We start from the raw sequence: 56690 nt of genomic DNA on the forward strand, positions 1-56690 counted from the left end.
ACCTCGCGCGAGGTTGCTGGGCCGCCGTCAGGTAGTAAGAAGGGTCAGGGTTGGGCTGGCGCCTCGGGTTCGGACATCTCGGCGTCGGCCTCGGGGTCGTCGAAGCTGCGCACCGAACGCTTGAAGCCGCGGGTGAGAACGGCCAGATAGACAATGCCGATCGCCAGCCACACGAGCCCGCCGATGAGTGCGGTCCCGTGCAGGCTCGCCCACAGGATTCCTGTGAGGATCGCACCGATCCCCGGCATGACGATGAAGCTGAACGCCGACTTGAAGTCCTTGACCTGCCTGGTCCGGAACGCATAGTGAGCGATGACCGTGAGGTTGACGAATGTGAAGGCGATGAGCGCACCGAAGTTGATGAGCGCGGAGATGAGCTCGAGGCTGAACGACATCGCCAGCAGGCACACCGCACCCACGAGCACGATGTTGAACACCGGGGTGTGCGTCTTCGGGTTGATGTATCCGAAAGCCGTGCGCGGCAGCACGCCGTTGCGGCCCATGACGAGCATCATTCGTGACACCGACGCGTGCGAGGCCAGCCCCGAGGCGACGGTCGCAGCGAATGCCGCGGCGACGAAGAAGAGTTGGAACAGGTGGCCGCCGGTGATCATGCCGATCTCCGGCAGCGGATCGTCGACGATGGTGAACTGCGAATTGTCGGGGAAGAGCAGCTGTGCGAAGTAGCCGGCGACGAGGAAGATGAGGCCGCCCGCGAGAACGGTGAGCATGATCGCCTTCGGCATGAGGCTGACGTGCTTGGCTTCGTTCGTGTACATCGTCACAGCGTCGAAGCCGATGAACGAGAAGCACACGACGGTCGCACCGGTGAGGACCGCGCCGAGGTGGACGCCCTCATGGATGAAGGGCTCCGGACTGAACACGACTCCGGCCCCTTCGCCCGCGTTGAGCTGCATGACGGCGAGCACGCAGAAGGCGGCGACGAGGACGACGGCGAAGACGAGGAGGATGCCGTTGATGTTCGCGGTGCCCCGCATCGAGGACAGCACGATGCCGGTCATGACGATGGTATAGACGACGACCCACACCCAGGCCGGCGCATCGGGCACCATCGATTCCATATAGAGCCGGATGATGAGGCAGTTGACCATCGGCAGCAGCAGATAGTCCAGCAGCGAGGTCCACCCGACGAGGAAGCCGAGCCCCGGTGACATCGTCTCCCGCGTATAGGTGTAGGCCGACCCCGCGGTGGGGAAGACCCTGACCATCTTGCCGTAGCTGAACGCCGTGAAGATCATGACGATGAGGGCAACGAGGTACGCCGCCGGAACTGCTCCGTTCGTCTGCTCCGAGACGATTCCGAAGGTGTCGAAGACGACCGTCGGCGTCATGTAGCCGAGCCCGAGTCCGACGATGGACCACAGCCCGAGGTTGCGCTTCAGTGAGCCTGAGGCAGCCATATCAATCCTCCCCAATGAGATTTGCCGCCCGCCGGGCCGTCGATGTCGCCATCGATGACGTGCCCGGAAGTGATGTGCGTCATGATCTTAACGGCCAAAGCACTGAAAGCGAAACCCTCACCGAGGAATGGACCGAGTATCAGTGCCAAAATGCAATTTTTCCGATGAAAAACGTCAAATCAACGACGATATCGGTAGTCCCGACAGAAACCGGCATGTCCGGTGATCGAACGAACTGTCAGTGCCGACGCGAAACAGAGTAGATTGCAGTCAACGGACAATGTGGCCCCACGAGAGGTGTGAGAGAAGTATGGCGATCGAAACACTCAGTCCCCAGCAGTCGGCGGCGTGGAAGGACCGCGTCCTGCCTCCTGTCGAACAGGTCGCCGAGGGAGTCTGGGCCCTGCCGGTCCCGATCCCGAACAACCCACTCGTCTACACCTACTGCTACGCCATCGCCGACGGTTCCGGCGTCGTCCTCATCGACCCGGGCTGGGACGGCAAGGATCAGTACCTGGCGCTCACCTCGGCGCTGGCCGACCTCGGCTTCGCCGTCGCCGATATCCACGGCATCGCAATCACCCACTATCACCGCGACCACATCGGGCTCGTGCCCGCACTGCTCGCGAAGAACCCCGACGCCTGGGTCGCCATGCACGGCGAGGACCTGCGCGCGATCAAACGCTTCTACACCAACACCGTCGACCTCGGCACCGGCATCGACCCCAACCTCAACATCGCCCGCGCCTACGGAGTCCCCGAGAACCGGTGGGCCGAAGTCGAAAGCCTGCAGGTCGGATCGAGCAAGGGCGGAAGCAAGAGCGACTCGATGAGCCTGTACAGACAGGCCATGAGTCGACTGCCGGAGAACATCCACGTCCTCGACGACGGCGCCGAACTCCCTCTCGACGAGGGCCGAGTGACAGCTATGTGGACGCCCGGACACACCTACGGACACTCGGCGTTCGTCCGCGACGAGGACGAACTGTTCTTCTCCGGCGACCACGTGCTGCCGACGATCACCCCGAACATCGGCCTCGATTCCGGAGCGATCACGCACAGCCTCGGCGACTATCTCCGGTCTCTGGAGAAGATCGGCGGGCTCGCCGAGGACGTGGCGGTGCTGCCCGCGCACGGCTTCCGCTTCACCGGACTCCACGACCGCAAGGTCGAACTCGTCGAGCACCACCACGAACGACTCGGTGAGATCCGCGCCCGCATGGAGGCCACCGACGACCACAGCGTCTACTCGATCGCGGCTGGCCTGCACTGGTCACGCGGCTTCGAGAGCCTGCACAACTTCAACCTCTTCGCCGCCCTTGCCGAAACCGCCGCGCACATGCACTATCTCGGTATCGACATCGGCGTCGGCTCTCTCGTCGGCAAGGACTGAGCCGGGCCCGGCCAAAGGAAGCTGAACCGCGCCCGGCCGGAAGAAGAGAGACAGCAAGGAGGAACCAGCATGAGCACCGAATTCGTTCCCGCCGCCGAGGTGCGGCCCGTGACCTTCGCCGTCCATGCGAACGACCACATCGAACGTGGCCACCGCCGAGGTGATGAGCTGCGCACAGGTATCGCCTCCACTGTGAACGCGTATCGGCGCTACTTCTCGCATCTGTCCATCACCGAGGCGGCCGTGCACTCGGCCGCCACGTCGAGTTGGCGGCGGTTGCAGGAATGGTGGCCGACCGGCGCAGAGGAGGTCGAAGCCGTGGCCGCCGGAGCGGGCATCGACGTCACGGAGCTCATGGAGATCGTCGCCCGGACCGAGATCATGACCCAGGCACCGGCCGCGCCGACCGAATGCTCGACCGTGAGCCACACCAGCCCGGGCGCCTCCGTGGCCGCGCAGAACTGGGATTGGGCGGCGGACTTCTCCACTCTGTGGCACTTCAATGATGTCGGTGCCGTGCCCGGGCAGCACCGGCATGTGGGCATCGCCGAGTTCGGAATGCTCGGCAAGATCGGTCTCAACGAGGCCGGTGTCGGCGTCCTGCTCAACATCCTCAAGCACACCGGCGACGCGGCCGGGGGAGTGCCCATCCACATGATCCTCGCCCGTGTCCTGGCCGAAGCGGGCACCCTCGCCGAGGCGCTCGAGATCATCGACTCCGCCTCGACGTCATCATCGTCGATCATCACGGTCATCACCGCCGAGGCGGCCGTCCAGGTCGAGATCGCCGGTGCACTCAAGCGCGAGCGACGGGCGCGGGCGAGCAGTGGGGCCGACGGAGAGACGGGGGAGTCCGGGTTCCTCCTCCACACGAACCATTTCCTGCACCCGGATCTGCTCGACGGGGCGCTCGAGCTGCGTCCCGACTCGACCTCGCAGGAACGGTACCGTCACCTCGCCGAGGCGGTCGTGCGCTTCGAAGCCGAACGTGCGCTGGCGCGTGGCGGCAGGGCCGTCACGGTCGGAGATCTCACGAAGCTGCTGACGACGGGACCGGGAGACGCGCCTGTGTGCTGCACTCCGGCACCCGGTGCCACCTACGGGAATCGTTCGGCCACACTCGTGAGCGTGCGCATCGATCCCGCTCGCAAGCAGATCGACCTCGCACCCGGGTCACCGGCCGACGGTCTGCACGGAAACCGCCGCTTCCAACTCTGAACCGGCGGCGGCCGCTCAGGTCTCGTCTGCTCTGTCCGTCGCGCTGGCGGAATCATCGGAACTCTCGTCCGCCTCGGCGGCTTCCTGCTCGCGCATCTCGATGACCGCGTCGAGGGCCGACGCGATCGCATCGTCGTCCTCCAGTGCGGCCTGGATGAGCCGCCACGGCACGAGATCGAGGTTCTGGTCGCCGATGACGAAGCGGATGAACGGCTGCTTGCTGCGCGGATCATCGGCTTCGAGCCCGGCACCGTAGCGCCACTGACCGAAGGCGATGCGGCGCACCGTCTCACCGATGAAGCGCATGGCGCCGGCGGTGAAGGGGGTCTCGTCCTCGGCGATCATGTCATCGGGGCCGTCGTAGCGGACCGCGACCTGCTTGCCCAGACGGGCGAGGCTCTCCCGGTCGAAACCCCACGAACTCGGGTCGGCCTGCTCCTGAGTCCAGGCCGCGATGCCCGGTTCGACGGTGCCGATGAAGCGGGTGAGGAATTCGACCTCCTCCTCGCTCGAATTCTCGGCGTTGAGCACGCCGAGCGAGAGCCCCGTGCACTTGCGGCGCGGTTGGCCGTCCCCGCCCAGGAGCTCCCTGGCCTTGTCGAGCACTGCGGTGAAGACTTCGGCGCTGCGCTGATCGACGGCGGCCAGCACGATTCCCACCAGCGGGATCGGCTCACCGGCGGCCGGGCCGTCGGCATTGTCGGGGCGGATGAATGGCATCCCGTTGCCTGTCGACTCGTCGTGGTCCCAGACGCCGCCGATCGCACGCAGATAGGTTTCGCCGAGGTAGCGGATGAGTCCTTCGAAGAAGCGGCGGTTCTCCGGCTTGAGGATCTCTTCGGTGTTCGGGAACTTCGAGAGCACGAAGAGTTCGAGCATCGGCAGTGATTTCGGTCCGAAGTCCTTCGGGAACTTCACGGTCTCCCCGTCCTCCTTCTCGAAGGTTTCGGGGAGGTCGGCGAGGACGAACGCGCCGAGGCGGACGTCCATGTTGTTGATGAAAGCAGAGAATTCGCGCTGGAGTTCGTTCACGGGCACCACCTTAGTGCCTCGAGCCGGTTCGTCGAGTGCGTTCAGCTCTCGTCGTCGGGGCAGAAGTCGATGAGATGCATGAGGACCTCGACGATGAGGCTCGGATCGATGTCGACGTGCTCGTCCATCTTCTTCCCGGCCGCCGCAGTCAGGGCGATCCGGTTGAACACGGAGATCATGACCGTGAGGAAGTCGCCGATCGGCTGCTTCGTCGTGGCGCCGGCGACGTCGAGGGCCGTGGTCACGAGTGCGGCCAGCCGGTCGAGCTGAGTGGCGTTGAGTTCGACATAGCGGGCGTGGAGATGTGGAACCCGCAGGCAGTAGAGCTCGATCTCCTGTTCCGTGATCGTCTCGGCCACGGTCTGTTTCTTCTCATTGAAGACATCGTCGATGAACTGCGTCATCAGCGCTTTGATCTCCGGTGTCTCGGCAGTGGCTATGAGCTGCTCGGACCACCGCTGGATCGTGGCGTCGAGGCGATCGAGGTTCTCCGAGATGCGCATCTCGATGATCGCGAGCACCAGATCGTCACGGCTGGAGAAGTTCGAATAGAACGCCCCGCGGGTCAGGCCTCCAGCCTCGCAGATCTCCTCGATCGAGGCGCCGTCGATGCCGCGGACGGCGAAGACCGAGGTGCCGGCCTGAACGAGGGTGGATCGGGTCTGGCGTCTGCGTGGGCTGAGTTCGTCTGTGTTCATCGTCATTTCGTTGCGGTGGGGTCGGCGATGGCCAAGGTGGTGCAGTCGTCTGCGCCGGCATCGGAGCCGACTGTGACGGCGGGGCGGAGAGCGAGGCGCCTGAGCATCTCATGGGAATCCTCGCTCAACCTGGGATCCATTTGCATGGAGGGTGGGTGTTGCACAACAATACAATACTGTATCCAATACACTTTTGTATCGAGGTTTTCGTGTCAACTTTCCTCTACGCCCTGGGCCGTCGTGCGTATCGGACCCCGTGGCGATTCATCGCCGCGTGGCTTCTGATCTTCGTACTCATCGGTGCCGGAGTCGCAGCCTTCTCCAAGGACTTCGACAACGACTTCACGCTCCCGGGCTCGGAGGCGCAGACCGCTCTCGACTCGATGAAGTCGACGTTCCCCGAAGCCGCCGGTGTCTCCGCCTCGGTGATCGTCGTCGCCGATGACGGCGATTCGGTCGAGGACGAGAAGTACAAGGACGCGATCGAAGACGAGATCGATCGCATCGAGGACCTCCCTCACGTCGACACGGTGACCTCTCCATACTCCGACCTCGTCGAGGGCGCCATCAGCAAGGACGAGACGGCGGCCATGATCTCCGTCCAGTACGACGGGACTCAGCAGGACGTCGGCGAGGACGCCGGCGACAACCTCATCGACGCCCTCGACCCGCTGCGTGACGCCCTCCCCGGAGCCCAGGTCGAAGGCGGCGGTGAGCTCTTCCAGATCACCGGTGTCGAGATCTCCTGGGTCGAAGGCATCGGCGTCGTCATCGCCTTCATCGTCCTCCTGCTCACCCTCGGTTCCTTCCGCGCCGCGGGGATGCCGCTGATCACCGCGCTCATCGGCGTCGGCATCTCCGTGCTCCTCATCGTCGGGGCCACCGCGTTCGCGACGATCAACTCCTCATCGATCATGCTCGCGCTCATGCTCGGTCTGGCTGTGGGCATCGACTATGCCCTCTTCATCGTCTCCCGGGCCCGCGACCTCCTCGCCGAAGGCCACGACCCCGTCGAGGCGGCCGGACGCGCCGTCGCGACGGCCGGGTCCGCCGTCGTCTTCGCGGGCATGACCGTGATGATCGCACTCCTCGGCCTGTCCCTGGCTGGCATCCCCTTCCTCACGATCATGGGCATCGGCGCCTCCGGCTCCGTCGCCGTGGCCGTGATGATCTCCCTGACGATGGTTCCCGCCCTGTTGGGACTCGTGAAGTCCAAGATCACCCCGAAGCCGACGAAGCGCTACCGGAAGGCCTACGCCGCGGCCGCTCGGCGGGCGACGACGGGCACGACCACCTCGGCGAAGGGATCACCGTCCGGCACCGAGGTGGGCGACGGTTCCACGGGAACCCCCGCCGAGGCGGCCGACCCCGCAGTGCGGGAGAGGATCGCCGACGAGGCTCGCGCCGAGGGCGGCGACCCGTACCCGCCGACGATCATGAACAAGTTCTTCGCCGGATGGCTCAAGGTCGTCACGAAGATCCCGCTGCTGACGATCGTCGTCATCGTCGGCGGGCTCGCGCTCTTCGCGATCCCCGCCACTCAGCTCCAGTTGTCCCTGCCCACCGCGGGCGACCAGGAGCAGGGAACCCCGGCGCGGGCGACCTACGACCTCATCGATGAGCACTTCGGGCCCGGCTACAACGGACCCCTGGTCATGACCAGCCAGATCGTGACCAGCGATGATCCGCTTGCAGACGTCGAGGAGATCGAGAAGCGCATCGAGAAGGTCGACGGCGTCGAGCAGGTCATCATGGCCACCCCGAACCGGGACGCGACCGTCGGGCTCTTCCAGATCATTCCGACCACCGCCTCCGACGATCCGGCGACCCTCGACACGGTCGATCGGCTGCGGGACCTCAGCTCGGAGATCGAGGACGACTTCGACTTCGACACCGCCGTCACCGGTGCCACCGCGATCCAGATCGACGTCTCCGACCAGCTCGGCAAGGCTCTCGTGCCGTTCGGCATCTTCGTCGTCGGCCTGTCCATCATCCTCCTCATGATGGTCTTCCGCTCCGTCGCAGTGCCGATCAAGGCCACCGGCGGGTTCCTCCTGTCCGTCTTCGCCTCCTTCGGCACGGTCGTCCTCGTCTTCCACGACGGACTCTTCGCCGCACCCTTGGGCATCGACTCGACCGGGCCGGTGATCAGCTTCCTGCCGATCATCGTCATGGGCATCCTCTTCGGCCTCGCGATGGACTACGAGGTGTTCCTCGTCTCCGGCATGCGGGAGGCCTACGTCCACGGCTCCTCGGCCAAGGACGCGATCAGAGCCGGGTTCGCGTCGTCGGCCCGAGTTGTCTCGGCCGCGGCGATCATCATGTTCTCCGTCTTCGCGGCCTTCGTGCCCGCCGGCGAACCGATCATCAAATCGATCGCGCTGGCCCTGGCGTCGGGCATCTTCGTCGACGCCTTCCTCGTGCGCATGTCGCTGGTGCCCGCGATCATGCAGCTGCTCGGCGACAAGGCCTGGTGGCTGCCGAAGTGGCTCGATCGGATCCTGCCGCGCCTCGACGTCGAAGGTGAGGGCCTCGCCCACGAGGTGGCTCTGCGCGACTGGCCGGAACCGAACTCGGACTACCGGGTCTACGGACGCGGAATCGGTGTGTACTCCGGTGACCGCGGCTTCGCCCGCGTCGACATCTCCCTGTTGCCCGGCCAGATCCTCGTCGCCAGCGGCGCCGCCCGCCGGGCTCTCCTGCTGGCCGTGTCCGGTCGCGTCGGACTCACGGCCGGTGAGATGAAGATCGGTCAGAACGTTCTGCCCGAACACGCCGGGCGGGTCCGCCGCCAGGTTCCCTTCCTCGACCTCAGCCGGGGTGAAGCCGACCGGACGATCAGTCCGCGCGATATCTCTCGGATGGCCGCCTCGGCGCCGGATCTGCTCGTCATCGACGGTGCGGAGAAGCTCGCGGACGGAGCACGGGACTCGGCCGGACCGGCACGAGACCTGCGCGACCTGCTGCCGCAGCTGGTCGCCGACGGCACCACCGTCATCCTCGGCCTGCCCGACGCGGACGTGACCGGGATCTTCAGTCCCGAAACGAACTACCTCCACCTCGACCTCGACGAGGCTCGTCCCGATGAGCGAGGCGGAACCGACAGCGAATCCGACGGCGACCACACCCACGCCGTCGACAGCACCAACATGGAAGGTGTGCAGTCGTGAGACTCGAACGTGCGAACTCGAAGAAGCCGGTGAACTGGCTCTCCCTCCTCGGCCTGGTCCTCATCCCCATCATCGTGGCGGCCGGATTCATCCTCGCCACGTGGAAGAGCGGCGATCGTCTCGAGACCATCGAAGCCGCCATCGTCAACAACGACGACGGGGCGAAGGTCGACGGCAAGACCGTGCCGATCGGCCGGCAGCTGACCAGCGGCCTGGTGGGTGAGGACGAGAACAACATCCACTGGGTCATCACCGACGAAGAGGATGCGCAGAACGGGCTGTCCGACGGCACCTACGCCGCGAAGCTGACAATCCCCGAAGGCTTCTCCCGCGCTGTGACCTCGGTCGATGATGCGAAGTCGGCGACTCAGACGCAGCTCGACGTCGACGTGTCCGGGACCGCTCCCGCGCTGGACACGCAGATCTCCCGATCGGTCGCCGAGGTGGCGCGGACGACGTTCAACACGCAGATGACCGAGAACTATCTCGACAACATCTACCTCGGCTTCAACAAGATGGGCGAGCAGATGAAGGACCTCGGTGACGCCGCCGGGGAACTCGACAAGGGCGCCGAAGGGCTCAAGGAAGGCACCGGGCAGTCCGCCGAAGGTGCCGGCGAGCTGTCTGAGGGCATGCAGCAGCTCAGTGACAACGGCGGGGAGCTCAAGTCCGGAGCCACGGAGCTGTCGAAGGGTGCCGGCGACCTGTCCAAGGGCGCCTCCGAGATGTCCGGGGGCCTGAACGAGCTCGACAAGAAGACCTCGAAGCTGCCCGAGAGCACACAGAAGCTGGCCGACGGCTCCGGTGAGCTCTCCGACGGCGTCGACGAGTACACGAAGTCCATCGACGAGATCATCAAGGGCTTCGCCGGATCCGGTGACTCGGGTGAGGGCGGCCTCGGTGACATCACGAAGGGCGGCAAGGAGCTCGAAAAGGGTGCCGAGGGTGTGTCGAAGGGAGCCTCCGGCCTCTCCGACGGACTGCACCAGTACCGTGACGGGCTGAAAGACGGTGCCGACAAAGCCGATCAGCTGGCCGGGACTAAGCCGGACCTCGATGGGCTCGTGGCCGCCGGCATCATGACCGAAGACGAGGCCGACCAGGCACGGGCTCAGATGTGCCCGACCGGCACTCCCGACCAGGTCTGCCAGGGCATCGAACAGGCCTATGCGCAGGGGCTGCTGAACGGCACCTCGGGTGGGCTGAACAAGGCCGTCGACGGGCTCGAACAGGAGCAGAACGGATCGTCCCTCCTCGGCGGATCCGATGAACTCGCCAAGGGCGCATCGGAACTCTCCGACGGGGTCACCAAGTTCGTCAAGGGACTCGAGGATGGCCTCGGCGACCTGACGAAGGGTATGGAGGACATCTCGAAGAACGCTCCGAAGCTGCTCGAGGCCTCGAAGGGGCTGCGCGACGGTGCCGCCGGGGTCGCCGACGGCAACCAGCAGCTCGCCGACGGAATGCCGGCCCTGTCCAAGGGCATCGGCAAGGTCGCCGACGGTTCCTCGGAGCTTTCCGACGGTGCCGGTCAGCTCAGCGATGGGCTGAGCGAATACAGCACCGGCATCGGCAAATACACCGACGGCGTCTCCGAAGCCGCGACCGGCACCTCAGAGCTGGCCGCCGGCCTCGACGAACTCGATGAGGGCACGGGCAAGTACGCGAAGGGCGTGAGCAAGTTCGCCGACGGCGTCAAGGACGGTGCCGACGAAGTGCCGTCCTACACGGCACCGGAACGTGACCGCTTGGCCAAGGTCGCCTCGGCGAATATCGAATCCCCCGACACGGACAGTGTGACGAATGTGCTGGCGGGATCGACGATCGCCCTGCTCATCATGCTCGCCCTGTGGATCGGCGGATTGGTCACCTACACGGTGCTCAAACCGATCCCGGCGTGGGCGCTGCTGTCAACGAAGTCTTCGCTGGCCGTGTGGGCGCGCGGACTGCTGCCCGGCCTCGTCGTCGGCGTGCTGCAGGCGCTCGTGCTCTCGATCCTCGCGGTCACCGTGATGGACATCGACGCGATCCAGGGCTTCGACATCGCGGTGCTCACGTTCGTCACAGCGATCGTGTTCATGATCTTGAACTTCGCGCTCGTGGCGTGGTTCGGGGGAGTGGGCCGGTTCCTGTCGGTCATCGCCGTGGTTCTGGCCGTGGCCGGGCGGACGATCGGGGCGGTGCCGCAGTTCTTCGACTTCGTGGCGCCGATCCTCCCGCTGACTCCGTCGATGAACGGCTTCGCTGCGATCGCCGCGGGCACCAGCGGGCAGGCTGCCGCGTACGGCGGACTGCTGGCCTGGACGGTCATCGGCATCGTGATGTCGCTGCTGGCCATCGTCCGGGCGCGGACCACGAAGCCCGAAGCCGCCCTCGAAATGGCGTAGCCGCGCTTCGTGGCCGCGGCGCCACGTGTCCGGCCCGGCGCCACGCACCACGGCGCCTCTGCGAATAGCCCAGTCTGAGTTGAATAGCCCTGTTTCAAACATGGGCTATTCAACTCAGACTGGGCTGTTCGCGTTCGGTGGTCGGTGTCTGGAGCGCGGCGAAGACGTGCCGGGCTTCAGAGGAGGTCGAGGATCGCCTCGGCGGCGGCGTGCGAGTCGTTGAGCGTGGCCGCGTTCGTGCCCGGGTTCGCTGCGATCGCCAGCCCCCACTGCTTCGACGACAGCTGGATCGACAGCGCGAACCGGCGCGGATGGACGTTGCCCTCGACATCGATCGTGCGATAGGGCCGAGGAGTGAGGGCGAGCCCGTTGAGGAACTTCTCCCGACCGTCGTCCAAGGTCAGGCGGGCCGGGGTGAGCTGGCCGCGCTCAAGCATTCCGTACAGCAGGACATCGGCGGCACGCGAGACGGAGTTCGTCGGTGAGGCGGCATCGATGACGACGCTGCCCGTGATCGCTCCGGCGGCCTGCGCCGAGGTGACCGTGAAGATCTCCGGCCGCGGTCGCTGCGCCTCAGCTGGGGACCCGAGCGCATCCCGGTTCTCTTCGATGCGCATATCGGGGCCGATGAAGGACACGATTCCCGCCTCGGCGAGGGCGATGAGCTCGGCGATCCGCTGCGGGGGAGGACCATCGCAGATGCCGGAGACGAAGCCCTCGAACCAGCCGAGGATCTCCATGTCGATGCTCACACGGTCGATGTGACCGGCGACGATGAGGTCCTTGAGCAGCAGGCGGGACTGCCACAGCACGGTGAACAGTGCCTTCTCCGGGCTGCCGGTGGGACCGGCCAGGGAGCTGCGTAGGTCGGTGCGCAGGAAGTCGAGCATCCACTCGTGCAGGGACCCGGGCTCACCGGGTTCACGGCTGGTGAAGAGCTCTCCTTCGAGCGGGTTGAGCAGGGTGTGCAGGGACATGCGGTCGGCGGGATCGGGCACGAGCGCCTCTTCGATCTCCGACCAGGCGAAGGCCTCGCGGGTGACGCGGCCCTGGCGGGAGGCCTCCTCGGTGCTCGCGGCGCCGGCTGATCGTGAAACGCTGCTCGTGCTCGCGGCGCCGGCTGTCCCTGTCGCGCCGGCTCCGTCCCCGGCACGAGCGGTCGCGCCGGCTCCGTCCCTGGCACGAGCGGTCGCGGCGGCCCCAGCCTCGGAGGCGCCGGCATCGCCCGCCTGCTGCGGATGGGTCTCCCGCCAGGTGCGGCGGGTCAGGTGGCGCGAGACCGCCTCGCCGATGGCCTCGCGCAGCTGGCCGGGATCATCGGTGAACGCTTCGGGACGGACCTGGGAGAGCGTGTGATAGTACGCCAGGCGCAGGTCGGCGAGGATAAGCGGCCACAGCTGATCATTGAACCGGGCGCCGGCCTTGCGCTCCCCGTCGAGGTCCTCGAGGCCGGCCAGCAGTGCGATGTTGTCCTTCGTGAAGTACCGCAGCGGCCAATCCCGCCGAGGATGTTCGCGACAGATCGGTTTGCTGCGATACGGGATTCCGCGTCGTGATCCCAGCGCCAGGCGCGGTTCGTCGCCGCTGGGCACATAGCGCAGCCGACCGCCGGATTCGGGTTCGAACCGGCCTCCGCGCTCATGAGTGAACAGGGTCTGCAGGTCGAAGTAGTTGAGCCCCATGCCGCGGACGATGACCCGCTCACCGGGGGCCACCTCGGTGACGGGGGTTTCCGCGGGCAGGCCCTGCGGCAGGTAGAGCCCGCCGCCCATCTCGGCGAACGCGGCGAGCCGGGCGCGCTCCTCCGGCTGGGCACTGGGGATGTGACCGACGGCGAGCACGACGGCGCTGGCGACGATCGTCGTGCCGTTCTGGCAGCGCACGAGCTGCTCGGGGACGGTGGCCCGTGACCCCTGCGAAGCCGGGTCGGGGAGATCCATGGTGGGCAGGTCGATGACGGATTCGGCCTTCGTCGGGTGCTCGACGATCTCGACGAAGGCCGGTGCGCTCGCGCGGATGCGCTTATACGCATCGCGGAGGTAGCGGCCGTAGAGGTTGCGGCTGGGGAAGGTCGAGTGCAGCGGTTCGGTGCCGCCGTTGTCCAGGTACCACTCGGCCATGGACGGCCCGGCCGGTGCGTCGTCCGGGCCGACGAAGCTGCAACTGGAGTCGGGGAAGACGGTCTGCTCGGCGATGGTGGTATTCATCAGCAGAGACTCGGGCTGGTCGGTGCGCCACACGATTCCCGCTCCGGGCGGATAAGGGTCGATGAGGTGGATGCTCAGCGCGGTCTCAGTGGTGCCGGCGAAGCGCTTCGCCGCCAGCGCCACGAGCCTTTCGAGCACGGTGAGTCCGCGCGGTCCGACACCGATGATCGCGACCGCGGGCGCCTGTGTCTGCTTTGGCTCGCTCACCCCTGCTCGCCGACTCCGGCGGTTTCGCCGGTGTTTCCCGGGTAGCCGGGGAAGTCGTCACCGGGCTTGTAGCCCTTCGGGTAGCACTTGCCTTCGGCGTTGGGCTCACCCGGCGTCGTCGTTTCGGTGGCGTCCGCCTCGGCGCCGGCCTCATCCGTGGATCCATCCGCGGAATCGGCCGGTTCCTCGGTGGCGGTGTCTTCCGAACCGTTCTCGGTCGAGTCCGCACTGTCTCCCGACTCCTGGGACGTGCTGCCGTCGTTCGTCGGCTGCGGGGTCTCCTCGCCGTCGGATGCACCCTTGACCTCGCCGAGGATCCACTTGTGGAGGACGTCGAAGTCGGGGTTGTAGGTGGGGGTGACGTCGTTGTTGATCTGCACCGAGGTGACATCGCCCTTCTGCATCATGAGGGCGAGTTCGATGAAGGCAGGAATCTCGTTCTGCGGGATCGACGTGGCGATGTTCCGCGTCGCCGAGTTCGCGAGCTTCGGATAGGCCGCGGCGATCTCCTGCGGGTCGACCTGCTCGAGCGTGGTCTTGAGCATCCGCTGCTGACGGCACATGCGGTCGTAGTTGTCGCTGCCTTCGCGGGAGCGGACGTACCAGAGCGCGTCCTTGCCCTTGAGCGTCTGCGGGCCCGGATCGACCCACCCGTAGACCTCGTTCTTCACCCCGGACAGTGACTTTCCGCCGCCCATCGGAATGGGACGTTCGACGTCGATCTGCACTCCGCCGATGGCGTCGACGACGTCTTCGAATCCGGCCATGTCGACCGATGCCCAATAGTCGAGGTTGAGGCCCAAGGAGCCTTCGACGGCCTGCATCGTCGTCCACATGCCCGGTTCGAGCCCGTGCGCATTGCCGATCTGGTCGGGATTCTGCTCACCCCACTGCCACACGGCGTTGATGAGGTCCTCGGACGAGTCGCCGGAGGGTCGGAATCCATCCGGCCAGGCCTTTTCGAGTTCGCTGCCTTCGGGGAAGATCGGGAACGCGAGATTGCGGGGCACGGAGATGAGCGCGGCATTGCCGGTCTTCGTGTCGATGGAGGCCACGAGCATCGTATCGGGACGTGTGCCCTCGCGGTCCTCGCCGTTGTCACGGCCCATGAGGAAGACGTTGATGTAGGGCTTGTCCGCCCAGAGGTCTTCGGCGCTGTGGGCCTTACCAGTGCTGTCGCCGAAGAGGCTGGCCACCGTGTCGGACTGGACGCGGGCGAAGACGGAGCCGACGCCCAGCGGGATGCCGATGATGAGCGCCAGGGAGACGACGAGGACGCCGGCCAGCTTGTTCTGCCAGGGCCGGTATCGGTGTCCGCGGCGCAGCCCGAGGTGGGACACGACCATCACGAGGATCCAGATCACGGCCACGAGCACTGCGGCGATGGCGAGGAAGTTCAGCAGCGAGGGGCTGGCGATGATCGTGGCGATCGCGCGGACGGGGCCCTTGACCAGCAGGTAGACCAGCCCGACGAGCAGAGTGAGGACGAAGAGTCCGAACACGATGAGTCCCGCGGGCCGGAAGCGGGTGCGCAGCAGTCCGACTCCGGGCAGGAGGGTGCTCAGCGACGTCCAGCCGACGAGGCTGGGAAACGTCTCGCCGAGGCGGGAGGAATGGCGGCGGACCCGTCCCGGTCCGTGGCCGGTCGGTTTCTCGTCGTGGGATTCGGCTGCGTGTCGTTCACGGGCATCGCGGCGCGTCGTCGGAGCGGAGTCAGTGTCGTTGTCCGTGTGGTCGGATTCCCGGGGATCCCCTGCCGAGGCGCCCGATTCGTCCTGTGCGAATGTGCGTGGGGCATCGTGGACCGAACCATGCGGTGAGCCGGTGGTCGGATCGTCCTGGGTGTTCGAGCTTGCTGCTGCGGCCACCCCGGCCGCTGACGCTCCGCTGGCAGCGGCCGCGCGCAGCATGCGGGCTTCGCGTCGCGTACGCGGAGCGACCGGACGTGGCGGCGGGGCATGCGGTGACCGGGACGAGGCACCCTGACCGCGAGCGCTGTCGCCGAGCCGATTGTCGGCCGGATCGCCGGATGAGCGGGAGCCTGAGCGGAACGAATAGTCGGATCGCGGATCGGTCGACCTATCGGAGGTCTGGTCCGCGGGCTGAGGCTGCGACGGCCGAGAATTCTGCTGCGGCGAATTCGACTGCGGCGTCGAGTCATTGTCACTGGCGGCGGTGTCGCCGCGGAACCTGGGGCGAGAGGAGGCGCGGAGCCGACGACCTGTTGTCTGGGAATCGGGGTCGTTCCCCTGCGGTCCGCGCTTGTCAGGGGGAAACTCCGGCAAGTTGTATACTCCTCAAAAACTGTCTTCTCGTGCAGTACGGCCCGCTCGCCGTTCTCGTTTCCGGCGCAGGGCACACCGCGGCCATCGGTATTCCGACCGGTGTCGCTGCGAGGATCCGAGACCAGACCGCAAAGCACATCACGCCGATTTTACGCCTGGACATTGATGAATGCTGGAATTCCGGTGTGGGGGAGCGGTGCAGAGGGGGCGTTCGGCCCGGATTCGTGCCCGTCACGGCTGGACACGACTATGACGAAGCCCACTCTCGGAAGCCGCGCTTTGCCCTGGATGGCTCCTTTCCCTTAGGCTGTATCCCGTAGTGCTGGAGGGTCTGTCGCCGGGCATTTCGCCGGAGCGGATCGCCGCATTGCAGATGGAGTCGTGGCTGAGCGGCCGAAAGCGTCACCCTGCTAAGGTGAAGTCCTCCAATAGGGGGACCGTGGGTTCAAATCCCACCGGCTCCGCAGAACGGGTAGCCCCCGCGTACCGCTAGAACAAGCGGAACGCGGGGGTTTTCTCATTCCCGGGTTGTGCCCGTTGGGCACATTTTGGGCACAATCTACTTCAACGCGGACAAGCGTGCCGCCTCCATGGCATCGGCCACGAGGTCGAGATCCGAGTCGAACAGATCGCTGTACACGTCCAGCGTCATCGCCGCCGACTTGTGCCCGAGCATCCGCTGCACCGCCTTCACGTGTGCCCCGGACTGCACAGCCAAAGACGCCGCCGTGTGTCGCAGATCGTGCGGAGTCACCTCGGGGATGCCGGCCTCGAGCACGGCGGTTCGCCACCATGAGCGTTTCGACGTAGACGCACGCGGCGACCGACGATAGTTGCCCTTGGCATCCGGGAACGCGATGCCGGGCCACTTGATCTTCTTCAGCGATGCGGCGAGGAACTTCGGCAGCGGCACAGTCCGCAGCTCGTGCGTCTTCGGTGTCCCCAACACGACGCGAGACCCCACCTGCACGGCGTTGCGATTCACCGAGATCCGCCGTCCCACCGGATCGATGTCGGGACCGTGCAGGCCGGCGAGCTCACCCCACCGCAGACCGGTGTAGGCGAGGACGTTCACGATCACACCCAGATCACCCGCGGCGGCCGCGAACGCCGCCACCTGCTCGTGAGACAGGTACAGGCGAGGCTTCGCGTCCTTCCGCGGCAGAGCCACCTTCCCGACATTGTTCGCCACGATCAGCCGCTTCGCCACAGCATCATCGAGGATCCCGTTGAGGATCGTCACGCACCGAGAAGCCACCGACCGCGACCGACCCATGCCCGACACCCAGTCCTCGACATCGACACGGTTCACATCCGCGATCGCAGTCTGACCCCACCGAGGCTCCACGTGCGTCCACCACGTCGACCGCATCGTGTAGTCGTACGACTCCTTCCAGTCCGACTGCCGTCGAATCCACGCGAGACCCAGATCCCCGACCTTCGCCCGGCCCAAAGCCTCGGGAATGAACGTGCCCTGCAGCTTCGACACCTCAACAGTCGACGCGAAGTCGCCGGCTTCACGTTTCGTCGTGAACCCGCGCTTCTTCGTCTGCTTCCCGTCCGGCTTCCGATACCGCACCATGTACCGACGACCACCAGATGTCTCATACGCAATTACCTGCGCCATGGCTAGTCCTTCCAAGCACCACGAGGTGCAATCAGTCGGCGCCGCGCTCCCGGGCGCTCGCCTTGAGTTGTTCTGCTGTGTGTTGTTCGTCGGGGGAGAGGTTGTCGAGCCGGTCGTGGAGGACTGCTGGAGTCACCCATAGGCTCTCGGCCCACTCCTCGATGCTCAGTGCGGCTTTCCATGCCCGAAACAGGAGCCGGGCGGGGATCAGTCGCTCTGCGGTGATCTGTCGCACCTGCGCCTCGATTCGGGCGTCCTGCTTGCAGGTGTGCCCGAGTTCGATGTGGATGAGTTCGTGTTGCAGTGCGCAGCGTCGTTCGACTTGAAGGAGGTTTTTGACCATCCAGATGATGTTCCGGCCGTCAGTGGCCGCATGCTTCGTCCCGGGGAGGTTCGGCCGCCAGCACACGACCACATCATCGAGCTGGCTGAGCGTCCTCCACGGATGGGGGAAGGTACTCATGCATTCGAATGTAGTTCGATTGTGTCCGAACGTCGAATTGTGTTAATTGGTCTCGCCGTCGAATAGGAGCGAGTCTCGAAGCAGAGTCAGCTCGGCCGGATGATCAATAACTAGATGGCCGGCGACACGACGCACAGTACCTTGCGTCCGCACTGTCTCACGTTCCTTGAACCACTCATGGACATCGGCAAGTTGTTCGTCACCGACGCGGATTTGTAGTTCAACTTGTCGGCCGTTCCGATTGGTCTCGATTGTGACATAGCCGTGTGTGACGATTTCCTCGTCTCGAAGCTGCACTATAGGCCCGGTGAACGTTTCAATCTTAGGCGTTGCCTGGGGTTTGAACCTGCGGGCCGACTCGCTCAGTAGCTGTCCAGCATCTGAGGGGATCGAGATGTTGGAGGCTATGTTCCCTGACAGATCGGCGAGCAGTTCTGACCATCGGAATTTTGCTTCGAACGTCTGCACTCGAGGCTTTGATATGACTTCGGAAAGTGTATTCAGCAACTCCCTGCTGACTCCTGCGTACACTAAATCGTTCACCTGAGACGCAGTAGGTACTGATGCCCTTTCGATTATCGAATTTGATACCGCGGACAAAGATTCCGCCATTGTCCGAGTAGCTCGACGTTCATCGGATTCGTGGCCTAGTTTGGCTTCCTCGAATACCGGGGATTCTTGCTTAAGTTCGACGTTTGAATCGTTTACCTCACTGCGTTCAACAATCGGGACCATGAGCGGAACTATGTATGAGCCTTCGCGAGTCTGACCGAACCGGGCGCGTTCAAGTACGCGGTCACCTGTGGTAGAAAATCCGCCTCCAATGGCGACTTTAGGGATTCGAGACGTTGTTGCGCTCACGCGAAGGACTTGCCGGGCGGTTTTGAATAGGTTGAACCCAGCTTCGACTGGGACGGAGTGCTCCCATTCTGGGCCATCGACGCGAAACTCAGTGACATCAAAACGAAGAGTCTCGATTCTTCGCATCAAGTCAGCGTTCGAAATCACATGGGCGCGAGCCACTCGCTCGATGACTGATTCCCACTCGCGATCGCGGGGCTCGAGCTCAAACGGTATTCCCACTTTGGAGCTCTTGTCGGGGCTGGTCCACATTTCCCCAACCGGACCGCGCCCGGTCAGCGACCATAGGGACTTCTTGAGCACTGCGATAAGTTCGGCGCGGGTGACGGTGTTTGTGTCAGTCATGGCGTCATCCCTTCGAACAAATCGTTGAGCTTTGAGTTCCACTCACGCAAGGTATCGGGAGTGAAGCGGTTGGTTTTCGGCAAGTCTATCGACGTGCACTGACCTGGGAGTAGCTGGTCGATGCGAGTCCAATAGGCAGCTGTACGGTGATTTGTGAGATCGGCAGAGTCGTAGTCGATCCACAATTTTGGATCAGTTGGTACTGATACGGCCACGAGATAAGCCGGGAGCGGATTCTTGGACCATTTCCGAACCCAATCATCTTTGACAGGAAGGTTCAGGTACGAACCTCCGCCTGAGAAGGTCTTGGACGTGCACTTGACCTGGACTCGGACATCATTGATTTCGAAGTTGATAGACAGATCGATAGCGTTGAAGTCTTCGTCGGGGCTATTCTCCATCATGCCAACACCGAAGTGAGCGCAAACATCGCGAACGTAGGCGACCCCATAACGCCCTTTTCGCGCGGTTAGGTCGCGAGCGGTATGGCCTGAATCCCAGCCGTCAATCAGGGGGCTCATTCCTTATCGCTCTCGTCGGGCTCGTAGGCCGCTTTGCTGTCGATCTCATCGTCGGTGGCCGCATCACCGCGGCGCTGCAGCTCTTCGAGTTCGGCTAACCTCTCGGCGGATAGCTGCCGACGCTCACCGAGGTGCCGGATGTTGTCCCCGGCGCCGTCGTTGATGGATTCGTGGTCGAGGTCTCCGCGGGCTCGGCCTCCGAACGCACCGAGCCCGTCGTCTGCTCCTGTGACCGGCGTCCCGCCGGCGTCTGTATGTGGGGTGGCTTTTTCATCGCCATCACCTGCTTCCTTCATCGCTGTGATCGCGGCAAGAAGAATGCGTTTGTCCCTGGCGGAGATCTCCACGTCGTTCTCGATCGCCTCGGCGGCCCCGGTGGTGTTGCGTTCGGGGTACTCGAGGTTCGTTGATCGGATCGCTGCTTCGACGACGACTCGCTCTGGAACCTGGATGAGGATCGCGAGGTTCTTGAGCGCTGCCGTGCTGATCTGTAGAGGGGCCCTCATCTTCAAATTGCCGATATTTGATTTCGTGAGGCCTTTGAGCCCATGCTTCTGCGCGCGCTCACCGAGCTGGTTCAGCGACCATCCGTGTTCGCGTTGCGCTGCGTCGATGACGCGGCCAAGCGGGGTTAGTTCAGTACTCACGGATCACATCTTTCTCGGGGCTACGAGAGGCGGCAACTCGCGCGGTCACCGCTTGGACAATCTCAGTGGACACTAGAAAGTCTAGATGTTGCGAGGACACGATGGGCGACAGCGCGCGGATGCTGGGAAATTGAGGGTTGCGCAGTGGACACCAGTGTGAATAGAATAGGCAGAAATACTGGACACTCAGACAGAAGGAATGTACTGTTATGGCTACAGCAACGATCTACCAACTAGGAGGGATCTGGATGGAGCTTCGAGACCGCAAGAAGCTGGCTCGACTCATGATCGTCCAGGGTGTATCCCAGCGTGAGCTCGCGAGGGCTGCGGGATGGAAGTCTCACAGCTATGTGGCGCGGCTCATTAAGGGTGAGGCGAAGACGCTCGAAACGACGCCGGCGCTGCGGATAGCTCACTTTCTGCAGGTCGGGGTCGAGGATCTTTTTTTGACCAAAGTGGACAATGTAACTGCACAATCGGACAGGGAAAGTGTCAGGCGTGGGAAGAAGGCGGTCGCGTGATGATTGACTATGCAGCGCTCGCGGAGAACCGCAGCGACACGTACCGAGACTTCGCCGTCCTGCACGACCTCGACTCAAAGATGATCAACCGTCAGGCCGAACGCGACAAGGGCCGCGACCCGTACCCGTTCGAAGTCTCCGGCGACGCGCTCGCCCGCTACAAGGCGAGCCACTGATGACCGATACGACCGTGATGAAGCGCGTCCTCAAACCCGCCGAGGCCGCCGAGTACATAGGAGTGCCGCCCAACACCCTCGCGTCGTGGCGATACCTTGACCGCGGCGACGGGGGAGGGCGCTCGCCGAAGTGGATCAAGTCGCGTAACGGTGCAGCACAGAAGTGCATTGGGTACCGGCTCGAAGCTCTCGATGCGTGGCTCGAAGAGAGCGAGTCAGCATGACCAGCCACACCGCTACCGACCAGGACAGGAAGTGTTCAACGATGACCACGCCCGCATCCCACCCCACCCCGATCAACGTCCGCCGGCAGGCAACGATCACCGACGCGGTCGGTGTAGCCGAACGACTTGCCACTGTCCTCCGCCAGTACCGGGGTGCCCAGAAGAACGGGTTCCCCATGTCTCGCCTCGCCGAGATCGAAGCGGTGCTCGAGCAGACCACGAACGCCGTCTTCGAAATGACTGGCGTCGAGCGTTCTGCACTGCTCAAGTCCGGTGCCGCCGCCGAAGAGGAAGTCCGCCTCCGCGTAGCCGCCGCATGGCCAGTGCCCCGCACCAGGAGCGAGCCGACTCTGCCGGCCTCCGCAGTGCTGCACTCCATCTCAGGCGAGGACTGCGACTGATGCCCCGCGCAGAGTTCCCCACCGAGCAGGAGCAGTCGCGCCTCGACGCACTGTTCAACATGAAGCTCGCCACGAAGCACCGCGTCGAAGCGCTCGCCGCCGAGGTCATGGCCGCCCCGGTCTCCTACGACATGGACGTCGAGAACATCGACTCCGTCGCCGACACGCTGCTGAACATCTACGACGAGGCAGACGCGAACATCGCGGCCCTCCGTCTCATCACTGAGGACGAGGTCGTGTCGAAGATCCGGCAGAAGCCGACCCCATGATCCGGGTGGGTCCCGGTGGAGGGGGAAGCCCCGGGGCCTGCTCGCAGCCATTGCAAATGAAGAAGCCCCCAGCAGTGGAGTGCTGAGGGCCAGAGACACCAGGAAGGTGATCAACCAATGTCTACGAACATCGTATCAATCCCGTTCCACGAAACACAGATCATCGCGATCGAAGAAGACGGAACTCAGTGGGTCAGTGTCCGCCACGTGTGCGAGTCCATCGGCATCGCCTTCTCGAAACAGCTGCAGAAGCTCAAGACGAAGTCCTGGGCGGTCGTGTCCCTCAAGGACACAACTGGCCGCGACGGTAAGACCTACGAGATCACCATGGTCGACCGCAAGACCTTCACCATGTGGCTCGCCACCATCGAAACCTCCCGAGTCAAAGACGACCGCGCTCGCCGCATGATCGAGCAGTTCCAGAACGAAGCCGCCGACGCCCTGGACGCCTACTTCAACGACGGCGGTGCGGTGAATCCCCGCATCAACGTCGAGCAGGCGCAGCACCTCGGCGGAATGGCACTGGCTCAGGCGCAGCTGAACCTCATCCAGCAGGCCACGTCCATCGCTCAGCTCGATCCGGTGTACGTGACGACGATGACGACGCTCGCCTTGGAGAAGGGCCTGAACAATCGCCCCGACATTCCCGTCGAGCATCGGCCCCTCTACACAGAGGACTATCTCCGAGACCAGGGAGTCTCAGGCAAGGCACTTAAGTCGATGCGCTCCACGTTCGGACGTGCCGTGAGTGCCGAGTACGAACGCCGGTACGGGGTGAAGCCGATGAAAGCGTTCGGCGAGGTCGGGCACCGTGCCCGCCAGATCAACTCCTACACCGAGCAGGACCGCGGGCTGTTCGACGACGTCTTCAACGCGAAGTTCGCAGAGCAGGGAGTCCTGGTATGAGCGCCGAGACCACGGTGCGCCGGTTCCCACGTGAGGTGTACTTCCTCCGCCGGCTGCTCACCATCTACTTGCCGATGATCGTGATCGGCATGGCCGGCTACTTCTACTCCTACACGCTCACCCTCACCGCGAACGGACTCTCCGCCCTCACCATGCTGTGGGTCATCGGCTGGATCGGCATCGCCGCCAAGGACGGGAGCCGGTCATGAGATACCAGGTGAAGATCCGTCAGGAGCAGCCGCAGTGGACGCGCGCACCGCATTCGCGTCGGTTCTGGGAACTGTACGTCGTGAACCGCCACTCGAAGGTGTACGAGTACTACGCCTCGGTGTGGTCGTTCGAGGACGCGATCGAATTGTCGTCTCGCGTGTGGATGCGGTCGAACCATGTCAGCCCGCTCGAGTTCCAGGAGGCGCCGTGCTGAACCATGCGTGCATCTGTATCAAGCCGGGCATCGTCGGCCGTCACGACGGGCACTGCTGCCTCTCCGGTGACATTCCCCGCGCGGCCGGCTACCCGCCGGCCCCGGCGTGCCATGCCGACGAGTGGCGTGCCGAGTACGGCGCGAACCATCCGCCCCAGCAACCCGAATTATTCGAGCAGGTTGGGCCATGACGGTCATGGAGCAGCTGGATCTGTTCGACTTCATCGAGGGCGAGACTCGCGGAACTGACAAGCAGGAGCAGTTGCGGTTCGCCACCGTGCTCACGTGCATACGTGACGCGATGCCGGGAGCGATGGAATTCTTCATCGACCTCACGGCCAAGCCGGACAAGGCGTGGCACGGGTCGGGTGAGTGGTCGTATTGGTGGACGGCGGCGAAGATCGTCGCCTACACACGGAGCCCCCGCGGTGAAGAGCAGTCGATTACGTGGGACGAGTTTGCAGAGCTCGTGTCCGACCACCCTGGTCGGCAGTCGATCCTCGATTGGGATCAGTCGCTCGAGCATCCGAAGTGGAAGCAGCTCTACCGGCCGCACGAGCTTTGGCCGCTCGGAGGTGAATGGCACCCGTCCTATATCGAGGGTGACCACGCTGAGGACGGGTGGGATGAACGCCTAGAAGCGTGGCAGACGTTGCAGTCGATCCTCACTGATGCGATCAACACGGCCGCACCCGGTGCGGCTAGCTTCAAGCTCCCGAAGCAGGAATGGCAACGGCCGCGCGGGTCGTGCCGGTTCTGCAGGGAAGAAGTCAGCGTCGGCTCATACGCGGAGGGACTCAACCACAATCCGATGGGCAACATGTGCGGCCGTCAACAGCTGATCCGCAATCACGCCCTACACGCGTACCAGCGGCTCAAGGAAGCCAGACAAGACCCGGACACCAAGGCGGAGACAATCTTACTCCTCGAGGGCCGATACGAACACGACGCTGCCAGGGCCATGGAGGCGTGGCACGGCGACGGATGGAAGACAACGTCATGACGATCCCGAAAGTCGAATCGACCCGAGACAAATGGGGCCACTGCCACAACTGCGGCATCACCCTCATCTCGTGCAAGGGCCTCACTCGAGACTGCGGCCGAGACTGCTGCGACGACTGCGACCACACCCCAAAGGAGGCCACCGATGCCACTGCTTAAGAACTGCTCCCACAAGTACTGCGACCACCCCGTGTTCCCCTGCCAGTCCTGCAACACCACACCACTGGCGTGCACGGCAGGGCAGAAGAACGGCCGCGGCTGGTGCTGCGAGAACTGCAGGCACACGCGCAAGAAGGAGACCTCAGCATGAACGCGAAACACGACGCTGACGACCACCTCGCCGTCGTCAAGAACTTCATGGACGGCAAGCAGACCCGAGAGACCCGCCGCATCACCCGCGACCTGTCCGCACGCATCAACCCCATCCAACTCACTACGGCGCTCGCCGCAGTCCTCCCACACGTCGCGAAGGACGATGCCTCCGACAATCACCTTGTCGGTCTCGTCTTCACCTACGACAACGTGCTCCTCCTCGCCTCATCCGGTCGCACCTCGATCGTGGCGAAGACCTCCGCCCGGGACGGGGCGCGAGTCACCGGGGATGTGGTCGCGGACTCGATCATCCTCACCCCGGTCATGGCGAAGCAGCTGATGGGGTTCGCCGGTCTCACCCCGAAGGAAGCGTGGGACCCCGAAGTGGAGCTCACGGTCACGGGTACCGGCCCGGACAAGATCCGCATCCGCGCCACCGACCGCACCGGACTATTCGAGGGCAAGTCCCTCACTCTGCCTGTGCAGGAGCCGACTCAGAATCTCGCGCGCACTGCGAAGATCCTCGAGTCCATGGCCGCTCAAACCTCGCGCGCCACCCGCACCTACGCGGCCCCGGCGGAGTGCTTGGAACTGTTCGTCACCTCGGCGAAGAAATGGGGCACCGACTTCGAAGTCGACTCCATCACCGACAGCCTCTGGCGCGTCACCGCTGACGGCCTGTTCTACGGCCTCATCGCCTCACCCACCGTCATCGACAGCAACGAGCAGGCAGCGCTTGCTGATGACCGGCAGAAGGTCCGGTCCCGGTGGTTTGCCGATCTGACTGGTGTCGGCCAGGAGCTCGTGAAGGGATTCCAGTGATGCTCAACTTCATCGAGAGGCTCCTCGTTCTTCCCGCCCACATTTGGGTGTGGGTCATCACTCACAACATCATTCCCGCTTCGGTGTGGGACCGGCTCATGGTTTGGAGGACCCGCAAATGAGTCTCAGCCTCGCAATCTCACTACTCACTGTCCTCGTCTCGGCTACCGCTGTGGTTATGGCGTTGCGGTTCCGCCGCGTGTACCGGCGGCGGGTGTTTGAGCTCGAGAAGGAACTGGCCGCCCGACGCCTGGCCGAGGAGTTGCGGCGTGCGTTCGTGGCCCGTCTCGCAGCACAGGCCGGTGCTGATCTTGTCGAACCGATCCGGGTGGAGGACATCAAGTACGGCGACAAGGTGTGCTGGCACCCGCACGACATGTCTGACCACAAGCATTACGTCGCCGGTTACGACGGCGACCCCGGCCCCTCCTCTGACGGTGTGCACGCCCGCCCGATCGTTCCGAAAGGACTCTGATCATGGCCGGTTACAAGTATCGGGCGACTGACGCGAAGATTCGTGCGGCGGAGGAACTGATGCGTTCACGTGGCATCACCGATGTCCAGGCGGACGCGACGAAGCCAACACCAGTGCTCGCCGCTCCGGCCCCGGAGGCGAAGAACGGTGACGTGTTCGAGGTCGTGAAGGAGACTCCGCGCCCGGTCCGTATGCCGCGCCGTGCCGGCACGGTCAGGGTGGCTGCCGCCAGTGCGGTGAAAGTGCTCGAGGAGTCCCCGGGTGAGTGGTTCCGTGTCGCGAAGCGTGGCACGAAGTCGAAGGCGTATTCGTACACGGCGACTCTCCGCCAGGTCACTGACAAGCCGGTGCAGACTCGCATCGTCGATGAGGATGACGCGTTCATCGTCTACGCCCGCATCAAGGCGAAGGAGGCAAAGAAGTGAGGACGTACAAGGTCACCACCCTGGCCGGTCAGGTGCTCACCATCAAGGCCACCGGAATCACGTTCGCACCTGGCCACGTCGCGTTCTCAGCCGACGAAACCCTGGTACGTGCACTCAGCAACCAGACCGTGGTGGAGATCCGAGAAGCCGACCGAATCGAGGAGGAAGCATGAGTGACGACACAGAGGTCTTCTGCAACAACTGCTTCGCAGGCATGGAATCAGACGAGCACCACGAGAAGTGCGTCCGACCGAGAGAAGAACTGCGGACCAGGATCGCCGACGCGATCAGCGAGGCCGACAACGAGTTCCCCATCCTCGGTGACGACTACGGTGCCGCGCCGAATCTGACTGCTATCGCCGACGCAGTCATCGATGCTCTCGGGCTGATCATGGAGAGCAGCATGTTCGGCGGTCGCCGAGACGAAGGGGCGCCGTATGCGGCGGCTCGCGTCGTCGGGAAGTGGGCGAAGCAATGAACTGGGATGAGAAAGCCGAAGACTACGCCGGAGCACACCACACGTACGAGCACCGCACCCCCGAAGATAACCGGCTCATCGAGAAGGGAATCGTGAACGGAGCACGCTGGCAGCGCGACGAACTCCGCACCGACGAAGCAATCGAGCGGGTGGCGAAAGCCGAGTTCAACCGAGAGCAAGCCGACTACGAGTACTTCGACCGCGAGGACTGGGAAGACCAGCACCCGTCGAACCAGGACGTATTCCGATCCCGCGCCCGTACCGCGATCACCGCACTACTCGAGGAGGAAGACGATGAGTGACAACCTCTGCACCCCGGGAATGTTTCAGCCGCCACGACCAGAGCCGATCGTCCCGTCAGGGCCGAGATACGAGTTCACCGGGACCGTGCGCCGACGCAACACATACGGCGACGAATACATCAACTCGATTCCAGCATCAGTCTTCGCCGCGACCATTGACGAGGCCACGGACAAGCTACGTGACGCATTCGGGGCGAAGTACGACGACTTCCGGAACTTCTGGTCGCACAGTGTGCTCATCGAATCCGTCAAGGAGGTCCGATGACCACGCTCAGCCCAGACTGCCGAGACGGCAACTGCCACAAGTGCGACGGCCAAGCCTGGGACGATACCACCGACGCGCTCGCCTCATGTGGCTGCACTTGCCACCTCGAACCCACCCACTGATCAACACCACCACAGGAGACAACCCGGATGCCTTGGCTCAGGACTGGCGACACCGCCGCTAACCACCCCGTCGTCCTCAGCGTCCTCGAAGACAAGAGGGTCGACGACCGGCTGGTCAATGAGGCATTCGGGTTCGTCCTCCGCTGCGCCTTGCAGTCCACCGCCCATCTCACCGACTACGTCATCAGCCACGGCACCGCCGTGCAGATGGCAGGCCATTCCCGGGCCGCTGAGCTGATCAGTGTCGCTATTGCCGCCGGCTACCTCACCGAGGTGGCTGACGGGGAAGGCCGACGCGCCTACAAGCTCATCGAGGACGACACCTTCATCCACATGCGAACGAGAGAGGAGATCGAATGGGAACGCCAACGCAAGCTCGACAACTCGAACCCTGCACTCACGATCCCCGTGCGCCTCCGCGACGGTGACGCGTGCCGCTACTGCGGCCTCGTCGTCAACTTCCAAGGCGACCGGCGCGGCCAGAAGGCAGGAACGTACGACCATCTGGACAGGCAGGTGCAGTCACCAAAAGACATGGTGGTCGCCTGCGGCAGATGCAACGCGGCCCTGCTCGATACGCCGCGGGCTCATCGTGAGAAGCAGATGATGCCCCCGCCGAAGAAGCCCTACTTCAAACCGAAGACGTTGGAGTGGTTGCGCACCCACGAGTACGTGATCACCCATAACATCGTCCTCCCCGACACTGCCGAAGCCGACGTGAGAGCCGGGCGTGTACCGCCCGGCCGTGACGCCGGCACCGCAGCACAGAGGACACCTGAGAACCCTGCATCCCGGTCCGAGGGACAGCCCGCCACCCAGGCGGAGCGTGACCCCGCGGGAGACGTTCACCGGCCCGAGGGACCGCACGGCAACCCGTCGTGTGATGACCCCGCGGTGAACACAGTCTGGTCCGAGGGACTATCCGCCACCCAGGCGGAGTCAGACCCCGCAGACACCGGCTCTGGACCGAAGGGACCGCCCGACACCAACCAGTCGGAGTGTGACCCCGCAGAGCCACCAAGCAGGTTCCAGCAGGTTCCAGCAGGTCGTGTGCATCCAGGATCTGGATATGCCGGGTCGGGTCGGGACGGTAAGGGTTCGGCACGTGACGGTACGGGCAGGGCTGGGTCTGGACGGTCGGCGCCACCTGTCGCCCTTGTGAACTCTCCTGCTCAGAAGAAGCGGAAGAGGAGGAAGCGGTGAAGGTACAGGATTACCGGGCTCTCCAAGCTAAGGCCATGTCGGAGACCCAGCTGCAGGATCAGATCATCGAGCTATCGAAGCAGATGGGTTGGCTCAGCTATCACACTTTCGACTCGCGTCGATCGACACCGGGGTTCCCGGATCTGGTGTTGGTGCACCCGAAGCAGCGTCGTGTGATCTGGCGTGAGTTGAAGTCGGAGACGGGCACGACATCGGCCGAGCAGAAGGTGTGGATCTCCACCCTGTTGCTGGTCGGTGAGGACGTGGATGTGTGGCGGCCCCGCGATTGGGTGAGTGGTCGTATCGAGAAAGAACTGAGAGGACGTTGACGATGTGGGATGCCCGTGATGTTCGGTCGGCATCATTGCCTGAGCTGGTGCGCATGTGTGCTCCGATCGTGCAGCAGTTGGAGGTGACGAAGCTGAGGCAGGACGCCACCACTCCGCAGGGTGAGCGCCGGTCGTCGGATGCTGTGCCGATGGTGTTCCGCATCGGTGCCGCCGAGGTGGCTGATCGGATCACCGAGGTGCTCAGGTCGATGCTCGCTGCTTGGGTGTCAGAGCAGGAGCGGCCAGTGCATCGGATGCTGTCGGTGCCGCAGTTGGTGGCCAGCCTGGATCCGTTGCGTGACTGGGTGGTCAAGCATGCGCAGGCTGAGGAGTGGCATGACCGTCTGCTCGAGCAGTGCCTCAAGGCGTTGGAGCAGATCGACATTCCACCTGAACGTGTGTTCGCTGGCGTGTGTCCGACAGGTGGTTGCGGTGTGGAGCTGTGGCCCATCATCGGGGAGGACGTGACGGTGTGCCCGAGGTGCCAGGCCCAGGTGGATGTGCGGGCCCGGAGGCGTGAGGGGCTCCGGCGTATCGAGGCATTCGAGGCACCACTGTCTCGTGTGGTCGACACACTGCGTGCGGCTGGTGAGCAGATCACCTATGAGCAGGCACGGAAGTGGACGAGTCGCCGTGATGGTCATGATCGTGTGATGCTCAACGCTGTTGGTCACGATCAACGAGGCACGAAGCTGTATCGCCTCGGTGATGTTCGTGCTGTGCTGACTAGAACGACACGCCGCAAGGCGAGATCCTTGCGGGCATAGACTTTCAGACATCTGTCCCATACAATTCTCGTAGAGTCACCAGAGGTGGCGATGAAGGTCTGACACGGTTCTCCGGTCAGGCCTTCTGTCATGTTCGGAGGCAGTCAGTGAAGAAGGTGTGCAACGGCAACGGCTGCCCGAACCTCGTCGACAAAGGCGTGAGGCTCTGCGCTGACTGTGCCCGTGACGCCGAGAGGCTGCGTGGATCGCCCACTGCTCGAGGCTATGGCCGCAAGCACCGCCGCACCTTCCGCGAGGCAGTGCTCGCACGTGATCCGATCTGCATCCTGTGTCATCGTCGACCATCCACCGAGGCCGATCACTATCCTCGCTCACGTCGTGAGCTCGAGGACGCAGGACTGAACCCGAACGACCCGAGCTTCGGGCGGGGCCTGTGCAAACCGTGCCACTCGGCGGAGACAGCAGCCCACCAGCCCGGAGGATTCCGGCAACCCTACTAGGCAAGTCGTCCTGTCGGTATAGACCCCGGGGGATGACCCCCTCGGCCCGGAAATACAGAGACCGCCGGGGAGGGTTAAAAAACGAAAATCGGGTTCAAAAAATCCCGAAACCCCAGGTCAGAACGGGTCTTTTCATGTCGCACAGCGGGGCGCAATGCCTCGCTTTGATGGTGCCGCAAGGGTGCCGGAAGTGAGGTTCAGACCATGACATCAGGAGGTGCACGCGCACGTAGCGGACCGCCGGCCGACTTGAATTCGTACCGTCAGCGTCGGAACGAGGACGGATGGGTCAAGCTGCCCGAGCGTGTCGACCGCCGGCGGACTCCGAACTGGCCGCTCAAGCCTGGTCTCACTGATCGTGAGCGGGAGCTGTGGCGGCAGTTCTGGAAGATGGGTCAGTCCATCGTCTGGGAGTCCCAGCACCAGCAGGTGACGCTCGCGATCTACGTGCGTCTGCTCGTGTCGATCGAGACGGAGAACTTCGACGTTCCGGCTTCGCGGCTCACGCAGATGCGCATCATGGCCGAAGACCTCGGCGTGAACCTCTCCGGCATGGCCCGTCACAAGTGGCGCTACGCCTCCACGGAAGAGCTGCAGAAGAAGTCCGAGGAGTCGGCGCCGGCCGCCGAGGCGAAGCCGCGCAAGTCGACCGCTCAGCAGATCGCGGATCTCTTCCCGTCTGCGGGTGACGACGGTGCAGGCTGATCGGAAGGTCCCGCGCCCGAACTACTCGATCCCTCACCCCATCAAGACGATGGGGTACTTCCTTGCGGACTGGCTCGCGAATCACGCCGTGGTCCCGGACGGGGACATGTCCGGTGAGATGTTCGAGCCGACGATCGATCACAAGATCTTCCTCGCCAACCACTACATCGTCCGCCCGGACGCGCAGCGCGGTGAGCGCGCCTCAGCGTTCCACTACCAGCGTTCAGCCTGGGTGGCGGCGCAGAAGGTTGGAAAATCGCCTGGAATCGCCGGGCACGCGCTGATCGAGTTCGTGGGTCCGTCTCAGTTCGACGGGTTCGCTACCGGCGGTGAGACGTACCGGTGCGCCGAGCACGGCTGTCCTTGCGGGTGGGAATACGACTTCATGCCTGGTGAGCCGATGGGTCGACCCCGCGCCACTCCGCGCATCCAGCTCGCCGCCGTCGTCGAAGATCAGGTGGAAAACACATGGGGCGCCCTCGTCCCGATGATCGACTTCGGGCCTCTGGCCAACATCATCCCGAAGACCGGCGAGGAGTTCATCCGCCACCCGAACGGCAACCGCGACTCAAAAATCGAGATCGTCACCTCGAAGGCTGATTCGAAGCTCGGCGCACGCATTTCCGCTGCGTTCCCTGATGAGACGGGCCTGTACACGGACTCGAACAAGATGCGGAAGTTCAACCGCACCCTGATCCGTGGCCTCGGAGGCATGGGCGGCCGCATGGTCGAGTCCTCTAACCCACCGGACCCGGCAGAGTCGTCCTGGCTGCAGAAGGACACCATGGAGTCAGGCCTCGACGACGTCTACGTCCACCACTTCCCACCACCGAAGCACCTCGACTTCGAGAAACCGGATGAGCGGATGCAGATCTTCCGCTACAACTACCAGTTCTCCCCCTGGGTAGATCTTCGCAGCATTGAGCGAACCGCGAAGGACCTCATGCGCGAGCACCCCGCCGAGGCGGAACGCTTCTACGGCAACCGCATCGTCGCAGGCTCCGCCCACTGGATCAAACAGACCGTCTGGGACCTCCGCGCAGCCGAACCGCGAGTTCAGGTGAAGCCGCGCACGAAGATCTGCCTCGGGTTCGACGGTTCGGAGACGAACGACTGGACCGGTTTCCGCGCCGAGACACTCGACTTCCACCAGTTCACGCCGAGGTATCACAACGGCACCCGCGCCACGATCTGGGATCCGCGAAAGTGGGACGGACGCATTCCTCGCCTCGAGGTCGATGCGGCGCTCGCCGACATCCTCTCCGAGTACGAAGTCGTCCGCGCCTACTTCGACCCCTTCGGTTACCGCACGGAGCTCGCGGAGTGGTCGGCGAAGTACGGCGACGTGATCGTCGAGTTCGCCACCAACCGCCTCGGCCAGATGTTCGAGGCGCTCGAAGCGTTCAAAATGACCGTCGTCGACCCCGAGTCCGAGTTCTCCCACGACGGGGACGAGACAGTGTCCGTCCACATCCGCAACGCAGTCGAATCCGCTGTCGGTGGCCACGGGAAGTACTACATCAAGAAGGCGTCCGAGGATCAGAAGATCGACCTCACCATGTCCTCAGTACTCGCCCATCAGGCGACTCTCGACGCGGTGAAATCGGGAGCGAAGAACACGAAGAAGTCCACGATCTACACCGGCACATCGACGAAATGGAGGTGACATGCCCACACTGAGCGTCGAGCAGGCCGAGCAGATGACAGACCGTCTCTCCCAGGACCTGCAGTACCGCCGCGGCGACATCACGAAGCGCATGAACTACCTCACCGGCGAGACCGGCCGTCTCCGTTTCGCCTCGGACAAGTTCAAGGAGAGCTTCCAGAAACGCTACGCCGGGTTCACCGACAACTGGTGCGCCCCCGTTGTCGAGGCCGTCGGTGAACGCATGGTCTACCTTGGCCTACGTCCCGCCGGGAAGCTCGGCGCCGACACGGAGCTCGCGCGCGCCTGGGAAGCCACCGGAGCCGACGCCGGCATCCAGGAGGCGCTCGCCGTCCGCTCCGCGGCTGCGCGTGCGTTCGCGCTGGTCGCGCCCACGAAGCGTGCGGATCGGCCCAGGATCACGTTCGAACACCCCGAGCTCACCATCGTTGACGAGGACCCGGCCACGGGTGAACGGCGCGCGGCGCTGATCATGTGGGCTGATGATTCGTGGGAGTACGCGACCTTGTACACCGCTGACCAGGTGTGGAAGTTCCAGCGGAAGACCTCGGAGGACCGCGAGATGCGGCAGGGTCGGCCTGTCGACACTGGGCGCGGGTGGGAGCCTCGCCACTTCAACACTGACGATACGTGGCCGGCACGGAATCCGCTCGGCCAGGTGCCGATCGTGGAGATGAAGAACCGGTCGTTCCTCCGCCCTGACCAGCCGATTTCAGAGATCTCGGGTGTCATGGCCATGCAGGACGCGATCAACCTCACCTGGGCGTACCTGCTCAACGCTCTCGACATGGTTTCTCTGCCTCAGCGGATCATCACCGGAGCAGATATACCGACGGTGCCGATCCTCGGCAACGACGGCCAGGACACCGGAATGACTCGCCCCCTCGATCTCGACTCCCTCACCGGGGAGAAGATCCTGTGGATCGATAGCGATGAAGCGGAGCCGCACGAGTGGTCGGCCGCACAGATCGCCCCGTTCCTCGAGGTCACCCAGCAGGCCGTCGAGCACATCGCCGCTCAGACCCGCACCCCGCCACACTACCTGTCCGGGAAGATGGTCAACACCGCCGCCGAGGCGCTGACGATCTCTGAGGCCGGTCTCGTCTCCCGCGCCCGTCAGTCGATCCTCTTCGTCAACCAAGACGTGCGCACCATCAACTACCTCACCGCGCTGGCGATGGGCCGTTCGGAGAAGGAAGCCGACCAGATCGGGGCCGGCACCCCGATGTGGGCCGACCCGCAGTACCGGTCGGATGCGCAGCGTGCTGATGCTCTGCTCAAGAAGAAGCAGCTCGGCTACCCCATGAAGTACCTGCTCGAGCAGGACGGTCTACCTCCGCACGAGATTGACCGGGTCATGAAGATGATCAAGGAAGAGCAGGAACAGGACCCGCTCGGCGTCATCCAGCGCATGACCACCACCGGACAGTCTGAGCAGCCCCAGGACGTCGACGAGCAACTATGAGCACCGCCGACGTCGTCCGTGCAGCGTCTCGCCACAAACAGGCCACAGCTGAGCTGACGAACGCCGCGTTCATCCGGGCCGCAGGGGCGTGGAAGAAGGTCAACCCCGGTTCCATCGTCTCCTCCTGGCAAATCCTGTCCACCTCGGTCATTGCCGCACTGATGGTCGCCCAGTCCCGCTCCGTCGACTCAGCAGACACCACCCTCGACCTCGCGTTCAACGAACAGAACATCGACCCCATCGACGCACGCATTCGCAAGGAAGCGATCGTCGGCACCATGCCCGCAACCGGCGCAACTCTCGATGCGGCGCTCGCCGGTGTCGCCTACCACGCGCTCGACCACATCGGGCGAGGGTATTCGACGAACGAGGCCATGCAGACCGGGATGGTGGAGTTGTCAAAGCTCGTCCAGTACGGAATCGCTGACGCCGGCCGTGCCTCGTCACAGATTCGTATCGGATCTGCCCGGCAGAAGGTCGGGTACGTGCGTATGGCGTCGGCCGGGTGCTGCGCACGGTGTTCGGTGCTCGCAGGCCAGTACTACGCGTGGAACACCGGGTTCCTCCGCCACCCGCACTGCCGGTGCGTCCACATCCCAGCCCGGGAGTCCATGGCCGACACCTTCGCCACGGACCCGTACGAAGCATTCGACGCACTGTCCGCTGCGGAGCAGGATCGCATCTACACGAAAGCCGGCGCCGAGGCGATCCGCAACGGCGCCGACATGAACCAAGTCATCAACTCCCGCCGCGGCATGACCACCTCAGGCAGGTTCACCAGTGAAGGTGTCACGAAACGCGGATACTTCCGCATCTCGTCTGATGCCGGCCGAGCCGGAAAACGCCGCCTATCCGTCGACGAGATCCTCCGCCGCTCCGGCCAGGACAAGACACGGTTCGTCAGCCTGCTCACCGAGTACGGCTACTTCGTCTGACCCCACAGATTTCCCCACCTCCACGGCAAGCGTGGAGGTCCCCACCATGCGCAAAGCAGGAGGAGAACACAATGGCCACCCTCAAACCCAACGAGGAACCGCAGCTCAAGCCGAACGACGACGATGAGCACGAAGACCAGCCGAACGACAATCAGGATCCTGACCCGAGCGGCGACCAGATCAGTGACGACGAAGACGATTCGGACGACGAAGCCGGCGCCGACGACCTCGGCGACAAGGGCAAGCAGGCCCTCGACCGGATGAAGACTGCCCGCAATGACGCGAAGAAGCTCGCGAAGGAACGCGAAGCCGAGATCGCTGAACTCAAACGACAGCTCGCCGCGAAGGACAAGACGCCCGAGGAGAACGAGCTCGAGGCCGCACGCGCAGAAGCCCGCGCCGAGGCGATCACCGCCGCCAACGCCCGCGTCATCCGCTCCGAGGTGAAATCCGCAGCGGCAGGGAAGCTCCGCAACCCCGCCCTCGCGATCAAACTCCTCGACCTCACAGACTTCGATGTCGACGAAAACGGGGACGTCGACACCGATCAGATCCAGGAAGCCATCACTGACCTCCTGGAAGAGAACCCCGAACTCGCCGCGCAAGGCGGCAACGCCAGTTTCGACTCCGGGCGTGGCAAACAGCCACGGAAGAAGAAGCTGACCAAACAAGACCTCGCTGGCATGTCTCCGAAGGAGATCGCCAAGGCCTACGACGAAGGCCGGGTCGAAGCCTGACCGCCCAACCGGGGCAGTCATAACCAGAAGGGAAGATCGCCATGGCGATTACCAATTTCATCCCGGAGATCTGGTCATCCAAGATGCTCGTCGAGTTCCAGAACACCGCCGTGTGGGCTGGACTCACTAACCGCGAGTACGAGGGCGATCTCCGTTCCGGGAACACGCTGCACATCACCAGCCCCGTCCCGATCACCATCAAGGACTACAAGGCCGCCGGCCGCACCACCACCGCCGACGACATCGACGACACCGGGCTCGACATCCTCGTCGACCAGGAGAAGAGCTTCGACTTCTACGTCGACGACATCGACCGCGCCCAGGCCGCCGGCAACCTCAACGAGTACACCAAGTCGGCCTCCGACGGACTCGTCCAGGACGCCGACAAGTTCCTCGCCGCGCTCGCCGTCACCAACGGCACCGCAGTCACACCCGGTGCCGAGGCCGCCGACGCCAAGACCGCGTGGAACGTTCTGCGCGACCTCGTCAAGGCACTCAACAAGGCGGCCGTGCCCAAGGAGAACCGTGTGTTCGTCGCGAACGCCGAGTTCGAGGCGCTCCTCTTCGAGCACGACTCGAAGATGACCAACTCCGACCAGTCGGGATCGACCGACGGGCTGCGCAACGCATCCCTCGGCAAGCTCCTCCGACTCGACGGATACGGGTCGGAGAACCTGCCCCAGACCGACGTCCCGCAGGTCGTGGCCATGCACCGCTCGGCGCTCGCCTACGTCTCGCAGATCCAGAAGACCGAGGCGATGCGTGCGGAGAACAAGTTCGCTGACCGTCTGCGTGGCCTCCACGTGTACGGCGGCAAGGTTGTTCGTCCGAAGGCGATCGCTGTCTACACCGGTGCCGATGCCGGCGGCGGGGCGTGATCTCGGATGACGCTTGTGAAGGGGCCCAACGGTCTCATCGTCGACGTGGCCCCGTCGGTCGCCTCCGGGCTGATCGGCGGCGGCCACGTCGTAGCGGTGGAAGATTCTGACGCTGACGCGCAGGACTATTCCACCGACGGCGAAGAGACCGCCGCTGACCAGGAAGAACAGACAGAGCAGCAGGTGGAAGATTCTGACGAAGAATCACCGGAGACTTCCACCGAAGCCCAGACCAAACCCGGCGGAAACGCCTCCAAGCAAGTTTGGTACGACTACGCACTCGCTCAGGGGTTCGCCGAGGAACAGCTCGACGGACTCAAGCAGAACGAGATCCGCGCACTGTTCGACGAATGAGGAGGTGACTGACGATGCTGATCACACCAGACGCGCTCGCCCTCTACGGGGAGACGTTCGAAGAGTCCGAGACCGCAACGGTCAATGAGCTCATCGCGTCGGCATCGTCGGCTATCACCTCGGCGGCCGGCACAGGCATCCTCGCTGACACATCGACGGTCGAGGTGCTCGGGCTCAATGAGCGGCTGCTCAATCTGCCCGGCACCCCGGTCCGTCGTATTGACGAGATCCTGGCCGACGGTGACCTCGTCGACCCGCGTTCATACCGGGTCACGGCGAACGGCGCGTACCGGGCGCAAGGCTGGGCGTGCGGCCGTAACCTGCCGACCCTGACGATCACCTACTTCCACGGATACGACGAGATCCCGCGGGACATTCAGACACTCTGCGTGTCCATGGTCATCGCCGGTCTCATTGCCTCCCGTGAGGGCGGCTGGGATCTGCAGAACGGGCGCATATCCTCCATCGGTGTCGACGACTACCGGGAGGCCTACGCCACCTCCGGGGAGGGCATCGAGCAGGTCACTCCGATGGATCTGCCTGAACGCACCCGCAGGGCACTGCGGAAGCGTTTCGGCGGTGCCGTGGCCGTGGTGAACTCGCTGTGAGCGCCCGGGCCCGCGCCGCCACTCTGCGTGGCCGTCGCCGCGCCGAGGCTCTGATGCAAGATCAGTGCCTCATCCGCCGAGTCACCGGCGAGACCACCGACCGGGAGACCGGGAAGGTCGTGCCGGTCTACTCCGACGTGTACACCGGCAAGTGCAAGCTGCAGTCCTACGAGGGCTACGAGCAGTCGAGGACTGCGGCCGAGGCCACGGTGACCGTGCAGCGCATGTCCGTGCACCTGCCTGTGGGTGCGTACCGCATCAACGTCGGCGACATCGTCGAGATCACCGCATCCCGCATGGACCCGATGCTCACGGGCCGGAAGTTCCGCATCACCCAGGAAGCCCCGTTCAAGACGTTCGCCACCGCCTACCGCGTGTTCGTCGACTACATCGCGGACTGAGGAGGACCACATGCCACTGGACACCTCAGAGACTCAGAAGCTCGTCGATGCTCTCGACCAGTTCGACTCCGATGTTCGCTCAAAAGCCGAAGCCGTGCTGGTCAAAGGTGCCGTGCAGATCAAGAAGAACCTGCAGGAAGACGCTCGAGGTTCGAAGTACTTCAAGCAGTTCGCGAAGAAGATCAGCTACGAAACCACGAAGCGGAAGAACACCACCGAGGTGGAGATCGGCCCCGAGAACGACAAACCGACCGGGAAGAATCCCGGCGGCGGGCCCGGCGCTGCTATCGCCTACTTCGGTGGCGCGAACGGTGGCGGCGGAACTCTCGACTTCGACGAACCCGTCGAGCGGGAGTTCGACACCATCGACGACTTCCTTGGCAAGCTCGGTGATGCCCTGTGAGCATCCTCGCCCTCACCGACGCGATCGAAGAAGTGTTCCCGAACGGAACCCTGTTCGAAGCGGTCAAACCCAACGAGAAGGGCCAGTACGTCGAGGACGCGTTCCCCTGGGTCGTCGCACGCATCCACATCCCGAACACCCTATCCCGCTCCATGGCCGGCACCAGGCACGCGCAACGCGTACGCATCACCGTCACCATCGCCGGACTCACCTTCACCTCGGTCAGAGTCAAGGCCGACAAACTCGACCCCATCGTCGAGGGCGCCCGCCCTGCAGCTGAGGGATGGTCCCTGTCCCCGATCCGCAGGCTCAACACTCGCGACATCGTCGAGGACGACTCGATCACGCTCACCTCGGCGAACCGTCACCCGGTCTACACCGTCATCGAGTGGGAACTCACGGCCGCCAGGGCCTGATCCCGACCACACCCACAAGGCCTCACCGATCGGTGGGGCCTTTCGCATACCCGGAGGCGCTCATGCCCTATTTCGTCCGCGTCAAGGACAAGTCGACGAAGCACCAGTTCGACGTGCCCGAGACCGACCCCCGGATCGGGAAGACCTTCACCTTGGTCAACTCCGACCGTTACCCGCGCTCTCGCAATCCGCGACCGCCGAAACATCACGTCCCCAACGTCCCTGCCCGACTGGCTGCCCCGGTCGAGCAGGGTTCGTCCGATGACAGCCAGAAGTCGGACGTTCCGGCTGCGGCATCCGCCGACGCCACCGAAACACCTGAGTCGAAGCCGGCTCGGGCCAACTCAAGAAAGTGAGGCCATGTCATGGCTGAAATTCCATCGACGCCGGCGGACGGCAACTTCAAGGTCGTCTGGGTTCCTGCGATCGCCGATACCGCGAATCCCACCGTCACCGAAGTCACTGCAGAGGGTGCTCTCGACATCAGCTGCTATCTGACCGGTGACGGGTGGAACCCGACGAAGGAGCAGGCAACGATCCCGGATCCGCGCCTGTGCTCCCGCCAGGAGTTCGGACGCCCGGGCCGAAAGACTCCGGGCCTGTCGATCACCGTCATCGACAACACCAACTCCGACAACGCGGCGGACTCCAACGAGGCCGTCGAGACGATCGTCGAAGGCGCCCAGGGCTACTTCGTCGAGCGCATCGGCGTCGCCTACGAGGACGACTTCGCCACTGACCAGAAGGTCAGCATCTACCCGGCCACGGCCGGTGAGAAGCAGGTTCTCGCGCCGGAGGCGAACTCCGTCACTCGCGCGACGATCCCGCAGTTCATCTTCGCCGAGGTGAAGACGGACGTGGCGCTCGCCGCCGGGGCCTGACCCTCCCCAACTCCTGGCCGTGCGTGGCTTTTCTCCTGTCCACGCACGGCCAGGGCACCACCATCCACACCACACAGGAGAGAACAGGAGAAGCACCATGTCGAAGCTCGGCACAACCCGCCCCACCACCGTCGTCAACGTCGTCACGAACCTCGATCTGCTCGCCGAACACGAAGCTGCCACTCAGGAGCTCGAGCGACTCAACCGCGTCCAGTCTGCCTCTGACCGTCTGAACTCCGCGTACTCGAAGGAGATCCGCGAGCAGGCGGAGAAGATCCAGGCGATCGAGTCGCAGATGGACGAGTCCACAGTCTGTGTGAAGCTCAAGGCGCTCAAACGTGCGAAGTACGCCGAGGTGGTCGCGAACCATCCTCCGCGTGAGGACAACGACGTCGACACCGCGTTCGGCGTCAACACCGATACGTTCGGTGACGAACTCATTCCACTGTCGATCGTTGACGCCTGGAACAAGGCCACTGGCGAGAAGGTCGACTTCACCGGCGATGACTGGGCCGAAGAGGCCGACGAATTCACTGATGCCCAGTTCAACGAGTTCGCGATGGCGGCCCTCAACATCAACCGGGGTGCGACAGCGATCCCTTTTTCGTCGATCGCCTCCGCCGTGATCCGGAACTAAGACGCGAAGCCGAGGCGGCTGAACGCCTCGGCATCAGCGTCAAACGCTTCAACGGCTGGGAGCCGACCGTCACCTACGTCTATGACGAGGATGGTCGGCTCCTCTCGTCCCAGGCCGAACCCGAGTGGGACGAGACACAGCGGAACTGGATGCTCTCGCTCGCCGAGTATCGGGCGGGTCTCTGCCCGATTTGCGGGTACCCGAAGGACGTCTGCCAGGCGATCGAGAACGTCGGACGCTTCGATGTGCCCCCACCGGCCAGATGCCATGCAACGACCGCGTTGCGGCAGTTCCAGAAGGACCGCGAGTACGACGTTCCCGACGCGCTCGTGTGGTCCGCGCAGCTCAAACCCCCAACCGCGACTAACTGAGGAGGTGACCCTTGGCTGATCGTTCTGCAGCGTGGAAGCTCTCGCTCGACTCCACTGGTGTCGTCACTGGCACCCGTGTGGCGAAGAGCGCTCTGCGTGACCTCAACGCCAACGGCATTTCGCCTGCGCGTGCGCAGCTGTCCGCGTTGGAGAAGTCAGCCAGGGAGCACCCCCAGGCGTGGGACGCGGCCGGTAAGGCCGCTCTCGGGTTCGGAACGGCAACCGCAGCAGGATTCGGCCTGGCCACCAGGGCGGCGATGTCGTGGCAGTCCGATTGGACTGGTGTCACGAAGACCGTCGACGGGTCCGCGAAGCAGCTCGGCAACCTCGAATCGGGTCTGCGCCGGCTCGCGTCGAAGGAGCTGCCGGCCACCCACACGGAGATCGCCGCCGTCGCCGAGGCCGCCGGCCAGTTGGGCATCAAGACCGGCAACGTCCTGATGTTCACCAAGTCCATGATCAACATGGGAGAGGCGACGAACCTCTCCGCCGATGAGGCAGCGACGTCGCTGGCACGGTTCTCGAACATCATGGGCACGAGCCAGAACGATGCTGGCCGCCTCGGCGCCGCAGTCGTCGGTCTCGGCAACAACTTCGCCACCACTGAACGCGAAATCGTGGAGATGGGTCTGCGTATCGCTGGTGCCGGCAAGCAGGCCAACCTCACCGAGGGTGATGTTCTCGGCCTCGCCGCCGCCCTGTCCTCGGTCGGTATCGACGCTGAGGCTGGCGGTACTGCGATCTCGATGGTCATGAAGAAGATGGGCAACGAGGTCTCCGGTCAGGGAGACCGGCTCGAACTGTTCGCCCGCACCGCCGGCATGTCCGCCGACGAGTTCTCCACCGCCTGGGAGACCGACGCCGCCGGCGCACTGACCACCTTCGTCAAGGGCCTCGGCCAAGCCCAAGCCTCAGGTGAGAACGTCAACGGCACTCTCAGTGAGCTCGGCATCACGGGCATCCGCGAATCGGATGCTCTGTTGCGTCTCTCCGGTGCATCCGAGGTGCTCAAGGATGCGATCGCGTCCGGCAACGACGAGTACGTGCGCGGTATCGCCCTCATCGAGGAAGCGAACAAACGCTACGACACCGCCGAGTCGAAGGTCCGCATCGCCGGCAACGCGATCAAGGACGCATCGATCGGGTTCGGCCAAGTGTTCCTCCCCGTGGTCGCTGACGCCGCTGAAGGTGTCGAGACGCTCGCGAACTGGGTCGGCAACCTCCCACAGCCGGTGAAGGAGTCCGCGGGCGCGTTCGGCGTCCTCGCAGGCGGTACGGCGCTCGCCGCTGGCGGGTTCCTCGTCCTCGCCCCGCGTGTGTTCGACGTCATCGACGGCTTCAAGCAGCTGAAGAAGGACTTCCCCGACCTCATGGGCAACCTGGGCAAGGTCGGACAGGTCGCCGCTGCAGCTGGTGCGGGTCTCCTCGTTGTTGGTACTGCCGCCGCGGCTGCTTCTCAGCACATGCAGTCGCTGGAACGCGACACCACGCCGACTGCGTTCATGGAAGCGATCGTCAACGGTGGCGGCAACGCGGAGAAGATCCTCAAAGGCATCAACCGTGAACTGCAAGACGTATCCGTCGTCGGTGAGAAGACGAAGGGCACCTTCACCGAGGTCGACAACCTCGCCGGGGCCTTCGACCGGCTCTACAACTCCACGTTCTCGGACAAGATCAACACTGGTCTCGGGTGGATTCCCGGCGTCGAGTCCGGTGCGGAGAAGGCCACGAAGGCGTTCCGCGACATGGACAAGGCCGTCACCGACCTAGCCACCGGCGGATCTCTGCAGTCCGCGCAGGACGGGTTCAAAGCGGTCATGTACGAAGGCCGAGCCCTGGGCGTACCGCTCGAGGAGACGTTCGACCAGTTCCCCGAATACCAGAAGCAGACGTACGCGCTCGCCGAGGCGGCTGGACTGTTCACGAACTCCATGTCGGAGTCGGAGAAGAAGTCGATCGCGCTCAAGATCGCCTACGGTGAAATCTCCCCGGCGATGCTCGAGGCAGAGGCCGCCGCGAACGGAAACGCCGACGCGATCTCCGAGCTCGGCGCGACCGCGCAGACCACCGAGGACAAGATCAAGTCCCTCGCCGACGAGATCCGAGGGTTCGGTTCCGCGCAGCTCGACGCCCGCAAAGCCAACCGTGAAGTCGAAGCATCGTTCGATGACCTCGAGGAAGCGATCAAGTCCGGCAAGACGTCGATCGATGACTCCACCGAGGCGGGCCGCAAGAACAACGACATGCTCGACTCCGCCGCCCGCAACATCAACGAAGCCACGGCGGCGAACATCGAGAACGGCATGTCCGCCGACGATGCGGCGAAGAAGCACAAGGAACTGCGCGACGAGCTCGTCGACCAGGCGACCGCGTTCTTCGGGTCGAAGAAGAAGGCCGAGGAGTACGTCGACCAGCTGGTGAAGACACCGGACGAGATCGAGACCGACGTCAAGATCAACACCGGCGAAGCGATCTCGAAGCTCAAGAAGACACAGCAGTGGATCGACGGCATCAAGGACAAAACCGTCTGGGTCAGGGTCAACGAGGTCCACATCCGCAAAGAGGGCGACGAAACCGTCTACTCCTCGGACCCGAAGAACAAGAACGTCCAGAAGTTCAAAGCCGACGGCGGAATCCTCGAATACATGGCCGACGGTGGTCTGCGCCCCATGGCCCCCATCGCCGAAATGGTGCACCCGAACACGTGGCGCGTCGTCGGCGACCGCATGGACGTCGACGAAGCCTACGTCCCCCTCGACGGTTCCCGACGCTCCTGGAAGATCCTCGCCGAGGCCCTGCAGCGCATGCCAGGAACCCTCCCCATGGCCGCCGGCGGCATCGCCTCGTCGAAGTCCGACGACGCCAAGGAACGCGCCAGGAAGCAACGCGAAGCCGCTGCCGAACGCCGCAAGGAAGAACGCGAACGCCGCGCACGAGTCCGCGACCTCCAAACCGAACTGCGCACCGACATCCGCCGCGGCGACATCCGCGACCAGGTCACCGGGTCACTGTCCGGCGGATACTCCGCCGTCGACCGACTCAAAACCCTCGCAGGCAACGACGACCTCTCCCGCAGCGCTCGCCGCCGTGCCGGCATCGACGCCCGCGGCTACGAGAAGTCGCTCAAGTCGCTGTACTCCTCGCTCGACAAGCTCGAAGCGAAGACGGAGAAGGCGCAGGACAAACTCGACGAGCTCAAGCAGATCCAGAACTCTGTGTCGTCGTCGATCCAGAGTCGCGCGTACGAGCTCGATGTGTCCTCGCAGTGGGCTCAGGACAAGAACGGCACCTGGCAACAGACCACCGGAGTCTCCGGTGTCCGCACGAACGCGGCCGCCGCCGCGGCGAAGGTGAAGGGTCTGGCCGGGAAGCTCAAGAAGCTCGCCGGCAAGGGCTACGGTGGCGCGATCCTGCAGGAAGTCGCCAGCGCGGGCTCCATCGACGAGTCGATCACCATGGCCGACGAACTCCTCAAAGGTTCCTCGTCGGACGTGCAGTCGATCAACGCCTCCTACAAGGACATCGCGAAGTACTCGAAACAGGCCGGCGCCTACGTCACCGAAGGGTTCTACTCCGGTGGAGTCAACGCCGCCGCCGGACTGGTCAAAGGACTCGAATCTCAGCAGAAGGCCGTCGAGAAGACGATCGAGAAGATCGCCAAGGGCATGGAGAACTCCCTCAGGAAGGCTCTCGGCATCCACTCCCCGTCAACGGTCATGTACGCCCGCGGCATCGACACCGTCGACGGCCTCGACAACAGCCTCCTCGACGGCATCACCCGCATCCAGGACACCGCAGCGAAGCTCGGCCTCGCCGCCGTCCCACCCGTGACCGCACTCGGCCCGATCCCCACCGACTACGCCACCACCCCCGCGCTCGCCTCGGCGGATTCGGCCTCGGAGTACGGGTCGTCGCTCGCGGCCTCGCAGGGTCCGACTGATCTTGCTGGGTCGCAGCAGGGTGCGGATGTGTCGTGGGAGGACACTGTCGCGACGACTGAGGAAGCTCTCACGTCGATGCAGGCCCTCACCGCCGCCGCGTACCTGCAGATGACCGCTGACACGGATGCGTCTCTGGTGGCTCGTCAGGATGGCACTGCCGCCGCGATGACGGGGATGCAGGAGACGATGACGACCGGGCTCACGGCGATGGGTGCGGATCTGGCGTCGCAGATGTCGACGATGGCTGGCACGCAGTCGACGGCTCTGTCGGGGATGGTCTCGAATCAGGTGAAGAACCTCGCGACCATGGCCTCCGATCAGTCGAAGAACCTCAAGGCGATGGGCAAGACCCAGTCGGATGAGTGGTCGGCGATCAAGAAGGCCACCGGGAAGACGGCCGGCGACATGCGCAAGGACGTCGACACCACCATGGGCGGCATGGACACGGACGCGGGGAAGCGTCTGGGCACGCTCGGCAAGACCGCTGATACCGGGTTCTCCGCGATTGAGCGCGGCGGCAAGGCGAATTTCTCGGGTCTGCGTTCTGGCATCGATAAGACGATGGAGAAGGTCCCCGGTGACGTCGGCGGCTCCCTTAACGACACGGCGGATGTGCTGAACTCGTTCGCGAAGGAGATCAACAAGTCCTTCGGCTCCGTCGGCGTGAAGCTCTCCGGGGTGAAGAAGCCGAAGGGCGGGTTCGCCGGAGGTGGACTCATCCCCGGATACACCCCGTACGCGTCTGGTGACGACCAGCTGGTGCCGATGCGCTCCGGTGAGGGCGTGTACGTCTCCGAAGCGATGCGCGACCCCTACGAACGTGATCGAATGTTCGCAGTCAACGCTGCAGCCCTCCGCGGTGAAGACCTGACACAGTTCCGCGACGGGTACGCAGGTGGTGGCATCATCGCCGCCGGCGACTGGTGGAAGGCACGCGGCGCCCGCGTCGGAGAGCATTCTCACTTCGGCCCTGTCGGCACACACTCCCCGAACTCGCAGCACTACGACGACAATGCGATCGATGTGAACTACGGTCCTGGCGGCCAGAATGCGATCGAAACTCGGTTCTTCGATGCGAACATCGCTGCGTTCAAGGCCGCATTCCCCTGGGCGTTCGTCCTGTGGAAAGCCGCCGGGCACTTTGATCACCTCCACGCCGACAACCGCGGTAAGGCCGTCGGTGGCGGGGCCATGGATGCCGGCATCCTCGGCGACATCTCTTACACAGGTGACATCAAGAAGGAGCTTGAGAAGGCCGCCCGGCGCCGCGGTAAGGAACTCATCGCGAAGTACTCCGACAAGCTCGACGGCAACACCCTCACCGGGCAGCTCGGTGTCGGTGTGATGGAGAAGGTCGTCGCCGGCTCGATCAAGCAGGCCAAGGAGTACGCGAAGACCTTCACCGAGGGTGAGGGCGATTCTGGCGGGAACGTGGAGCGGTGGCGGCCGACGGTCATCTCCGCTTTGAACTTCATGAACCAGCCCTTGTCGAACGTGGGCCGTACTCTGCGGCGCATGAACCAGGAGTCCGGCGGTAACCCGAACGCGGTCAACAACTGGGACATCAACGCGAAGCGCGGTTACCCGTCGCAGGGCCTCATGCAGGTCATCCCGCCCACGTTCCGTGCCTACGCCCGAGCACCGTATGACAAGAACATTCTCGACCCGATGTCGAACATCGTCGCTTCCATGTCCTACGCCCTGGCTCGGTACGGGTCACTGGCAAAGGCATACGACCGCCGCGGCGGGTACGCGCGCGGAACACTCTCGGCCACCCCGGGCCTGCACTGGGTCGGTGAGGAAGGCCGGGAGCTCGTCGACTTCTCCGGCGGCGAGAGGGTCATTCCTCACCAGCAGTCCGTGTCGATCGAGAACCAACTCATGCGGTCCGTACCGTCCACGCTCGGCCTCGACCAGGCCTCCATCGACGCGCTCGCCACCGCGGCCGCCGGCCAACTCACCGCCGGAGACCTCGCGACTGCGCTCGAGGGTGTGCAGCTGACGGTGCGGGTCGGTGACCAGGACATGGGTGGGTACGTCCTCGCCACTGTCGCCAACGGATACGAAGACTCGAAGCGCCGTGTCTCTCGGTCCTCGAACCTGATGCGGAGCTGACACTGATGAACCCACTCATCCACGCCGAGTTCGACCTCGACGGGTACCGGTTCGGGTCCGGCCACGCCGTCTACCTCTCCCGCGTCGACACCCCAGGTATTGCGTGGCGGGATCAGGACATCGTCAACCCGGTCGGGGCGAACGTGTTCTTCGGCCGCGACTACGCCGACCCGAAACCCTGGGGCATCGACTTCACGATCACCGGCACCACCCCCGCCGAGGCGGCAGAGAACTACTTCGCTCTCGCCAACGCATGGGCCGCGCAGCATCTTCGTGACACTCCCGGCGCCGAACTGCCGCTGGACTTCAACATGCACGGCACCGCCCGCCGCATCTACGGCCGCCCCCGCGAACTGAAACCAGACGACGCCACCGACCTGTTCGTCCTCGAAACGATCAAGGCGAAGGCCACCTTCCAGCCTTCGTCGGCGGACATGGTCGACGGCAAGGCTCGCGTCCACTCCATGACGATGACACCCGGAGCTGCCGGCGGGTTCGTGTTCCCCATCGTCTTCCCCTGGGGCACCACTCAGGGTGGCACAAGGCAGGGAATCGTCGAAGACGGTGGCGGCCTCACCCCCACCCACGACGTGCAGGTCGAAATTCACGGGCCCATCGGCAAAGCCCACGCCGCCGGCCCCGGCTGGGAATTCGGCCTCAAACAGTCCCTGGCCTATGACAGGGCGATCACTCTCGACGCCCGTCGACAGACGATCCTCTGGGATAACGGGGCCTCCGCCGCGGGCCTCGTCACCCCCGGCACCCGCCTGAACGACATAACCATCCCGCCCGGACCCTCCGAGCTCACCTTCACCGGAGAAGACCAATCCGGCACATCCACCCTCACCGTCACCTGGCGGCCAACCATCACCACTCTCTGAAAAGGAGACACTGATCATGCCATTGGACCAAGCGTGGGCCGTAGGAAACGGTGCAGAGAACTCCGTCGAAGGCGCTCGCCTCTCCCTGTATGCGTCGACAAAGGGCGGCAGAGGAGTCATCCAGCCCGAGGATATGAGGGTCACTGCTCTTCCCACTCCGGGAGGGTTCGTGCGGATCCTCTCAGGGGCGTGTGCGTCTCCGAATGACTATCTCGGAGAGAACGGTGGATCGCAATCGTACTCCGGCCGCGAGATCAGCAGCACCGACTTCCCGGTCGCTCCCACCGGTTCATCTGGCGCTCAGGTGAAACATCTCATCTGGGCGGTTCATGACGAACAGTATGAAGCGGGTATCCCGACGAACCCGGCCACGGACTTGCGAACTTCATACGAGTGGGTTTCAACGCTCGAAGGGATCACCTACCCGCACGTCTACCTCACCACCCTCACCCAGCCGGCGAACACCGCGACGATCACGAACGCGATGCTTATGGACATCCGGGAGCTCGCAGATCCGAAGACGGACATCGCAACGTTCTCCCGTCCTCGCATCATGGAGGACAATGATCTCCGCCACAACTACGTGAACTCCCGTCACAACGGAGCAAACGGTGGCTGGTACGGAGAGATGTTCCCCGGCGGTTCAGGATCACCGAACTCGGCCGAGATCTACATCAGGCCGTGGGCCACCCATATGAGCATTCGCGCCGACTGGGTGGGCGTGAAGTGTGAGTCGGGGAAGAACTCTCACGGACTGTACTGGATGGAGTTCGGTGACGAGTATCGAGACCACGGTTGGCCGAAGGGCCGACAGTTTGAGTACGCCACTCAACAGTTCGCCTTCGACACCACCGGCACACAAGGAAACTACCGGACGTCGTGGCCCTTGATTGATCAGGTCACAGTGCCGAAGAAACTGCGTGGCAAAACAATCCGATTCGGATTCAAGGCAGGCCTCTCAGACGAAGCGGACACGAATGGCGTGTATATGGACCACAAATCCGGGCTTGGCATCCAGATCATCTTCGCCCAAAAAGCGATCGACGAGAACACACTCTGATGACCTGGCGCTACATCGCAACACGCATGAACGGAGATGGCACTGAGACGTTCCTCAACTTCAACGTGCCCCTCTCCAACGCGGAGGTCAACCCCGTCGTCAACGGCCACGGCGGGGTCAAAGGCACCATCACCCCAGAGATCGCATCCCTGAAAACCGACGACGGAGAACACATCTTCGTGCCCTGGTGGACCGCGATCTACGCCGAAGAGGACGGCCACATTCGCGGCGGCGGCATCCTCAAGGACTACGACGACGAGGCCCCGAAACTGCAGCTCGACTGCATCGGCCACACCGGATACCTCACCGACACCCGCTACACCGAGGTGAAGTCCATCGAACGAGACGACCCGCTCAAAGTCTCACGCCACCTGTGGGAACACACCCAAGCCCGCCCCCACTTCAACATCGGAGTCGAATTCGCCGGCGCCGAAACCTCCCGGGATATGTTCATCGGCGACGACAACGTCACCCCCACCACCACACCGACAAAGGTCACCCCCTACGTCCTCGCCTACTACCAAACCCACGACCTCGCCAAAGAGTTCGACCTCCTCGCCAACATCGCCCCATTCGAATACACCATGACCCACGAATGGAACACCGACAAAACCGCGATCCGCCACATCCTCCACTACGGCTACCCACGCCTCGGCGCTCGCCGCACCGACTTGCGGTTCGTCGTCGGGGAGAACGTCGTCGAACAACCAAGGTTCGACATCGGTGGGGATTCGTACGCCTCCGACGTGATTGTTCTCGGCGCCGGTGAAGGGTCGAAGATGATGCGCGCCGAAGACAACGCCGCGAACCCCGGACGCCTCGGCCGTGACGCGGTGATCATCGACAAGTCGATCACCACCCCGACAGAGGCGAAGAAGCGTGCAGCGGCGGAACGGAAGTTGCTCTCCGGCACCGCCGACGTAACCGAGATCCAAGTCCGACAAAGCGACCACGCACGGCTGGGCTCCTACTCCGTCGGAGACGACATCCTCATCGAAACCGCACCCGGCTGGTCTGGGATTCGCGAAATGTGGGTGAAGATCCTCGGCATTCAGATCCGACCCGAATCCAACGTGACCACGCTGCAGATCATGCGCGCAGAGAAGGTGAGCAAATGACACTGGACCGCCTTTACCGAGACGTCGAGAACCTCAAGAAGCAGTACAGGGGACTCGCCGGCGGACCACAGCTCGCACTGTCGTCGATCGAGAACGGTGCAATCGACTCGAAGGACGCCGAAGGCAACCTCAAAATGACCATCGGCCAACAGGACGACGGCGGCAACACCATCCACGTCATATCCGGCCCCACCCCGCCGACACCGGTCGGGTTCACAGTCGAGGTGGATTTCGGGCAGATCAGGGTGCATTGGAATGGTGACTTTGATGCTGATGCTCTCGCACCGTCCGATTATGCACGTACCGAAGTGTACGTGCAGGCGGGCGACACGGTCGTTCCTTCGCGGTTGACGGCGAAGGGGTCAATGGTTGCGGCATCGGGCGGGGAAGTGAAGATCGGTGTCGAGAAGGGCTCGTATGCAGTGTGTCTCGTCGCCTGGTCGCAGGCGGGGAAAATGTCTGCCCCGTCCGCACCTGTCGATGTTGAGGTGCCCGGGTACGGGGACATTGTGCTCGAGGAAATCGACGCGGCTGCGACTCTGATCAAGAACGCCGGCGAGATGCTTATCGAGGGACAGCAGACCCTCGCAGACAAACTCGCGGGTATCGCAGATCTGGACCCGGAGGAGATCTCTGATGAGATCGCGCAGGCCCGGCAAGAAGCGATCGACGCGGCCCTTGCGGAGATTGCGAATGTGGAGGGCACACTCACCTCGGCTATCGGCGGCAAGTCTTCTACGAAGTGGTCGACGGCGGACCCGCCCGTCAACTATGACGGTGCAGTCGGTGACACATGGGTGAAGCTGACTTCACTCGGCTCGGGGGGCCGCGAGATCCGTCGCTCCCGCTGGCAGGGCAATGTGTGGGTCGAGCACCATGTCGACGGTGCCGTCCTGTCGAATGTGGACGCATCGACGATCACGACCGGTTTCCTCGACGTCGTCAACCGAATCCGCGCCGGGGCGATCCTCGCCGACAAGTTGCTCATCGGTGGGGACCGCAACCTTATCCCCAATGGGGACTTGAACGTCGGGTCGAACGCTGGGTGGCCCGCTAATGCCGAGTACGCGGCGACGGGCGGACCGAACAATGCGCCAATGGTCACCTTCCCCGCGGGAAGCTACGTTTACAACCCGTTCGCCGGGACACGCTTCCCGGTCGCTCCCGGCGAAACGCTGGTGTTCGAGGCATGGGTCAAGGCGGACACCCCTAACTCGGCTCTCTACGTCACGATCCAAGATCAGACTGGGGCAAACACGTCGACAGCAGGGAGACTGCAGGACTGGACTGATATCGAGGGCGGAGGCGCTGGTGCTACCCAAGGGCCAATTGCCAAGTACACCGTGCCGACCTCTTGGACGAAGGTCGTATCCTCCAAAGTCGTCCCTGCCGGCGTCGAGTCGATCATCGTCCAGGCGTTCTACCTCAACCACAGCTCAGGGACGAACACCAGCGCCAAGGTGTCGTTCTCTGGCATGAAACTGTACAAGCCAGTCGGCGGGACGCTCATCGAGCCAGGTGGCATCCAGACTCCGCACCTCGCCGCCGATGTCCTCGAGGTTGGCAATTTCAAGGCCGGTACCGCTGCGCTCGCCGAGGCCGTCATCAAGAAGCTCTTTGCTGAGGTCGTCGTTGCCCGCATGTCACAGGCTGAGGAGTTCATCGGTGAGAACGCTCTACTGACGAACTCGGTCACTGCCCCGAAGATCGTGGCGTCGGAGGAACTCTGGGCGAAGCTGGCGCAGTTCGTGGAAGTGCGTGCGGAGATGATGGATGCGGACGTGTTCCGCAACCGACTGTTCGAGGGCGTCGACATCATCGGCTCCCGGTTCACCGTGAAAGACGAGAACGATGATGTGCGCACCCAATTATCGGCTGCGGGGAACACGTTCAAGGGCGAGGTCGAAGCTGACACTCTTGTCGTGAACGAGGGTGCTGAGTTCAAGGCGAACAACACGCTCGCCCAGGGTGCGAAACTTACGTTGGCTGCTGGTGTGACGGACCCGACCGCACCACCCGTCGTGCAACCCTACTGGGAGGGCGTTGAGTTCACGCCACCGTCTGATGCTACACCGGTCGGTCTCACGTTCGACGGTACCCATTATTGGACAGCGGAAGCATGGCCGGAGATTGGTGCGGCCTGGAAAATCGATGCCGCCACAGGTGCAGCCGAACAGGTCTCGCTTCCCAGTGCGTGGGGGCGACTGTTCGGTGTCACCTGCATTGGGTCGGAACTGTACTGGCTGACCCTGACCAACCACACGTCGACGGTGATCGTCACCGACCTGAACCTGACGCAGAAGCGGGAATTCGAGTACGAGGATATTGCGTACTCGTCCACGAACCCGCTCGTGTATAAACCGGGTATTGGTAATGACGGGACGAGCGTTGTCATTGCTCAGTGCACGGACGCTGGTGACCTCATTTTCCGCACTTACAACAAAACCACTGGCGCGAAAATCAGCGGTGTCTCCATTGGCGAAAACGTGGCCTCCGACATTGTTGGCGTATACGTTGGTGCTGGCGATTTCGGGTCAAACCACATGGTGGCCGCACGAGCATCCAATAACTCGTTCATCCGGTACACGGTGAGCGGCAACCGTGTTGATGCGGGTGGATGGTTCGCGGCGGAGCCCGGAAGCACGGGTGTTGTGTTCCATGACGGGAAGTTCCGTGCCCTCGACCCTGCCGGGAAGATCGTGGAGTACGCCGACATCAACACGGGCGACGAGTCCGGCGACTGGTGGGCCGTGTACGCGTGGGCAGAAGACTGGGATGACAACGGAATCACCGAAACGTGGTCGAGGATCAGCCCACCGAAACGGTTCACGTGGCCGCGCCGTGCGGGAATCAAGTTCATAGGTCAGCCTCTCCCGGATGGTGTGCAGATGATTCTGCCCGCCATAGCGAAGAAGGAGACGATTCCGACACGCACTGATTTCCATTCCCCGACATGGAGTTTCAGTGAGGGCCGCCCGGTCGCCTGGTATGACGAACTGCCCACCGATTGGGCTTCCAAGCCGTCACCGAGGGACAACAACAACTTCCCTGAAGCGGAGAAAGCTGTCCTCGAATCCGCGTCGGGAACGTACCGGGTCGAAGGTGACGGGTCCGGGCGGTGGGGGCCACTCACGTTCTTCCCGAACGGTTCATGGTCCGGTGCCGTCGTGTCCGGGCAAGTGGTTATCACGTCCCCGTCCGCGAACAGCACAACGAGTGTGGAAGTCACATTCCCACCGGGCCGGTTCGTCAACATTCCAGAACTGACGCTCACCGCTTACACGAGCGCACCACGCGACGTGTCCGTGGGTGTGCGTGACGTGTCGGCTACCTCGTTCACCATCAACATGTTCTCGACCTCATCCGGCCCCCGTCGTGTCGCCTGGATTGCTTTCGACCAAGGAGCCTGACTTGTACGCAACGTGTGAAACCACTGATTGCCCGTCCGCGTGGCAACCCATACAAGTTCACGGTGACGTGACCGTCATGTGCGGGGTGTGCGGCAACCAAATCACGAACATCACCGAAATCAAACCAAACGAAGGGCAGGTGCTTCCCGAGTGGATATCCGAGATGCTTCAGATGCAGAACTCCGACAACTGAAAACCATGATCGACACGGAGCTGGGTCGCCGGCAAACACTCGCCACGGCGGGGAAGCAGATGGATGCGATTGCCCGTGACGTTCTCGCCGCGCAAGGCATCACCGACGGTGACGAATGGGTGCAACCCACGGACGCGACGAACGCGTACCCAAAAGACTGGACTGTCACACACGACGGGAAGACTTGGGTGTCATTGACGCCTGCCAACGTGTGGCAACCAGGAGTGTCGGGGTGGCGGGAAGTCGTGGAAGAAGGGGCCGTACCGGAATGGGTGGCCCCGACCGGCGCACATGACGCCTACCAGACCGGCGATCATGTGATGTTCGAAGGCGCGGAGTATGTGTCACTCATCGACAGCAACACATGGTCCCCGACCGCGTACCCGCAAGGCTGGGAGGCCGTCGAATGACTGTGACGACGGCACCCGCACGATCGCGATAACAGGAGGGACCATGCAGTGGATATCCCATCGTTCCTCACCACCTACGGCGGCCCCGGCGGCATCGTCGCCGTCGCAGCGTGGTTCTTCCTCTCCGACCGCAAGTTCAACGCCGAGCGCCGCGCCGAACTGCGCGAGGACATCGACCGCGAACAGCGCGACAACGCAGACCTGCGCACCGCGCTCACCGACGAGAAAGCCAAACGCATTGCAGCCGAATCAGAACGCGACCAAGAACGAGCACGGCGCATCGCCCTCGAAGACCAGCTGCGCATCCTCCAACAGCGCGACGGAGGTGCATGATGCGAAACCGACACGATGACCGACGCGACCGCGAATTCCCACCCCGCTGGGTCAACACACTCTTCCTCCTGGCAGCGATCGTGTGCGCCGTATGGACGATCTGGACAATCACCTCCACCCAGCAGGAAGCCGACAACGCCACCACGAACGCAAACGCGCTCGCCGACCAAGTTTCTCAGGCGTGCGCTGAGGGATCGGTGAAGGTCAACGGCCGCGACATCTGCACGAAAGCCGAGCAGGTGAAGAAGAGCGTGAAGCCTGCCGAACCCGGTCCCGCCGGCCCGCCCGGGCCCCGCGGCCCCAAAGGCGAACCCGGACAGGACTCCACCGTCCGCGGCCCTGCCGGAAAACCAGGCCAAGACGGCGAAGACTCAGACATCCCCGGACCTGTCGGACAGCAAGGCGAAACCGGAGTCCCGGGGCCCGCGGGCGAACCCGGATCGACGGGCCAGAAAGGCGAAGCCGGCGCACCCGGACAGGACGGTGCCCCCGGAGCCAAGGGCGAGAAGGGCGAGAAAGGCGACCCCGGACCGAAAGGCGACAAAGGAGACACAGGCAACCCAGGAAAGAACGGACGCGGAGTCGCCTCAGTCGCCTGCACAACAAGCGGCGACTGGCTATTCACCTTCACCGACGACACCACCATCACCGTCGACGGACCCTGCCGCGCCCAACAAACCACGACAACACCAACCAGCTCACCCACCGCGACACCGTAACCGAACCACACCACCACAGCCCCGACAGGACGCACCTGCCGGGGCTTTCGTATGCCCGAAAGGGGAATCATGTCCTACAAGTTCGTGAAGAACATCGGCCGCAACCACTCGTCGAGATCCAGCTACGGCTACGGGTCCGGCATCGTCGGCATCACCATCCACCATTGGGGATCTGACGGCCAGAAGCACGCGAACGTCGTGTCATGGCTGCGCGGGTACACCGGCAACCGCGGATCGTCGGCGCACTACGTGGTCTCGGACGGCCTCGTGACTCAGATCGTCGAGGACTCCCGCGCATCCTGGCACGGCGGCAACAACAAAGCGAACGGCACCACCATCGGCATCGAATGCCGCCCCGAGATGAGCGCCGGCGACTGGGCCACCCTCGTCGAGCTGTGCGTCAACCTCGAACGCAAGCACGGCTCCATGAAGTACTACGGCCACAAGGACTGGAAGAACACCGCCTGCCCCGGCGACTACTACCCTCGCCTCAGCGAGCTCGTCGACGCCGTGAACGAATACAAGAAGTCCGGCAAGGTGCCCTCGACCACCGGCGGCGGATCATCGAGCGGCGGATCCGGGAAGCGCGAGTACGAGACCGTCGATTACGGCATCACCCTCGGCCTGTGGGACAAGGGCGATCCGGTAAAGGACTGGCAGGACTTCCTCGTCTCGCAGGGGTACGACATCGGCGACGGCGGAGTCGACGGTTACTTCGGAGCCGACACCGAGAAGCCCACGAAAGCCTTCCAGGAGAAGCACGGACTCGTCCCGGACGGACTCGCCGGTGACAAGACCATCGACAAGGCCGAAGAGCTGGGCCTCAAGTGGACCCGCAAGCCGAAGAAGTCGGCCAATCCTAAGGCTAATCAGATCACGGTCGATGGCAAATGGGGTCGAGCCACGACCAGGCGTCTACAGGAGGAGCTCGGCACTCCCGTCGACGGCGAGGTCTCGTTCCAGCCGATCGCGTACAAGACCCAGAACCCCGGCCTGCTGTCCGGATGGGAATGGACATCGAACCCGCGCTCATCGAACGTCATCGAAGCCCTGCAGGGCAAGCTCGGCGTGACCAAGGACGGCCGAATTGGACCGCAGACAATCGGGGCACTACAGCGCAAGCTCGGCACCATTCCAGACGGATACGTATCGAATCCGTCAGTCATGGTCCGCAAGCTGCAGGACAACCTCAACGCCGGGAAGCTGTGGTGACCATGCGCACCCTCGCCGCTCTCGCCGCGGTCGCAATCGGCCTCGGCCTGCCGATCTTCGTGTTCGGCCTCATAATCTGCCTGCTGTCGCTCGTTGACGTGCAGGCCCAATTCCTCGGCATCGGCCAGGACTGACCCAAGGAGCACTCATGCCCACCAACAAGAAGACTTCACCCAAGGTCGGCGCCGCCGGCATCTCGTCCGGTGTCGTCGTGATCGTCGTTGCCATGCTCTCGGCAATCACCCCCGACATGCTCGACTGGGCTGGACGCTGGGCGCCGGTGATCTATGCCGGCGTCCCCGCGCTGGCCGCGGTCCTCGGCGCGTACATCAAGCGCGACCCGGACCGAGAGACCGACGCGACTCCCGTCCCTGTCGACTACGAGCCGAAGCACTGAGAGGAGACCCCATGGCCACACAGATCATGCGCTACTTCGCCTTCGACCACCTGCGTGTTGGCGCTCTACGGGACACGT

Annotated in this window: 61 protein-coding genes and 1 tRNA gene (1 of these 62 running past the window's edge); 51 read left to right on the forward strand and 11 right to left on the reverse strand. The window is 63.8% G+C overall.

Going from position 1 to position 56690, the window contains the following annotated elements:
* Positions 1–44: 44 nt before the first annotated feature.
* Positions 45–1421 (reverse strand): APC family permease, encoded by a 1377-nt coding sequence (locus AD89_RS0114710; protein WP_025780161.1) that lies wholly within the window; start codon positions 1419–1421, stop codon positions 45–47.
* A 14-nt stretch (positions 1422–1435) separates the two neighbouring features.
* On the opposite strand from AD89_RS0114710, the gene AD89_RS20010 reads away from it, so the two are divergent.
* The 3 genes from AD89_RS20010 to AD89_RS0114720 all read left to right on the forward strand — a co-directional run bounded on the left by AD89_RS20010 (position 1436) and on the right by AD89_RS0114720 (position 4032).
* Positions 1436–1684: a hypothetical protein gene (locus AD89_RS20010; RefSeq protein WP_155807476.1), complete on the forward strand. Its 249-nt coding sequence runs from the start codon at positions 1436–1438 to the stop codon at positions 1682–1684.
* Positions 1685–1731: 47 nt separating this feature from the next.
* The gene (locus AD89_RS0114715; RefSeq protein WP_025780163.1) at positions 1732–2814 is read left to right on the forward strand and encodes an MBL fold metallo-hydrolase; all 1083 of its coding nucleotides are present in this window, start codon (positions 1732–1734) and stop codon (positions 2812–2814) included.
* Between the two features lie 69 nt (positions 2815–2883).
* On the forward strand, positions 2884–4032 hold the full coding sequence (locus AD89_RS0114720) for a C45 family autoproteolytic acyltransferase/hydolase (RefSeq protein WP_025780165.1): 1149 nt from the start codon (positions 2884–2886) through the stop codon (positions 4030–4032).
* Between the two features lie 15 nt (positions 4033–4047).
* Here AD89_RS0114720 and AD89_RS0114725 read toward each other — a convergent pair whose 3' ends face one another.
* From AD89_RS0114725 to AD89_RS20510, 3 genes are read right to left on the reverse strand one after another with little or no spacing between them, the layout of a single operon-like run.
* Complete coding sequence (locus tag AD89_RS0114725; RefSeq protein ID WP_025780167.1) at positions 4048–5064, reverse strand: hypothetical protein; 1017 nt, start codon at positions 5062–5064, stop codon at positions 4048–4050.
* A gap of 41 nt (positions 5065–5105) precedes the next feature.
* The gene (locus AD89_RS0114730) at positions 5106–5762 is read right to left on the reverse strand and encodes a TetR/AcrR family transcriptional regulator (RefSeq protein WP_025780169.1); all 657 of its coding nucleotides are present in this window, start codon (positions 5760–5762) and stop codon (positions 5106–5108) included.
* A 2-nt stretch (positions 5763–5764) separates the two neighbouring features.
* Positions 5765–5890 carry a hypothetical protein gene (locus AD89_RS20510; protein ID WP_269320691.1) on the reverse strand — a complete coding sequence of 42 codons (126 nt, stop codon included), beginning with the start codon at positions 5888–5890 and terminating at the stop codon, positions 5765–5767.
* An 81-nt stretch (positions 5891–5971) separates the two neighbouring features.
* Between AD89_RS20510 and AD89_RS0114740 the strand changes: the two genes are divergently transcribed.
* Both AD89_RS0114740 and AD89_RS0114745 read left to right on the forward strand, forming a co-directional pair.
* Positions 5972–8932, forward strand: a complete 2961-nt coding sequence (locus tag AD89_RS0114740) for an MMPL family transporter (protein ID WP_025780171.1) — start codon at positions 5972–5974, stop codon at positions 8930–8932.
* Positions 8929–11319: a YhgE/Pip domain-containing protein gene (locus AD89_RS0114745; protein WP_025780172.1), complete on the forward strand. Its 2391-nt coding sequence runs from the start codon at positions 8929–8931 to the stop codon at positions 11317–11319. Before AD89_RS0114740 ends, AD89_RS0114745 begins: the two co-directional genes overlap by 4 nt.
* Positions 11320–11495: 176 nt before the next feature.
* Here the strand turns inward: AD89_RS0114745 and AD89_RS0114750 are convergent, their stop codons facing one another.
* Both AD89_RS0114750 and AD89_RS0114755 read right to left on the reverse strand, forming a co-directional pair.
* Positions 11496–13733 (reverse strand): FAD/NAD(P)-binding protein, encoded by a 2238-nt coding sequence (locus AD89_RS0114750; RefSeq protein WP_025780173.1) that lies wholly within the window; start codon positions 13731–13733, stop codon positions 11496–11498.
* Positions 13730–15643, reverse strand: a complete 1914-nt coding sequence (locus tag AD89_RS0114755) for an LCP family protein (RefSeq protein ID WP_025780175.1) — start codon at positions 15641–15643, stop codon at positions 13730–13732. The genes AD89_RS0114750 and AD89_RS0114755 overlap by 4 nt, the downstream gene beginning before the upstream one ends.
* Before the next feature lie 750 nt (positions 15644–16393).
* On the opposite strand from AD89_RS0114755, the gene AD89_RS0114760 reads away from it, so the two are divergent.
* Positions 16394–16482, forward strand: a tRNA-Ser gene (locus AD89_RS0114760).
* A 95-nt stretch (positions 16483–16577) separates the two neighbouring features.
* Here the strand turns inward: AD89_RS0114760 and AD89_RS0114765 are convergent.
* Genes AD89_RS0114765 through AD89_RS0114785 form a run of 5 tightly spaced genes read right to left on the reverse strand, consistent with a single transcriptional unit; the run spans position 16578 to position 20482 of the window.
* The gene (locus AD89_RS0114765; protein WP_025780177.1) at positions 16578–17645 is read right to left on the reverse strand and encodes a site-specific integrase; all 1068 of its coding nucleotides are present in this window, start codon (positions 17643–17645) and stop codon (positions 16578–16580) included.
* 31 nt (positions 17646–17676) lie between these two features.
* Positions 17677–18108 (reverse strand): ImmA/IrrE family metallo-endopeptidase, encoded by a 432-nt coding sequence (locus tag AD89_RS0114770; RefSeq protein ID WP_025780179.1) that lies wholly within the window; start codon positions 18106–18108, stop codon positions 17677–17679.
* A gap of 42 nt (positions 18109–18150) precedes the next feature.
* Positions 18151–19314: a hypothetical protein gene (locus AD89_RS20015; protein ID WP_155807477.1), complete on the reverse strand. Its 1164-nt coding sequence runs from the start codon at positions 19312–19314 to the stop codon at positions 18151–18153.
* Complete coding sequence (locus tag AD89_RS0114780; protein WP_025780181.1) at positions 19311–19835, reverse strand: DUF4365 domain-containing protein; 525 nt, start codon at positions 19833–19835, stop codon at positions 19311–19313. The genes AD89_RS20015 and AD89_RS0114780 overlap by 4 nt, the downstream gene beginning before the upstream one ends.
* Positions 19832–20482 carry a hypothetical protein gene (locus tag AD89_RS0114785; protein ID WP_155807478.1) on the reverse strand — a complete coding sequence of 217 codons (651 nt, stop codon included), beginning with the start codon at positions 20480–20482 and terminating at the stop codon, positions 19832–19834. The genes AD89_RS0114780 and AD89_RS0114785 overlap by 4 nt, the downstream gene beginning before the upstream one ends.
* Before the next feature lie 209 nt (positions 20483–20691).
* On the opposite strand from AD89_RS0114785, the gene AD89_RS0114790 reads away from it, so the two are divergent.
* The 45 genes from AD89_RS0114790 to AD89_RS0115045 form a co-directional block, all read left to right on the forward strand.
* Complete coding sequence (locus AD89_RS0114790; protein WP_025780184.1) at positions 20692–21003, forward strand: helix-turn-helix transcriptional regulator; 312 nt, start codon at positions 20692–20694, stop codon at positions 21001–21003.
* Positions 21003–21179, forward strand: a complete 177-nt coding sequence (locus AD89_RS20020) for a hypothetical protein (RefSeq protein ID WP_155807479.1) — start codon at positions 21003–21005, stop codon at positions 21177–21179. Before AD89_RS0114790 ends, AD89_RS20020 begins: the two co-directional genes overlap by 1 nt.
* Positions 21179–21403, forward strand: a complete 225-nt coding sequence (locus AD89_RS0114800) for a hypothetical protein (RefSeq protein WP_025780185.1) — start codon at positions 21179–21181, stop codon at positions 21401–21403. Before AD89_RS20020 ends, AD89_RS0114800 begins: the two co-directional genes overlap by 1 nt.
* A gap of 41 nt (positions 21404–21444) precedes the next feature.
* A complete protein-coding gene (locus AD89_RS0114805; protein ID WP_025780186.1) occupies positions 21445–21804 on the forward strand; it encodes a hypothetical protein in 360 nt (119 codons plus the stop codon).
* Entirely contained in the window at positions 21804–22073 is a 270-nt protein-coding gene (locus AD89_RS0114810) for a hypothetical protein (RefSeq protein WP_025780188.1), read from the forward strand. Before AD89_RS0114805 ends, AD89_RS0114810 begins: the two co-directional genes overlap by 1 nt.
* Positions 22074–22190: 117 nt before the next feature.
* Complete coding sequence (locus tag AD89_RS0114815; protein WP_025780190.1) at positions 22191–22979, forward strand: phage antirepressor N-terminal domain-containing protein; 789 nt, start codon at positions 22191–22193, stop codon at positions 22977–22979.
* The gene (locus AD89_RS0114820; RefSeq protein WP_025780192.1) at positions 22976–23188 is read left to right on the forward strand and encodes a hypothetical protein; all 213 of its coding nucleotides are present in this window, start codon (positions 22976–22978) and stop codon (positions 23186–23188) included. Before AD89_RS0114815 ends, AD89_RS0114820 begins: the two co-directional genes overlap by 4 nt.
* A complete protein-coding gene (locus AD89_RS0114825; RefSeq protein ID WP_025780193.1) occupies positions 23185–23403 on the forward strand; it encodes a hypothetical protein in 219 nt (72 codons plus the stop codon). The genes AD89_RS0114820 and AD89_RS0114825 overlap by 4 nt, the downstream gene beginning before the upstream one ends.
* 187 nt (positions 23404–23590) lie before the next feature.
* The gene (locus AD89_RS0114830) at positions 23591–24406 is read left to right on the forward strand and encodes a hypothetical protein (RefSeq protein ID WP_035321029.1); all 816 of its coding nucleotides are present in this window, start codon (positions 23591–23593) and stop codon (positions 24404–24406) included.
* Between the two features lie 305 nt (positions 24407–24711).
* The gene (locus AD89_RS0114840) at positions 24712–25539 is read left to right on the forward strand and encodes a hypothetical protein (protein ID WP_025780196.1); all 828 of its coding nucleotides are present in this window, start codon (positions 24712–24714) and stop codon (positions 25537–25539) included.
* Positions 25540–25657: 118 nt separating this feature from the next.
* Entirely contained in the window at positions 25658–26014 is a 357-nt protein-coding gene (locus tag AD89_RS0114850) for a hypothetical protein (RefSeq protein WP_025780198.1), read from the forward strand.
* A 2-nt stretch (positions 26015–26016) separates the two neighbouring features.
* Complete coding sequence (locus AD89_RS0114855; RefSeq protein WP_025780200.1) at positions 26017–26439, forward strand: hypothetical protein; 423 nt, start codon at positions 26017–26019, stop codon at positions 26437–26439.
* Positions 26436–26612, forward strand: coding sequence for a hypothetical protein (locus tag AD89_RS20025; protein WP_155807480.1), 177 nt, complete (start codon positions 26436–26438; stop codon positions 26610–26612). The genes AD89_RS0114855 and AD89_RS20025 overlap by 4 nt, the downstream gene beginning before the upstream one ends.
* Positions 26609–26917 carry a hypothetical protein gene (locus AD89_RS0114865; protein WP_025780202.1) on the forward strand — a complete coding sequence of 103 codons (309 nt, stop codon included), beginning with the start codon at positions 26609–26611 and terminating at the stop codon, positions 26915–26917. Before AD89_RS20025 ends, AD89_RS0114865 begins: the two co-directional genes overlap by 4 nt.
* Positions 26914–27219, forward strand: a complete 306-nt coding sequence (locus tag AD89_RS0114870; protein WP_025780204.1) for a hypothetical protein — start codon at positions 26914–26916, stop codon at positions 27217–27219. Before AD89_RS0114865 ends, AD89_RS0114870 begins: the two co-directional genes overlap by 4 nt.
* Positions 27212–27484 (forward strand): hypothetical protein, encoded by a 273-nt coding sequence (locus tag AD89_RS0114875; protein WP_025780206.1) that lies wholly within the window; start codon positions 27212–27214, stop codon positions 27482–27484. Before AD89_RS0114870 ends, AD89_RS0114875 begins: the two co-directional genes overlap by 8 nt.
* Positions 27485–27633: 149 nt before the next feature.
* Complete coding sequence (locus AD89_RS19390; RefSeq protein WP_025780208.1) at positions 27634–28809, forward strand: hypothetical protein; 1176 nt, start codon at positions 27634–27636, stop codon at positions 28807–28809.
* A complete protein-coding gene (locus tag AD89_RS0114885) occupies positions 28806–29138 on the forward strand; it encodes a VRR-NUC domain-containing protein (protein WP_025780210.1) in 333 nt (110 codons plus the stop codon). The genes AD89_RS19390 and AD89_RS0114885 overlap by 4 nt, the downstream gene beginning before the upstream one ends.
* 149 nt (positions 29139–29287) lie before the next feature.
* Positions 29288–29905 carry a hypothetical protein gene (locus AD89_RS0114890; RefSeq protein WP_155807481.1) on the forward strand — a complete coding sequence of 206 codons (618 nt, stop codon included), beginning with the start codon at positions 29288–29290 and terminating at the stop codon, positions 29903–29905.
* A gap of 665 nt (positions 29906–30570) precedes the next feature.
* Positions 30571–31071: a hypothetical protein gene (locus AD89_RS19395; protein WP_025780214.1), complete on the forward strand. Its 501-nt coding sequence runs from the start codon at positions 30571–30573 to the stop codon at positions 31069–31071.
* Positions 31052–32737 (forward strand): hypothetical protein, encoded by a 1686-nt coding sequence (locus AD89_RS0114905; protein WP_155807482.1) that lies wholly within the window; start codon positions 31052–31054, stop codon positions 32735–32737. Before AD89_RS19395 ends, AD89_RS0114905 begins: the two co-directional genes overlap by 20 nt.
* A 1-nt stretch (position 32738) precedes the next feature.
* A complete protein-coding gene (locus AD89_RS0114910; RefSeq protein ID WP_025780217.1) occupies positions 32739–34202 on the forward strand; it encodes a phage portal protein in 1464 nt (487 codons plus the stop codon).
* Positions 34199–35137 (forward strand): VG15 protein, encoded by a 939-nt coding sequence (locus tag AD89_RS19400; RefSeq protein WP_025780219.1) that lies wholly within the window; start codon positions 34199–34201, stop codon positions 35135–35137. The genes AD89_RS0114910 and AD89_RS19400 overlap by 4 nt, the downstream gene beginning before the upstream one ends.
* 71 nt (positions 35138–35208) lie before the next feature.
* Positions 35209–35874, forward strand: a complete 666-nt coding sequence (locus AD89_RS18805) for a phage scaffolding protein (protein ID WP_025780220.1) — start codon at positions 35209–35211, stop codon at positions 35872–35874.
* Between the two features lie 41 nt (positions 35875–35915).
* Entirely contained in the window at positions 35916–36752 is an 837-nt protein-coding gene (locus AD89_RS0114925) for a P22 phage major capsid protein family protein (protein WP_025780222.1), read from the forward strand.
* Positions 36753–36758: 6 nt separating this feature from the next.
* Entirely contained in the window at positions 36759–37106 is a 348-nt protein-coding gene (locus AD89_RS0114930; protein WP_155807483.1) for a hypothetical protein, read from the forward strand.
* Positions 37107–37120: 14 nt separating this feature from the next.
* Positions 37121–37714 (forward strand): hypothetical protein, encoded by a 594-nt coding sequence (locus tag AD89_RS0114935; protein WP_025780226.1) that lies wholly within the window; start codon positions 37121–37123, stop codon positions 37712–37714.
* Positions 37711–38115 carry a DUF6093 family protein gene (locus AD89_RS18810; protein ID WP_025780227.1) on the forward strand — a complete coding sequence of 135 codons (405 nt, stop codon included), beginning with the start codon at positions 37711–37713 and terminating at the stop codon, positions 38113–38115. The genes AD89_RS0114935 and AD89_RS18810 overlap by 4 nt, the downstream gene beginning before the upstream one ends.
* Before the next feature lie 10 nt (positions 38116–38125).
* Complete coding sequence (locus AD89_RS0114945; RefSeq protein WP_025780228.1) at positions 38126–38518, forward strand: hypothetical protein; 393 nt, start codon at positions 38126–38128, stop codon at positions 38516–38518.
* Positions 38515–38934: a hypothetical protein gene (locus AD89_RS0114950; protein WP_025780229.1), complete on the forward strand. Its 420-nt coding sequence runs from the start codon at positions 38515–38517 to the stop codon at positions 38932–38934. The genes AD89_RS0114945 and AD89_RS0114950 overlap by 4 nt, the downstream gene beginning before the upstream one ends.
* A 62-nt stretch (positions 38935–38996) precedes the next feature.
* Complete coding sequence (locus tag AD89_RS0114955; protein WP_025780231.1) at positions 38997–39290, forward strand: hypothetical protein; 294 nt, start codon at positions 38997–38999, stop codon at positions 39288–39290.
* A 9-nt stretch (positions 39291–39299) separates the two neighbouring features.
* On the forward strand, positions 39300–39815 hold the full coding sequence (locus AD89_RS0114960) for a phage tail tube protein (protein WP_025780232.1): 516 nt from the start codon (positions 39300–39302) through the stop codon (positions 39813–39815).
* A 97-nt stretch (positions 39816–39912) separates the two neighbouring features.
* Positions 39913–40452 (forward strand): hypothetical protein, encoded by a 540-nt coding sequence (locus AD89_RS0114965; RefSeq protein ID WP_025780234.1) that lies wholly within the window; start codon positions 39913–39915, stop codon positions 40450–40452.
* A gap of 382 nt (positions 40453–40834) precedes the next feature.
* Complete coding sequence (locus AD89_RS19405; RefSeq protein ID WP_025780237.1) at positions 40835–46879, forward strand: phage tail tape measure protein; 6045 nt, start codon at positions 40835–40837, stop codon at positions 46877–46879.
* Positions 46880–46884: 5 nt separating this feature from the next.
* The gene (locus AD89_RS0114980; RefSeq protein ID WP_025780239.1) at positions 46885–47760 is read left to right on the forward strand and encodes a hypothetical protein; all 876 of its coding nucleotides are present in this window, start codon (positions 46885–46887) and stop codon (positions 47758–47760) included.
* Between the two features lie 16 nt (positions 47761–47776).
* A complete protein-coding gene (locus tag AD89_RS0114985; protein ID WP_155807485.1) occupies positions 47777–48820 on the forward strand; it encodes a hypothetical protein in 1044 nt (347 codons plus the stop codon).
* Complete coding sequence (locus AD89_RS0114990; protein ID WP_025780243.1) at positions 48820–49938, forward strand: hypothetical protein; 1119 nt, start codon at positions 48820–48822, stop codon at positions 49936–49938. The genes AD89_RS0114985 and AD89_RS0114990 overlap by 1 nt, the downstream gene beginning before the upstream one ends.
* Entirely contained in the window at positions 49935–53348 is a 3414-nt protein-coding gene (locus AD89_RS0114995) for a hypothetical protein (protein ID WP_025780245.1), read from the forward strand. The genes AD89_RS0114990 and AD89_RS0114995 overlap by 4 nt, the downstream gene beginning before the upstream one ends.
* A 150-nt stretch (positions 53349–53498) precedes the next feature.
* A complete protein-coding gene (locus AD89_RS19410) occupies positions 53499–53951 on the forward strand; it encodes a hypothetical protein (protein WP_155807486.1) in 453 nt (150 codons plus the stop codon).
* A 48-nt stretch (positions 53952–53999) separates the two neighbouring features.
* Positions 54000–54284, forward strand: coding sequence for a hypothetical protein (locus AD89_RS0115010; protein ID WP_025780251.1), 285 nt, complete (start codon positions 54000–54002; stop codon positions 54282–54284).
* Positions 54281–55003: a collagen-like protein gene (locus AD89_RS19415; RefSeq protein WP_051505277.1), complete on the forward strand. Its 723-nt coding sequence runs from the start codon at positions 54281–54283 to the stop codon at positions 55001–55003. The genes AD89_RS0115010 and AD89_RS19415 overlap by 4 nt, the downstream gene beginning before the upstream one ends.
* A gap of 69 nt (positions 55004–55072) precedes the next feature.
* Positions 55073–56215, forward strand: a complete 1143-nt coding sequence (locus AD89_RS19420) for a peptidoglycan recognition protein family protein (protein WP_197021777.1) — start codon at positions 55073–55075, stop codon at positions 56213–56215.
* A gap of 2 nt (positions 56216–56217) precedes the next feature.
* Positions 56218–56349, forward strand: a complete 132-nt coding sequence (locus AD89_RS20515) for a hypothetical protein (RefSeq protein ID WP_269320692.1) — start codon at positions 56218–56220, stop codon at positions 56347–56349.
* 14 nt (positions 56350–56363) lie between these two features.
* Positions 56364–56612, forward strand: coding sequence for a hypothetical protein (locus AD89_RS0115040; protein WP_025780253.1), 249 nt, complete (start codon positions 56364–56366; stop codon positions 56610–56612).
* Positions 56613–56623: 11 nt separating this feature from the next.
* A protein-coding gene (locus AD89_RS0115045; protein WP_025780255.1) for a hypothetical protein crosses the window boundary here: on the forward strand, positions 56624–56690 show its beginning. It continues 128 nt past the right edge of the window; only the first 67 of its 195 coding nucleotides appear in the window; it begins with the start codon at positions 56624–56626; its stop codon lies off the right edge, out of view.

This window comes from Brevibacterium sp. VCM10 (genome assembly GCF_000583215.1).
Classification (GTDB): domain Bacteria; phylum Actinomycetota; class Actinomycetes; order Actinomycetales; family Brevibacteriaceae; genus Brevibacterium; species Brevibacterium linens.

Coding starts and splice junctions, on each gene's coding strand:
- AD89_RS0114765 (WP_025780177.1), bottom strand. CDS start 17,645: ATGGCGCAGGTAATTGCGTATGAGACATCTGGTGGTCGTCGGTACATG.
- AD89_RS0114810 (WP_025780188.1), top strand. CDS start 21,804: ATGCCCCGCGCAGAGTTCCCCACCGAGCAGGAGCAGTCGCGCCTCGAC.
- AD89_RS0114710 (WP_025780161.1), bottom strand. CDS start 1,421: ATGGCTGCCTCAGGCTCACTGAAGCGCAACCTCGGGCTGTGGTCCATC.
- AD89_RS20010 (WP_155807476.1), top strand. CDS start 1,436: ATGAGATTTGCCGCCCGCCGGGCCGTCGATGTCGCCATCGATGACGTG.
- AD89_RS0114825 (WP_025780193.1), top strand. CDS start 23,185: ATGAGATACCAGGTGAAGATCCGTCAGGAGCAGCCGCAGTGGACGCGC.
- AD89_RS19390 (WP_025780208.1), top strand. CDS start 27,634: ATGCCTTGGCTCAGGACTGGCGACACCGCCGCTAACCACCCCGTCGTC.
- AD89_RS0114865 (WP_025780202.1), top strand. CDS start 26,609: ATGAGTGACGACACAGAGGTCTTCTGCAACAACTGCTTCGCAGGCATG.
- AD89_RS0114925 (WP_025780222.1), top strand. CDS start 35,916: ATGGCGATTACCAATTTCATCCCGGAGATCTGGTCATCCAAGATGCTC.
- AD89_RS0114980 (WP_025780239.1), top strand. CDS start 46,885: ATGAACCCACTCATCCACGCCGAGTTCGACCTCGACGGGTACCGGTTC.
- AD89_RS0114820 (WP_025780192.1), top strand. CDS start 22,976: ATGAGCGCCGAGACCACGGTGCGCCGGTTCCCACGTGAGGTGTACTTC.
- AD89_RS0114965 (WP_025780234.1), top strand. CDS start 39,913: ATGTCGAAGCTCGGCACAACCCGCCCCACCACCGTCGTCAACGTCGTC.
- AD89_RS0114850 (WP_025780198.1), top strand. CDS start 25,658: ATGAGTCTCAGCCTCGCAATCTCACTACTCACTGTCCTCGTCTCGGCT.
- AD89_RS0114955 (WP_025780231.1), top strand. CDS start 38,997: ATGCCCTATTTCGTCCGCGTCAAGGACAAGTCGACGAAGCACCAGTTC.
- AD89_RS0114720 (WP_025780165.1), top strand. CDS start 2,884: ATGAGCACCGAATTCGTTCCCGCCGCCGAGGTGCGGCCCGTGACCTTC.
- AD89_RS0114995 (WP_025780245.1), top strand. CDS start 49,935: ATGACACTGGACCGCCTTTACCGAGACGTCGAGAACCTCAAGAAGCAG.
- AD89_RS0114755 (WP_025780175.1), bottom strand. CDS start 15,643: ATGCTGCGCGCGGCCGCTGCCAGCGGAGCGTCAGCGGCCGGGGTGGCC.
- AD89_RS0115040 (WP_025780253.1), top strand. CDS start 56,364: ATGCCCACCAACAAGAAGACTTCACCCAAGGTCGGCGCCGCCGGCATC.
- AD89_RS19415 (WP_051505277.1), top strand. CDS start 54,281: ATGATGCGAAACCGACACGATGACCGACGCGACCGCGAATTCCCACCC.
- AD89_RS19400 (WP_025780219.1), top strand. CDS start 34,199: ATGAGCACCGCCGACGTCGTCCGTGCAGCGTCTCGCCACAAACAGGCC.
- AD89_RS0114890 (WP_155807481.1), top strand. CDS start 29,288: ATGGTGTTCCGCATCGGTGCCGCCGAGGTGGCTGATCGGATCACCGAG.
- AD89_RS0114840 (WP_025780196.1), top strand. CDS start 24,712: ATGAACGCGAAACACGACGCTGACGACCACCTCGCCGTCGTCAAGAAC.
- AD89_RS0114805 (WP_025780186.1), top strand. CDS start 21,445: ATGACCACGCCCGCATCCCACCCCACCCCGATCAACGTCCGCCGGCAG.
- AD89_RS20015 (WP_155807477.1), bottom strand. CDS start 19,314: ATGACTGACACAAACACCGTCACCCGCGCCGAACTTATCGCAGTGCTC.
- AD89_RS0114870 (WP_025780204.1), top strand. CDS start 26,914: ATGAACTGGGATGAGAAAGCCGAAGACTACGCCGGAGCACACCACACG.
- AD89_RS0114945 (WP_025780228.1), top strand. CDS start 38,126: ATGCCACTGGACACCTCAGAGACTCAGAAGCTCGTCGATGCTCTCGAC.
- AD89_RS0114830 (WP_035321029.1), top strand. CDS start 23,591: ATGACGGTCATGGAGCAGCTGGATCTGTTCGACTTCATCGAGGGCGAG.
- AD89_RS0114875 (WP_025780206.1), top strand. CDS start 27,212: ATGAGTGACAACCTCTGCACCCCGGGAATGTTTCAGCCGCCACGACCA.
- AD89_RS0114930 (WP_155807483.1), top strand. CDS start 36,759: ATGACGCTTGTGAAGGGGCCCAACGGTCTCATCGTCGACGTGGCCCCG.
- AD89_RS0114855 (WP_025780200.1), top strand. CDS start 26,017: ATGGCCGGTTACAAGTATCGGGCGACTGACGCGAAGATTCGTGCGGCG.
- AD89_RS0114990 (WP_025780243.1), top strand. CDS start 48,820: ATGACCTGGCGCTACATCGCAACACGCATGAACGGAGATGGCACTGAG.
- AD89_RS20020 (WP_155807479.1), top strand. CDS start 21,003: ATGATTGACTATGCAGCGCTCGCGGAGAACCGCAGCGACACGTACCGA.
- AD89_RS0114780 (WP_025780181.1), bottom strand. CDS start 19,835: ATGAGCCCCCTGATTGACGGCTGGGATTCAGGCCATACCGCTCGCGAC.
- AD89_RS0114910 (WP_025780217.1), top strand. CDS start 32,739: ATGCCCACACTGAGCGTCGAGCAGGCCGAGCAGATGACAGACCGTCTC.
- AD89_RS0114985 (WP_155807485.1), top strand. CDS start 47,777: ATGCCATTGGACCAAGCGTGGGCCGTAGGAAACGGTGCAGAGAACTCC.
- AD89_RS0114730 (WP_025780169.1), bottom strand. CDS start 5,762: ATGAACACAGACGAACTCAGCCCACGCAGACGCCAGACCCGATCCACC.
- AD89_RS0114800 (WP_025780185.1), top strand. CDS start 21,179: ATGACCGATACGACCGTGATGAAGCGCGTCCTCAAACCCGCCGAGGCC.
- AD89_RS0114715 (WP_025780163.1), top strand. CDS start 1,732: ATGGCGATCGAAACACTCAGTCCCCAGCAGTCGGCGGCGTGGAAGGAC.
- AD89_RS0114815 (WP_025780190.1), top strand. CDS start 22,191: ATGTCTACGAACATCGTATCAATCCCGTTCCACGAAACACAGATCATC.
- AD89_RS0114960 (WP_025780232.1), top strand. CDS start 39,300: ATGGCTGAAATTCCATCGACGCCGGCGGACGGCAACTTCAAGGTCGTC.
- AD89_RS20515 (WP_269320692.1), top strand. CDS start 56,218: ATGCGCACCCTCGCCGCTCTCGCCGCGGTCGCAATCGGCCTCGGCCTG.
- AD89_RS19420 (WP_197021777.1), top strand. CDS start 55,073: ATGTCCTACAAGTTCGTGAAGAACATCGGCCGCAACCACTCGTCGAGA.
- AD89_RS0114790 (WP_025780184.1), top strand. CDS start 20,692: ATGGCTACAGCAACGATCTACCAACTAGGAGGGATCTGGATGGAGCTT.
- AD89_RS18805 (WP_025780220.1), top strand. CDS start 35,209: ATGGCCACCCTCAAACCCAACGAGGAACCGCAGCTCAAGCCGAACGAC.
- AD89_RS19395 (WP_025780214.1), top strand. CDS start 30,571: ATGACATCAGGAGGTGCACGCGCACGTAGCGGACCGCCGGCCGACTTG.
- AD89_RS0114770 (WP_025780179.1), bottom strand. CDS start 18,108: ATGAGTACCTTCCCCCATCCGTGGAGGACGCTCAGCCAGCTCGATGAT.
- AD89_RS0114935 (WP_025780226.1), top strand. CDS start 37,121: ATGCTGATCACACCAGACGCGCTCGCCCTCTACGGGGAGACGTTCGAA.